This window comes from Desulfobacterales bacterium (genome assembly GCA_034003325.1).
Lineage (GTDB): Bacteria > Desulfobacterota > Desulfobacteria > Desulfobacterales > JAFDDL01 > JAVEYW01.
Genome location: JAVEYW010000002.1, coordinates 57,672 through 115,342, shown reverse-complemented (window position 1 = coordinate 115,342; position 57,671 = coordinate 57,672). Strand labels below are relative to the sequence as shown.

Below are 57,671 nucleotides of genomic sequence, written 5' to 3'. Positions count from 1 at the left end.
ATTTCGGACGTATCCGAGGAGTGGATCGATGAAATTCGGCGTGCTCTTGATTTTTATTATTCTTCCTTTCCGGATGACCGTATTGGACGGATTATTCTCAGTGGTGGCGGGTCTAAAATGAATGCTATCCGGGAGCGCTTGATTGCAGAGACCGGTGCCGACGTTGAAACCATTAAACCGTTTGGAAACCTGAATATAGATGATGAAGGTTTTGACGCGTCATATTTAGAACAAATAGCACCCCAGGCAGCCATTGCCATGGGGCTGGCATTGAGAAGAGTTGACGACAAATGATAAAAATAAATCTGCTTCCATTTCGTTTGGCCCGAAAAAAGGAAAATGTTCGCCGTCAGGTATCTATTTTTATGTTGCTGCTCGCGTTTGCAGCCGGGCTTCTGTACTATGGCAATTCGTTCTGGAGTGATCGGATTAACGATTTGGAGCGAGAAGTCGCGTCTTTGGATCAAGCTCTTAAGGTTGCCATGACAGCTGCTCAGGAAGTGGATCGCATCAAAAAAGAGCTTGAGGATCTCGCCCAAAAAATGAAAGTAATCGGCGATCTCAAGGCCAACCGCAGGGAACAGGTAGAGCTTCTGGAGGCCATGACGACGCTGGTGATTGAAAAACGAATGTGGTTCACCAGCTTTTCCGTAAATGGCCCAACGATCAGCATCAAGGGGATTGCCCTGGACAATACGACCGTTGCGGATTTTATGAGGAAGTTGGAACAATCGAAATTTTTTTCGACGGTTATTTTGGGTAATTTAACCAAAGAAACGGTTAGTAAAACCATGAACCTGAAAAAGTTCGAGATTACCTGTAACAAAGCACTCCCTGAAAGTCCGGTTAATCCAAAGGCCAAGGTATCATGAAAAAACAATCCAAATCCGTTCAGGTCATGACGCCGATTTTTGAAAAAATCGGAATGCTGAGCAAGCTTCAGCGAAGCCTAATTTGTTGCGCCAGCTTTTTGATACTGATCGGCGCTTTTTACTATTTTTCATACATGCCGAAAATAGAAAAAATAAACGGATTAACACAACGGCGGGACACCCTTAGACAGCAGGTGGCGACGGCTCAACAGAAGGCAAAACAACTGGCGAAATATCGTGAAGAAAAGAAAAAAGCGGAAGCTGATTTTATGATTGCCAGAAAAGTGCTTCCCGAAAAAACGGAAATTCCGTCATTGCTTACGGGAATCAGCCGATCGGGTCAGAATGCCGGACTGGAGTTTTTATTGTTCCAGCCGCAGAAAGAGATTCGGAAAGATTTTTATGCCGAGATTCCCGTATCCGTCAAGGTGGTCGGGGGATTTCATAACGTGGCTGCTTTCTTCGATAATGTCGCCAGGCTCGATCGTATTGTAACCGTTCAAAATGTTGCAATGGAAGCCGATAAGGCGGGGAAAGATAAACTGACAACAAGCTGCACGGCTGTTACATACCGTTTTGTAGAGCCGGAAATAAAGCCGTCCGCGGAGCCGCAAAAGGGAAAAAGAAGACGAAGGTAATTGCAGAGGATGAAGATAACCGTTATGTTTAAATCCAATCCATTCAACTGGACGATTGCGAGTGCACTTTTTCTTTTATTTCTGGTTCTGGGGTGTGGGGAAGCAGAGTCGCCGCAGACCAAACCCGTTGTTGTAAAAAAACGAATTACTGAAAAAACGCTTCCCGAGAAACCGGAAAAAGCAGGGGGCGCTGCGGTTGAGAAAGCGGATGCGGTCCCGTTGGCAACTGAAAAGAAGGTCGCTGATTCCACCCTCGAACCAAAAGAAGATTCGACAGCTTCCAGCCGACGTCCGATGGTCTCGCCGGAAGAAAAGCAGGATACCCCTTCATCGGAATCCTCACCGGAAATATCACTTTCGGATAAAATTGTGGGTGCCAGTCCGCGGTATGATCCGGCAGGAAAAATAGATCCATTTGAGCCGCTGTTCAAAGAAACGCCGAGTGTAATTGCTTCGACGGAAACAAAATATAAGCGAAGAAGACCGCTTACTCCCCTGGAGAAAATCGATGTGAGTCAACTAAAATTGATGGGGGTTATTCGGGCTGAAAGCGGTAATCGTGCGCTGCTCGTGGATGCCACGGGAAAAGGCTATATTGTCACCACCGGAACCTATGTTGGCATCAATGGGGGGCGGGTTGTTGAGATTGAAAAGCAAAGCGCCTTTATTGAAGAAGAGGTCGAGGATATTTTCGGAAAGATTACGGTTTCGCGACAAGAATTGAAATTGCAAAAACCGGCTGGAGAAGAATAGTATGAATCACCATGTCAAAAAATCGAACAGATGGGGCGGCCTTCACCTCCTTTTTATGCTGCTTGCTGCCCTGATGATAGGGTGTGCCGCGAATGCGCCCTCTCGACAACCGGAGGCGGCAGCGCCGGGTCAGTCAGAAGAAGTGCCGGGGTCGCAAGAAAAGAGCATAACCGGCATTCGGACGGTAAATGGTGAGAATGGCGTTCAAGTGAAAATTGCCGGAAACGGGCCACTGACTTATATGTCCGTGAAACAGCCGCACCCGCTAGCCGTGGTGCTCTATTTCAAGGACACGGGGTTGGCTGGCGGGACGCCGAAACAAGCAACGGGAAGCGGCGTGGTTTCCGCCATCAACGCGGCTGACATTGCGGAAGGCCAGAGCCGAATTGAAATTTTATTGGCAGAGGATGTGGATTACACGGTCAGTCGGGAAGACGGTGGCCTGATGGTCTCTTTCCCCAATTCTGGTGAGCGGGAAACATCGCCAGCGCTTTCGCAAATGAGCGAAACGCACCTGTCAGAACAACCGGGGTCGGCGAGCGAGCCGCCGATGAATGTGGCGTCGATCGCCACGAACCTTAATTCAATATCAGCCGCTCCGGACGAAAAAAGCACGATAGTAACCGTTGCCGCGGACGGGTCGATTCATAATTATAAATCCTTTACGCTGGAAAATCCGCCGCGCATCGTATTTGAGTTGTTTGGATTAAAAAGCCAATCTAAGGGAGAGCAGGTGATTCCGGTGGGGAGCCCCTGGGTGAAAAACGTCCGCTATTACGCTTATCCTGAAAAAATTCGAGTTGTTATGGATACAACAACGCCGAATCTCAGTCGCTTTGGTGCCTGGCCGGTGGAATCGGGGCTTATCATTCGCATTGGTGATGAGGGAAAGCGCGCCCCGGTGGATGGGGAGGTTGCGATTTCGGCACCGAAACAAACGGTAGCTCGACCGTACCAGCCCGTTTCCGGCAAACCGGCCTGGGTGAATCGGATCGATTTTGCCAGCGAGGAAGCGGGAAAATCGACCATTTTAATCGGAACTACGGAACCGGCCCAATACGCTTTGAAAAAAGTCGGTGATCGGCTTTTGCGTCTTACTTTGGATAATACACGGTTGCCGGAGTATCGTGAACGTCCGTTGATTACCAACCGATTCCAAAGTGCAGTCGATCGCATTCTTCCGGTTCGAAAGCCCGGGAAGCCCGAAAGTGCCTACTTTGATATTGAACTGCGCGAAGCCGTTCCCTATTTGGTTGAACAGCAGGACCGGTTGATTCTCGTTCATTTTGAGGCGTCATCCGTGCCTCCCCAGTCATTACATGTAAAAACCTTGCCCGAATGGGAATCCGCATCCAAAACGGCGTTAGTGGCGAATCCCCCCGTTTCGGTTGAAACGATAGCGGAAGAGGCGTATGCGCCGAATATTTTTGCCGGAAAGCAATTTGGCGGCGAAAAGATCGCTCTCGATTTTTATGAGACGGACCTAAAAAATGTTTTCCGAATATTGAAAGAGGTGAGCGGTAAAAATTTCGCCATTGACAAGGACGTAAGCGGCAAGGTGACCCTGTCCTTTGAGAAACCGGTTCCCTGGGACCAGGTGATGGCGTTGATACTAAAGATGAACCAGCTGGGGCAGGTTGTGGATGGGGATATCATCAGAATCGCCACGCTGGCCACGCTTAAAAAAGAAGAAGATGAGCGACAGGCTGCTATCGCGGCACAGCAAAAGGCCATCGAGCAGCAAGTCGCGCTGGAGCCATTGATTACCGAATATATTTCGGTTAATTATGCCAAGGCAAAGGAAGAGGTGTTGCCCCACCTGCAAAAAATAATTACAGAAGGCAGGGGAAATGTCACGGTGGATGATCGAAGCAATCAAATTATCATCACCGATGTTGCGGCGAAAATAGAGCAAGCCAAGGGAATGGTGAAACAGCTGGATAATGTAACCCCCCAGGTCATTATTGAGGCCAGAATCGTAGAGGTCAACAGCTCCTTTTCAAACGAGCTCGGAATCAGTTGGAATGCCCAGGCCGATAATATTCAAAAGAACTTTTTGGGAGGTTTGGTGGACTGGGATGTGGCCATGAACTACCCGGTCGCCAGTACCGGTGCTATCGGATTTAATTTTACGCGTATTGCCGGGACGCCGTTGATCTTGGATGCCAGGTTGTCCGCGAGCGAGGTAAAGGGCAATGCCAAAATCATTTCCGCGCCTAAAATCGTGACGCTCGACAACAAAAAGGCAAAGATCAAACAAGGCCTTGAAATTGCCTATTTTGAAAGGGATGACTCGGGCGGAAGCTCGGTTAAATTTAAAAACGTTGATCTGCTTCTTGAGGTCACGCCTCATGTAACGCCGGACAAGCGGGTTTCGATGACCATTTTTATCACGAAAAACGATGTTAAGGGGTTTGAGGGCGGGATTCCCACACTGTCCACCAACGAGGCCGAGACCGAGCTTCTGGTGAACGATGGTGATACCATTGTCATTGGCGGAATACTCAAACAATCCACCTCCGGCGGCACGGACGGTTATCCGGGACTGTCCTCCATCCCCGTTGTGAGCTTTTTGTTTAAAAACACCTCAAGTTCAGGCAATAACGGCGAATTGCTGATTTTTATCACGCCGCAGATTGTTCAGCTGGCTCAACGCTGATTATTACCATCCCTATCAGGGTGTTATTCAGGTTAGCATAAAACCTTTTGAAATTATGGCCAACAGATGGAAAGGGACAAGTTTATGAAGCGTAGCAGTTGTATTGTTCGATTTTTGGTTGCGCTGCCAATCTTATCGATAATTTTGATGACCGGCGGGTGCAGCTCGGATGGCGGCGGCTCTGATGGTTCGTCCACACCAACACCCACCCAAACGCCCTTTACAATAAGCCTTTCCGCCAGTTCAAATTTTATTGATTTCAATGAAACGACCAGCATCAGTGCGGTTGTGTATGATGATAGCGGGAATACCATTGCAGGCGAAAGTTTGATTTTCACCGTTGATGATCCACTGATAGCCTCTGTGACCAGAAGCGCTGTCACCGGCAGCAATGGGACGGCGATAACAACGTTCAGCGCAAGAACATTTTCCGGTGATGTGAACGTTACGGCAACAGCGGGTGATTTGTCCAGTGCGCCGATAGTCATTACCATACTTAGCGGCGCTGCTCCTTCGGATATGAGCCTAACGATCAATCCCAGTGCAATCCTTGTTAAGGGAACCTCGACTGTACAAGCTCGTGTATTGGATGATAATGGGGGGCCTGTTTCAGACGGCACCACCGTGAGCTTTTCGTCGGGGAATGTGTTGCTTGGAACTTTTTCCTCGGCCACGACAACAACCAACAGCGGCTATGCTTCCGCTACGTTTAATGCAGCGAGTCAGCCGGGCACTGTAACGGTTACCGTCAAGTCCGCAGGCTTGTCCGAAACGGCCAATATTACTATTTTGCCGGCGCCGGCGGCAGTCTTACAGTTTGTTTCGGCAACACCGCAGCTTCTCGCCATACAGGGGTCGGGCGGTATAGAAACGGCCGTTGTGAAATTTGTGGTAAAAGACAGTAATGATGATCCCGTAGAAGGCACAAATGTCTCTTTTGTGTTACAAGGCCCCAATGGGGGCGAATATATCGATCCGCCGCCGGATGCGACACCGAAACAAATCGATGTTTCCACAGGTGCGGATGGCGTTGCGCAGGTGATTTTACACAGCGGTGCCGTTTCCGGACCGGTCACCATTAGGGGAACCACTTATGTTACGGATGGGCAAGGGAATCAACTCCCCATATCGGCGCAGTCTTCCGTTATATCGATTGGTGGCGGCGTTCCATCGGCCAAGCATTTCAGCGTGGCTGCATCAAAATTGAATGTCCCGGGATTAGGGTATAACGGGCTGGAAACAGCGTTTACCGTTTATCTTTCGGATCGATTCGGGAACTACAACATATTGCAGGGAACAACCGTTTCTTTTATCAGTGAGGCCGGCCTGGCGGTAGATACCGCCAATGTTACGTTAGATGCGACGGGGGTGGCCTCCGTGACCGCCAGAACTCAAATTCCGTCTTTATTTTCAGGGCCGGAGAATGTCCAACCCCTGGCATGGGAATCATCTCTACAGAATTATATCGCCAATACTTACGGCATCAATATCGGACACCCCAGAGACGGCAGGGCTTCCGTGTTGGTCTATGTAAGAGGAGAGGAACATTTTAGTGACAGCAACGCTAACGGCGTTTATGATGCGGGGGAAACTTTTACAGATACCTTGGACGATCCTTTTAACGATTTCAATGACAACAACACTTATGATGGCCCATCCTCCTCAGACCCTCAGGAGCCCTATATAGACGCCGGATCCAATGGTATCTGGAATGGCAGCAATAACCGATGGGACAGCAACAAATTCATTTTTATGAACTTTCCGATATTGTTAACCGGGCCACTGCATGTTCAACCGAATGTGAGTTCGTTTACTGTTGCTGATGGCAGTAGTGCGGAAATAAGGTTACTTGTCTGTGATGAGAATGGCAATATACCGCCTGCCGGCACCAAGCTGAGCGTTTCAATTGATAAGGGCCGCATTTTGGGCACAACCGATTTGACCTATACGGACAGTAATTTTATCGCTTCTTCAATGAGTGGGCAGTTGAGCCAAATTGAATTTGTTTATAACATAGAAGACGCGGATGCCGGCGATACCAAAGCACTTGAAAATGCAAAGATAACCTTTACGGTTGACTGGGCGGGAGAAGCAAGAAAAGACACCTATAGTGTTAGCGTATATGGCACAATAGATTAATCTTATAGCGCTTATGAGGGAAGATACTAAAAAAGGGTTCTTCCGATAGGGATACCGTATGAATCAAACTACAAAAGGCCGGGAAGCCATGATTTATGGTTTCCCGGCCTTTTGCTTGGCGATTATCTTTTTAATTAAAGGAAGTTAACGCCGTTTTGGCGGATTTTCCAATTTCGCTGTTGGGAGACAAGTCCATGGCGCGCTGAAAGGCCGCTATGGCTTTATCTTTTTCCCCCTTGCGCTGGTAGATTCTACCGAGATCCAGGTGGGCTTGTGCAAATTGGGGTTCGTTTTGAACCGATTTTTCAAGGTAGCTCAGGGCCGCATCGATTTTCCCGGTGGCCAGAGAAACAAGACCCATCCCCCAGAGCGCACGGAAAAAATCGGGCTCAAAGTCAAGGGCTTGTTGATAATAGTTTTCCGCCTGCGCATAGTCTTTTTTATTATAGTAGGCCCAGCCGATATTATAGAGCGGAAAGTGCGGGGTTGCGTACAAAAGATTTCCGGTAAGCTCCTTTAAGCAATTAATGGCGGCGTCCCACTCTTTCCGACGCAAATAGACCGTGCCGAGATTGTTTCTGGCCGGCGCATAATCGGGTTTGAGGGAAAGGGCCTTTTTGTAATGGTCGATCGCCAGATCCAATCTGCCCTTGGCGGCATAAACGGTTCCGAGTGAATTATGAAGATAGGGGTCATCGGGCTCCAGCGCTTCGGCATTTAACAGCTCTCTTAAAGCAGAAGTATAATCTCCTTCCTTTAAATAGGCTTCTCCCAGGTTTCGCTGGGCCTCGAACTGGCGAGTTTTATCAACCGTTGCGCTCGGTGTGCTGCACCCGATGAGGCAACCTAAACAGATCGCGGTCAATAGCAAATAGGGTGTTGGTTTCATCTTTTCTATTCCTCCGTCCTGTACGGTTGGCTTTCTGTGAATGGCGATGCGATTTGAAATATATCAAGGCCCCTGTCAATGAAAAATTGAACCAGCAAGGGGTCCAATGGCACCATCGAAAAAAACGCCTCAGATGATGCTGGTAAAGAAACGAGATAACCGGGAATTGAAAATTCAGCACCAAAGGCCGCCGGTTCAGGTGTTGCGCTAAAGTGGGGATCGGTTTGAAACGAAAGGCCGATGCCGGTAAGCAGTTTTTCTATAATATCCCGGCTGGTATCCTCCGCCGATAATCGAATTACCTTTAGGCCCGACGTTTCGATGGCCGTGACCGCCTCTCCGTAAAGGCTGCCGAAATCAATGAGCAAGGATCTGCCGTTTGCCGTGTCAATGAGATTGGAAACAGCGGGAATTTGCATACCGCTGTATGGAAAACTGATCGCAACATGAGGCGAATATGAAATGTTCAATGATGATAGAAGCGATGAAACAAACCGTTCCGGAGGAGAGGTTTCGATAATTTTTTCCTGAGTAAGGGTTGGCGCCTGGTGCTCGCCGTCATTTTTGCACGGTAACGCACTGGTGATCGATTTGAGGCAAATTCCGTGTTTCTCCAGGTAGGTTAATAAGGTGTTCGGAATGGTATGGGCCTTTTCATTCAAGGAAAGGATGCCGATCTTGCGACCAGTTGTTAGCGGTTGATCCGTATTCAGTTGCGGAGGCTCGAACCACCAGCGGGCCTTGATGGCAATGTGGACGCCATTGTCAAGAAGCGAGATCTCCCCCTTATCTTCTTTTTCAGTGCCTGTTTTGAAATAAGCATTCAGAAGCTGTTCCGGTGTGGCGTCGGCATCAAGCGTAACAACGGTTAAGTTTTTCCAGAAAGAGGTTACGGCGGCCATATCGCTTTCGGACATGGCGGGCAATGTTGTTGCCGCAGGCGCAAACATCACACGGCGATGATCCGAAAATTCAAGGACCGGGTATCGTGCAAGATTGAGCGTAACATCGCTGTTGTCGGGCCTGGGGAAATAATAGGTGCCCTTGTCGATAAGTTGCGCTTCAAGAAGATCGGCAACCTGTTGAAGGGGTGTGCGGGTGTCGGAGACCGCTTGATAATGTGTTGGTTGTTCCGAAGGAAACGATGGATCTGCAATCATATTTCCGGCAGCATCGAAAAGAGAAGCGTACACGGGTTGGTTCAGAAGATCGGCGTTTGGCAGCCAAACCGATTGGCCGGTAACAATATGATTCGGGTCTGCGATACGGGGATTCAGTCGCCCAAAAAGACGAAGGCCATCCTGATGTGCCTTGGTTCCGTATTTCCCGAACGTGTTGGATAGAAGGTCAATCACGGTATCGCCCGGCTTCACTGTGTATTCTCTGGCATGTTTTTTTAAGGCATTCGGAATGGTCGCAAGGCTCACAAAGGGAATGGTGACGAAGCCGCTTTGTTGATCCGGAAGGCTGTTCGGCGCAAGCTTTTTGAGGGGAATGAAAACATGCTCACCGGGTTGAATTCGATCGACATTGCGGACCTGAGGATTTAATCGACTGAAAATAAACAAAAATTCTGGCAAATCCGTCTGCGCGATCTCCCCGCGCGCTCTGAAGAGTTTTAAGATGGAATCATTGGATTGCACGATATAAGGGTCGCAAAGGATATCGCGGCCCCGATCCTTTCGGACCACATAGCTTTTGTATAGCAAGGTCGCCGTTTGTGCCGGTGTCGCCGTAATCATCCAAAAACCGGCGGCAATAAAAAATGCTAACACCCGGTCTGGCAGCCGCATTAAGCGCCTTCCTTTTTTAAGTTAAGGGTGGTGGCGATTTCTTCGGTGACCCGAGAAACAAAGCGATCAAAAAGAACACCGGTAAGCGGTTTTCCGGGCATGGGCACGGCATCAAGATCTTTGGGATGAATCAATACCGGTGCGTTGATCAGATCGGGATTCGGCGTGATGCCGAACTCCGGCGGAATGATATTTTGAAAATACATGTCGGAAAAACCGGCGAATTTCAGTGCGTGCGCAGTGGAATCGATCACCGCGGTATCTTGTTCGTCAACCAGCCCCTGTTCTTTGGCTGCCACCAGCCCTGCCAGGGACTCGCCGCCATGGGTGCAAGCAATGTGACCATTGCGGTTGGCTAGAAGCTGCCAGTCCATGATGGCCTGCTCCGTTACTTGAACAACGAACACGGCTTGCCGGCCTGCCGTCTGATTGTAGGTGTTCGATAGATGAATAACGCGTGGCATGGAGACGGGGTTTCCAATCATGGCCGCCTGGGCGACACTCGGCTTTACTGTAACGGGTGTAAATTTGCGCTTGGAGGCATCTTGCTCCTGATAATAACGGAAAACCGGATCCGCATGATGGGACTGCACCCCGATGATCTTTGGTAATGCAGTAATGACGCCGGCTTCGTAAAATTTTAAAAAACCGCTCATCACTGCGGTGATGTTCCCGGCATTGCCGATGGGAACAAAAATGGCCTTGCTCTTAAGATCATACTCGAAATCCTGCGCGATTTCGTATGAATACGATTCCTGCCCGAGGATTCGCCATGCATTTTTGGAATTCAGCAGCGCTACGGGGTAGTTTTCGGAAAGCGCTTCGACCACCTTCATGCAATCATCGAATACACCGGGCAACTCAAAAACGCGCGCACCGCTGCATAGCGGCTGAGAGAGTTGCTGTGGCGTGACCTTTCTATGAGGCAGAATAACCGCGGACTTGATATGCGGCTGTAAATAAGCGGCATACAGAGCAGCTGCGGCGGATGTGTCGCCGGTGGACGCGCATACCGCCAGTACATCGGAAACCGCCCCGGTTTGAATCAGATAATGAATATAGCTTAACGCGCTGGCCATGCCGCGGTCTTTAAATGAAGCGCTTGGATTCTGGCCGTCATTTTTAAAGAAAAAGCGGATTCCGGCTTTATGTTGCATAAAATCATTGGCTTCAATCATGGGTGTGTGACCTTCACCGAGATAGACGATGCTTTCCAGGGGCATGACCGGGCCGATAAATTCGTGATAGCGATAAATCCCTTTTAGGGATGGCAGGGTAAGCATCTTTCGATAGTCGAAAATGCGTTGCCACATTCGGCCATCAATTTTTTTGAGTTCATCAAACCGGTTATCTTTAATGAGCAGGACTTGGTGGCAGTGTGGACATGTGTAAAGCAGCGCATCGATTCCGTAGGTCCGGCCGCATTCAAGGCATTGGTAAATCAGTTCGCCCTTGGGTTGCGGAATGATATAGGGCTGAATTTCTATTGGGAAATTTTCTGGTTTCACAGTGTTATCCTCTCCAGTCCCCCCATGTACGGCCTTAAAGCGGTGGGGATGACGACGGAGCCGTCGGCCTGTTGATAGTTTTCGAGGATGGCTGCCACGGTTCTGCCCACGGCAAGGCCGGAGCCGTTGAGCGTATGAACCAGCATGGTGCCTTTTCGGCCCTTGGTTCTAAATCGGATATTGGCACGCCTTGCTTGAAAACTTTCAAAATTGCTGCAGGAAGATATCTCCCGGTAGACGTCTTGCGCTGGCATCCACACTTCGATATCGTACGTTTTGGCAGCGGAAAACCCCATATCCCCCGTGCACAGCGTGATAACGCGATAGGGCAGGTTCAGTCGCTTGAGAATTTCCTCCGCATTCAGCAGCAGCGTTTCTAACTCTGCATAGGAAGACTCTGGTTCCACAAACTTTACCAGTTCCACTTTGTTAAACTGGTGCTGCCGAATAAGCCCGCGGGTGTCCTTGCCATAAGAGCCGGCCTCTGAGCGAAAACAAGGCGTGAAGGCCGTGTAATAGATGGGCAACATCTCCTGGTCGAGAATCTCTCCCTGGTGAATATTCGTGAGCGGTACTTCCGCAGTGGGAATAAGAAAATAATCCAAGCCGTCGAGTTTGAATAAATCCGCTTCAAACTTCGGCAATTGGCCTGTATGGGTCATGGTGGTCCGATTGACGATATATGGCGGAAGAATTTCCTTGTATCCGTGTTCTGTGGTATGCAGATCAAGCATAAAATTGATCAGCGCTCTTTCCATGCGTGCGCCCGCTCCCAAATAGAGGGGAAAGCGAGCACCCGTGATACGGGCGGCGCGTTCGAAATCGAGAACATGTAATTTTTCACCGATGGTCCAGTGTGCTTGTGGGGCAAAGTCAAAAACGGGCGGACGGCCCACCACTCGCAACAAGGTGTTTTCGGTTTCATCTTTTCCGATGGGCACTGATTCATTCGGTATATTAGGAAGTTGCAATAAGATCTTGTCCAGCGATTCTTCAGTCTGGGAGATGGCTTTTTCCAGCTCTTTAATTTTATTGGAAACCGCTTTGGTTTCATTCATCAGGATCGAGGCATCTTTGCCGGCTTTTTTTAAAGTTGCGATGGTTTCTGAAACCGTGTTGCGTTGATGACGCAAGGCCTCGATTTCTTGAAGCAGATTTTTGCGCGATTCATCGAGTTGCTTGAACCCGGCAAGGTCGATGGTGTTGCCGCGATGTTTCAGCGCTGTTTCGATCCCCAGAAGATCTTCTCTCAATAACTTGATTTCCAGCATAACCGTTCCTATATTAAAGGATTTTATAAAGACTTATTTAATTATGTGTTCCATATGGTAAAAGCCGGTTGCAATATAATGCCGATCCGTTGAAAGTGATCGTGCCCAACGAAATTGGTTGTTTGACCGGCAAAACAACCTAAAGGCTACCACCGGGAATAGTTTTCGTCAATGATTATTGTAAGTTGACTTGTGCTATGAAATCATATAGACTTTTTTATTCATACACGCTATCTCAGACGCGGGAGAGACCTATGGAGGAAATCAAAGAGAAAAAATATGAAATCAGACGCCAAGTCGCGCAGCAGTTGGCAACGCTGTCTGATGACGAACTGTTGGAAAGAAACCGACAGATAGAAGATCGGCTTTTTGATTTTGCCAATTTTCTTGAGGCGAAGATTGTTCTTCTTTACCTGGATGGAAAGCTTGAAGTCGCCAGCCGCCGTATTATTGAAAAGAGCTGTTCCCTGAATAAAATCGTCGTCTTACCGGTTCCGGAAGACCCCCCGTCAAAAATTATGCTTTTGAAGGTGGACCATCTGGATACGGATCTTACCGTGAATGCGGCCGGTAAGCCCATACCGGATCCAGTGAGATGCAAGCGGGTTCCGATGGATCGAATCGATATTGCGTTAATACCAGGGGTTGCGTTTGACGAAAAGGGCGGTCGCATCGGCATGGGGGACGGTTTTTACGATCGATTGATTCCCAAACTGCCGGCCACAACGCGTAAGGTAGCGCTATCCTTTGATGATCAGGTGCTGTCGCAAGTGCCCATGGAACCACACGACAAGCATGTGGACATCATTATAACGGAAAAGCGGGTGATTTATAAAATATAGGCGTTCATCCTTTTAATTAATCAGCAAAAATCATCGTTACCGGGGAACGGTCTGGCTTGTTTTTATATAGCCGTCGCTTCGATGATAAGGTTGCATGGAAACGGTATTATAGAACTGAAATGGACCATGACGAACTTAAGCACGAACGGCAGCGAGAAGAGATGGTTCGCCGCCAGATTGAAGCGCGCGGTATCTCGGATCCGCTTACCTTGGCCGCCATGCGAAAGGTACCGCGCCATCTGTTTGTCAGCGAAGCGCTCAGGGACCAGGCATATAGTGATTATCCTCTTCCGATAGGTGAGCAGCAAACCATTTCACAGCCGTTTATTGTGGCGGAGATGACCCAGGCGCTGGCGCTGAAAAAAGAGGATCGCGTTTTGGAGATCGGAACCGGTTCGGGGTATCAGGCTGCCGTGTTGGCACAGATCGTGTTTAAAGTGTATACCATCGAACGAATTAATTCGCTTTATTTGGCTGCGCGAAAACTCTTTGATCAGCTTCGCTATCATAATATTATCACGCGATATTCGGATGGCACCACGGGTTGGAAAGAAGAGGCGCCGTTTGACGCGATCATGGTAACCGCCGGTGCCCCGGAAATTCCGGAAACGCTGGTAAATCAGCTTGCCATGGGCGGCCGCATGGTTGTTCCCGTGGGAGGGCATCATTCCCAGGAGCTGATACAATTAACCAGGGAGATGGATGGAATTCACCAGAAAAATTTGGGCGGTTGCCGGTTTGTTAAGCTGGTGGGAGAACACGGATGGCGTTGAGCGCTGCAGTCGGTGCCGAAAGGATTCTTCGCGTTAGCAGCATTTTGAGAAACCGCATGAATGGCAAATCAAGCAGCCCTCCTCGTGGGACAGTGATCCGCTGCACTCCGGGCAAACGCCCATAACAGACTGGTTTTCTTCTACGATATTTAAATCCGTGACGCCTTTCAGCACTTGAGAAATCGCATCCGGGCAGGATAAGACCATTTTGCCGTTTTGCCAGGAAGGCGATGGGCAGCGAATACCGATCAATTGTTTGATAATGGCTTCCAGCTTTACGCCAGAGCGCAACGCCAAGGATATCAGGCGCCCGACCGCCTCGATTTGGGAGGACGCGCATCCGCCGGTTTTTCCCATTTGTGCAAAGACTTCGCAGATACCGGCTTCATCGGCATTTATGGTGACATAGAGTTTGCCGCACCCGGTTTGAATTCGCTCGGTAACCCCGCGTGTTCGCTGGGGGCGGGGCCGCGGCGCGATGCCAGGGGGTTCTTTTTCTTCTTGGCCGATAACCAGCACCTGTTTGTCGCGGCTGCCGTACCGGTAGATTGTAACCCCCTTGCATCCGCTCTTGAACGCATCAATATAAGCTATTTTGACATCTTCCATTGTAGCCCGGGCGGGAAAATTAACGGTTTTGGAGACGGCATTATCCGTGTATTTTTGAAACGCGGCTTGTATGTTTATATGCCATGGTGCGGTGACATCATGAGATGTGCGGAAAACTTGTTTGAGGTCTTCCGGCACGGAATCGATATCCTGAACGGATCCTTTCTCTGCGAGTTCGCGGGCCAACGCTTCAGAGTAGACGCCTCTTTCCTTCGCCATTTTAATGAATAACGGATGAATATCAAACAACGTTTTTCCCCCCAACACGTTTCGTGCGTGGGCCACGGCAAAAAGGGGCTCTATACCGCTGGATGCGCCGGCAATAATGCTGATGGTGCCGGTGGGGGCGATCGTGGTGGTGGTGGCGTTGCGCATATAAGGGCTTTCAGGCACATCGAAGATGCTGGCCTTGTAGGCGGGAAAATTCCCACGTTTTACGGCAAGCGCTGCCGAGGCAGCCTTTGATTCCTTCGAAATAAACGCCATTACGGATTCAGCTTGCTTCAGCGCATCCTCGGAGTCGTAGGGAATACCGAGTTCGATGAGCATATCGGCAAAGCCCATTACCCCCAGGCCGATTTTTCGAGTTTGTTTGCTCTTCTGCTCGATTTGCTTTAACGGATATCGGTTTACTTCGATCACATTGTCCAGAAAGTGAACGGCCGTATGCACGGTTTGTTTCAGACGGTTAAAATTCAGGGTTTTTTTGGTCACCATTTTTCCGAGATTGATCGACCCCAGTGTACAAGATTCATAGGGCAACAGGGGTTGCTCTCCGCAGGGATTGGTTGCTTCGATTTTTCCCAGATGCGGCGTCGGATTGACTTGGTTGATCCGGTCGATAAAAATAACGCCGGGTTCGCCGGTATGCCATGCGGATAAGATAATCGAATCAAATACCTGCGAAGCAGGAAGCCGTTTGACGGTGGTTCCGGTTCTCGGATTAATCAGGTCATAATCGGTGTTATTGGCGTAGGCCGCCATAAAAGTATCTGTAATTGCAACTGAAATATTGAAATTGGTTAACCGGTCGGTATCATTTTTGGCCTTAATAAACGCCTCGATATCCGGATGATCCACGCGAAGCACGCCCATGTTGGCGCCACGGCGGGTGCCACCCTGCTTAACCGTTTCCGTGGCGATATCAAATACCGATATGAACGAAAGCGGACCACTGGAAACGCCGGCCGTTGAGAGGACGACATCGTTTGCCGGGCGAATTCTGGAAAAGGAGAAACCCGTACCGCCGCCGCTTTTATGAATCATGGCGGTGTGCTTTAATGATTCAAAGATGCTCTCCATTTCATCCTCAATGGGCAGCACAAAACAGGCGGCCAACTGCCCTAAGCGTCTGCCGGCGTTCATCAGCGTAGGGGAGTTCGGCAAAAACCACAGGTTTTCAATTATTCCGAGAAACTTCTTTTCGGTTTTTTCAACGGCCCCTTTCGAATCAAAGATGGTATCGGCTGAAGCAATATGGTTTGCCACTCGCTTAAAAAGCGCTTCCGGTGTTTCCTGTACCGTGCCGTCCCGATCCTTCTTCAGGTATCGTTTTTCAAGAACGGTTAGCGCATTAGGGGATAGGGAGAGACTCATTTTTTGGGTGCCCATTAGTTAGAGGGTGGTTTATGAACCGTTAACCTGTTTCCATGAAAGCAAAAAATCAATAAATGCACGGCTTGCGGGAGACGGGGTTCGATGTTTGGCGCGAGTCAGGTAGAACCGCCGCTTAAATGAAACCCCCTTAATTTCAATCGCAGTTAATCGGCCTGCTTCCAAATCGTCGTTGACAGCCAGGCTGGAAAGAATCGAGACGCCGATATTGTTTTTAACCGCTTGGCGAATGGCCTCGGTACTGCCCATCTGTGCCCTGATGTTGAACCGGTTTATATCATATCCTTTTTTTTCGAGACTCAGCTCGATGGTTTTTAATGTCCCCGAACCAGGCTCCCGAGAAATAAAAGGCTCTTTTTGGACCATCGCCAATGAAACCTGCTTTTTTTGGGACCAGGGGTGCCCCGAGGGAACGACGAGTCGAAGCTCGTCCTGTAGCAACGGATCCTGAATTAACCCAGAATCTTCCGTTTTTGCACCCACAACACCCACTTCCAGTTTGCCAGAGAGCGTATCTTCAATGATGGTTCGGGTGTCTCCCAGTGCCAGGCAGACCCGAACCATTGGGAATTCTTTTGAAAATCCACCAATTACCTTGGGGAGTATAAACACGCCCGGAATGGTGCTGCCGCCGATGAGAAGCGGCCCTTTGATGGTGCCTTGAAAAGCGGCAAGGGCGGTTTCCGCTTCATCTCGAAGCGCAAGGAGTCGTTGTGCGTAGGAGTGCAACAGTTCGCCGGCCTTGGTGGGAAGCGCATTCTTTGGCAGTCGATCGATCAGCCGGCACCCGATGTGATTTTCCAAGTCTTTGATATGGCTGCTGACGGTCGGTTGAGACAGGTGAACGGTGTCCCCCGCTTTTGAGAAACTGCCAGATTCAACGACCTTACAGAAGATGTGGAGTTGCCATAAATCCATGGTTATTCGGAGTGAGACGGCAGCTTGAATTTTTCTTGAAGCCTTTTAAAAACGAAAGGCGGCACCATATGATCAACCTGGCCGCCGAAACTGGCCGCTTCTTTGATAATGGAAGAACTGGTGAAGATCCATCGCAGGCCGGTCATGAGGAACACCGTTTCCACCTTTCTGTTCAGCCGTCGATTCATCAACGCCAGCTGAAATTCATATTCAAAATCAGAGACCGCGCGCATACCGCGTAAAATGGCATGGGCTTTTTTCTGGGCTGCATAATCCACTAAAAGTCCGGAAAAGGTATCCACTTCGATATTGGGTAAATCCTTCATGCTCTCTTTGAGTAATTCCACCCGTTCTTCTAATGAAAAAAGAGGCTTTTTTGAAGGGTTATATAAAATCGCCACGATGATCTTATCAAATAATTTGAGGCCCCGCTCGATGATGTCCAGGTGACCGTTCGTGACGGGGTCGAAGGATCCGGGATAAATGGCCAATCGTTTCATGTTTTCTAAACGAATCCCTCCATATGGGGTTGCGGAAAACCGGCATCTTCATCTGACAACGGCCCATTCAAATAACCGGATAGGCTTCGGTGCAAGGCACATTATCCCGTAGCATACCGAGTGAAAGATGCTGTTTCAGAAAGCGCGTAAGATATCTCATATCGTATAATCAACAAAAGAAACAAGCGTTTTTCCATACTTGCGCTGATCTTTGAGATGAAAGCACACCATATTGATGGGCGGCGGTTCCGTCAGCGCGTGCTCCACCACAATCAGCGCGCGGGTTGCCAGCGCTTTGCTGTTATGAAGATCGCAGAGCGTGGTTTGGATGAGCCCTTTATGATAGGGCGGGTCCATAAATACAAGGTTGAATGCAGCGTTGTAAGCGCGCAAGCGCATGAGCTCCGATTTGATATCGGTATTCATAACATCGGACTTGCTTTGAAACCGACAAGCGGCGATATTTTTTCGAATAATCTCCAATGAGGCATGGCTGTTATCCACAAACAAGGCAAAGCGGGCACCGCGGCTGAGCGCTTCTATTCCCAAAATGCCGGTTCCGGCGTAAAGATCCAGCACCACCGCATTCGGCACGGTATCGGAGATCATGTTAAATACGGCTTCTCTAACCCGGCTGGCAGTGGGTCGTGTAGCCAACCCGCTGACCGAAAACAGTTTTTTCCCCCGGCGGTCGCCTGCGATAACCCGCAGCCCGCCGAAAGATGCTTTTTCCGGATGACGCATTGGCCGTATTTTTTTCGTGCTGCATAAGCGGCCCAAGACATCACCCCTTTTTGCCGAGTATTTTCTTTAACTCTTTCAAGGAAATGCCGATTGCAGCAGCTGTCTTTTTTGAATCGTTACCATTCAATGCCATTTGTTGTCTGATATAGGCTTCTTCAAAGGCTTTTTTCGCTGTTTCCAAATTGGCTGTGGCAAGTGCCGGCATCTGAAAGCTCGTAGAAGCGCTCTGAGTATTTGAATGATTGGAGAGCGGCAGATCGAAAAGCTGTATCGTGTCTTTTTTGACCATAATAGACAACCGTTCTATCAGGTTTTTAAGCTCTCGAACGTTTCCGGGCCAAGGCGCGTTGCATAACCATGCCAGCGCCTCCGGCGACATTTTCTTCTGTTTCATGTGGCCCTGGCCGGCGCATTCCTTCAGAAATGTCTCCGCCAGCAGGGGAATATCTTCCGACCGTTGCCTTAAAGGGGGCACCTCGATTGGAATGACATTGATGCGGTAATAAAGTTCTTCTCGAAACAGTCCTTTTTTGATTTCCTCGGTGAGATTCTTATTGGTCGCGGCAATGACCCGGACATTGACGGAGAGGGTTCGTGCGCTGCCCACGCGATGGAATTGTTTCTCCTGAAGCACGCGGAGAATTTTAGATTGGGTTGAAAGGCTCATATCCCCGATTTCATCGAAAAACAAGGTACCTTCCGCGGCCAATTCGAATTTTCCAACTTTTTTGCCCGATTGGCCGGGAATAGAGCCTTTTTCATGGCCGAACAGTTCGCTTTCGATGAGATTCTCCGGTATGGCGGCACAATTGATATCGATGAGCGATTTGTCCGCCCGTGCGCTCAATTGGTGAATGGTTCGCGCCACCAGTTCCTTGCCGGTGCCGTTTTCTCCGGTGATGAGGATCGAGGCATCGGTTGGTGCCGCCTGGGCGATTTGTTTTCTCAGGGTTTGTATTGGCGGGCTGTTCCCGGTAATGGCGTGCTTTTCGATCGTTTTTTTTCGCAAATACCGGTTTTCTTCTTCCAATCGCCTATAGTTCAATGCGTTGTTGATGGTAACGATGACCTTGTCCACGGATAAGGGCTTTTCGATTAAATCAAAAGCCCCGAGCTTGGTGGCCTTAACGGCGGTTTCCACATTGCCGTGCCCGGAGATGAGAATGACCTGAATATGGGGATGGTCCTTTTTTATTTCTTTCAAGGTCTCAATGCCATCGATTCCCTGCATCCAGATATCGAGAAGCACTAGATCGGGCGCTTCGGCCTCGATCATTTGCAGCGCTTCATAGCCGTTGGCTGCAGCGGAAACTTCAAAGCCTTCATCCGAAAGAATGCCACTCAGCGATTGTCGAATGGCTTTTTCATCATCTACGATTAAAACGGAAGGGTGCATTCGTGATTCCTTTTTAAACCGGCAATTCAACAACGAACTTGGCGCCTTTGGGTTGGTTGTCCTGAACATAGATCATTCCGGAATGATCTGCGATGATGGAATTGACGATGGTCAATCCCAAGCCCATCCCTGCGGTTTTTGTGGAGAAATAGGGTTCAAACAATCTGACTTTTTCTTCGTCGGGAATACCGGGGCCGTCGTCGGCCACTTCCATACGAACCCGTCTAAGGATCGGGTCGTGAGCCACGGAAATGGTTATAATCCCTCTGGATCTGATGGCGGAAACAGCATTGCCGATCAGGTTGATCATGGCCTGCTTGATCTGTTGCCGGTCCAGGTTTAACAAGGGAATGTTGTCTGGAAAAAGCGTTTCAAAAACTACCGATTCATGTCCTTCGCGATATAGGGCGATGGTTTCCTCGATAATCGGTGTCAGTTCGCAGGGCAGAAGGTGGGCTGCGGGAAATCTGGCAAAGGCTGAAAACTCATTGACAAGATTTTGAATCAACGCCACATGCTCAATAATCATTCGTGTGCATTCTTCAAAAACGGGGTCTTGCAGCTGCTCGGAATACCGGCGTTGCAACCGCTGGGCGGACAATGCGATGGGTGTCAGCGGATTTTTAACTTCATGGGCGATTCGCCGGGCCACTTCCCGCCAGGCGTTCATTCGCTGCGCTTTTTCCAGTGCCGTGAGATCGTCGAATACGACCACGATGCCAAGCGGGCGGCCGGTGTCGTGTGTTAAGGCATTGGCCTGAATCAAAAAGCTTTTTGGTCTTCCCTCTATGGTGATGCGTGCCGGCAGTTCGATGGCGCTTTCTCCGGATTTTGACACCCGGTCCATAACTTCTTGCGCAAAGCTGAGATGATCAGCGCTTAGCAGCTCCCGTATGTTTTTATTCAAAACCCGGTCTGCATCGATATGAAGCATTTTTTCAGCTGACCGGTTCATGGTCGTGATGATGCCCTCGGCATCCAGGGTCATGACGCCGGCGGATACAAATCGAAGAATGATTTCCATATATCGGCGTCTTTCCTCGATTTCCATATTTTGTGTTCGCAGGATTTGGGCGGACTGTTCCAGCTTTTCCCGGTTGTCCTTCAGGTCGCCGGTCATCTTATTGAACGAGTCCACCAAACTGCCGATCTCATCATCGCCAACCGCTTCAATGGTAAAATTCAGATCGCCATAGGCGACCTTACGCGTTCCTTCAGCCAGTTCCTTAATGGGGATGCTGATGGTTTTGGCCAGATAAAATCCGAACCATACGGCGCAGAACACGACAAGAAGACCGACGATGGAAAGTGACATATAATAAGTGATTTCAATGGGCCGTGTGAGAAGTTTCATTTGCTGATACCCTTCGAACCCTCGAGAAATGGCTGCCATTTTTTCCGATAGATCGGATGAAACGATGGTGGATAACACGGCAAACCCCTGCGCGTTTTCTTTAGGGCTTCCGAAAGGAATCGTGCAGATGGTTCGAACCATCTCTCCGCTGGGGATGGTTTCGAATACGGTGTGAATATGTTTTTCCGAGAATGGTTTTTGAAAATAATCCGTTGCAACAATCCGCAAGGGCATTTGATTTAAATTCTCGCAAACGGCGTAGGCGACACGGGAAAAATTGGTTGTATATATCTCGACGGCTTGCTGATGGAGATTCCCGCTGATTTTTGCAAGATATCGAATAAGCGGCGCATGGTTGTTTCCGGCAAAAAGCTGTTTTTCAGCCATATGGGAAGATATCTTTTTTAAATAAAACAAATTGTGGTCTTCAGCGCGCGTGTATATGTTCTGGCCGACGGCGAGCGAATTCTCCAGAGCTTGCTCTACCGGGACACTGAACCAGAACTCGATGCTGGTGTTGATGAAATTAATGGAGAAAAAAAACAGAACCGTAGCGGGCAACAGGCTTAAGGTGATAAAGGCCAGGACAAGCCGCGTACGAAGTTTGGCGCCCATGACATTTCGTTTTCTGTCATAAAGCAGTTTCACGATGTTCCGGAACACCAAAAACAGCAACAACAGCAGCAGCAGTAAATTGATATTGATCAAAATGAACATCAGGATGGTGTTTGAAACGGGAATGTCCGCGCCAAAATGCACGATTTGATTCTCAGCATAGGTCAGAACCCCTACCACGAGAACGATGACACCGATCAACACGATTTCCCGTTTTCGCCGTTTGCGGTCTAAATCGGTGATAAATGTGGGGCTGTGGGCGTTGGTTGTCTTGGTCATGTCACATGAATAATCTCATACCCCGGTGTTTCAAGGCCGAGCGGACCTAATAAGTAAAATCAATCGCATACCAGTCGGTTTCAAAATCCCAAAGAGAGACGAAAAATAAAACATAATGCAGGTAAAAAGGAAGGGTTAACTTACTCAGCTTGGCTTTGGCGCGAATTTGATACTGCCGTCCTTTTTCAAGAGCGCTCAACGGGATAATTTTAAGACTGGCTATTTCAGTCATCCACGGTTGTGCTTCTTCAAAGGAAGCGGTTACACGCGCCACATCTTTCTCCCAGGAGCGTTTTACTATAAATTCCTTTTTAAGGCTGTCATACTTGATGGTGTGGGAGGCCTTGATGTCCGCAATGGTTTTGTCCGGCCAGAGGGTTCGGGTGATATTCAGGGTAATAAAAAAGGAAAAGGTGACCGGGACGCCGCTCAGAATCGCGTGTTTGATTTTTTCACGAAAGGCACCCTCCGTATTGAGATAGAGGAGTAAATCATCCCGCGTATTGGAGACCACAATGTCCTTTAATACTGCTTTTTCAGCGGCAACAGAAGTTGATTGAAGCATAAATAAGCATAAGCAGGCAATCAGCGCTGTAATTGATTTGGGCATTGTCATGGTATGAAAAGAATGACTCGTTTTAACGTAAAAAAGTGCAGAACCAAATTCGAACAAGGCGTCGCAAGTAACCGTCCATGCAACCCCGTATGGGCTAAATGTTTGTGCATACCGGTTTCTTTATTAAATGGCAAGCGCTTTTGCTTTGAGCTGAATTTCATCCTGCAGGGAGCGGGTTTCCCAGGACTGCTTGCGGGAAAAAATTTCTTTCAGAAAGGCATTATTCAAGGCATGGCCTGATTTATTGGCTACCACATGGCCTAATATAGGCATTCCCAGAAGATATAAATCGCCAATACAGTCAAGGATTTTATGTCGGACGAATTCATCCGGATAGCGAAGGCCATTCTCGTTGAGGATGCCGGTTTGGTCCAACACGATGACGTTGTCCAGGGATCCGCCCTTGGCAAAGCCGTAGCGTTTTAAGTATTCGTACTCATGAATAAATCCAAATGTTCTGGCCGCAGAGACGTCATCCGGAAAACTATCCGTGCTCAAATCCATCGAAAGCTGCTGGTGTTTAATCAAGGGATGATCATATTCAATGGCGCAGGTAACTTGAAACGAGTGGTGAGGATAAATGGTGAGCGATTTTTCGCCATCCTGCAAGGCGATCGGTTCTTTGACGGAGAAATAATAGCGAGGGCTATCTTGTTCTTGAATGCCGACGGGCCGAATGGCATCGACGAATGGCGATGCGCTGCCGTCCATAATCGGCATTTCATGAGAATCCAGTTCCACAACCGCGTTATCTATGCCAAGGCCCGAAAAAGCAGCCATGAGATGTTCGATCGTTGAAACGATAAACCCATCGTATCCGATCACCGTTGCCAGGCTGGTGTCTACCACCATGTTAAAATGCGCCGCCACACTGGGTGTATCCGCCAAGTCGGTTCGGATAAACCGAATGCCGTGGTTGACGGGAGCCGGCCGAATCGTCAGGTTAACGGTTTTTCCCGAATGCATGCCGACACCGGCGCATCGAACCGGCTTTGCCACCGTGTGCTGATAATAATATAAACACATACAACCCTAAAGTGGTCAATAATTAACGTTGTCAGAAAAAACCTGTATCTGCCCACGCGTAAAAAGGTGTTTGAACGTAACCCGAAACAATAAAAAAATATATATCTTTAGCTTAGATGAAACAATAACGTGTGTCCTCTATACAACTATCCGTTATCAATTGCAAGCCATGTTCAGCATGGTTCAGCGCCTATCGCCGCATTGGCATGAAAAACGACAATCTGTTGACTTTAATACGGATTGAATAGAGGCAAGCGCTGCTTGATGGGCCGAAATGGGTGTGGGGTATAGCATAGAGAGCACCATAGCGCTTATTTGACCCTTTTCAGCCGGTGCTTTTGAGCTCGCTCCATATCAAGGGCTTTAATCTGGTCGGCAAGGTCTCGGCATTCAAGGCGGAAACAGCGGACATCCCCCGCTTTTCCGGGATGAATATGTTCCGCGAAATAGTGGAAAATCGTATGGTTTTCGCAGGCGCACAGTTTGAGCAGCAAGGCGCCCAGTTCGGTTGCGGTCCGGTAATAATCGGCCACATCCAACGGGCCGTTGTTGATCTCATGCACCCGTTTTTTAAGTTCCCGGTATGTCGTGACCTGTTGAAGGATTGCTTTTTGCGATTTCAACAGCGCCGCCGTTCTTTTTTGTTTTAACTCGTCGAGAGTGGAACAATGCATGCGTTGATCCTTAACAACGGCTTGTGGAACAAGCGCCTGAAACCGGCTCCATTCACGAGCCGGTTTCACAACGCCGCCCTTTGGCATCACATGGCTGATTCCGGGTGAAAAACAGCCACTTCTTTTAAATCGTCTCTCAAATATTCCCGTTCATTCGGGCCTAAAATTCCCAGCGAAAGACAGATCAGCGTCCACAGGTGAATCACGCCGTAGCCGGCGCCGTAATGCTCACTTAACTCATGAATCTGAGCGTGGCAGTTATGGCAACCCGCGATACAATAATCCGCCCCTGTTGCTTGAATCTGTTCATCCTTGATACGACCGAAGTCTAGCCGTGCCTCCTTGTAGCCGGATTGCAAAAAGCCGCCGCCGCCGCCGCAGCAGAAGTTGTTGGAGCGGTTGGGGGTCATATCGATGAAGTTTTCCTCGCCCACCAGCGATGTGACCACGAAGCGCAAATCTTCGGCAATGGGATCGCCGTAACTTTTGCGGACAATCTGGCAGGGGTCCTGAACGGTGAATTTGATTTTCAAGTCTTTATTCCAGTCGGAATTGACCTTGAGCCTGCCTTCGCGAATCCATTTGGCATAATATTCGTAAATGTTTTTAACTTCGAATTGGTGGGGAATATTGAATTTTTTCAGTCCTGCCAGGACTGAGAAGGTTACGTGCCCTCACTCGGTATTGAGAAAGATTCGGCACCCCAGATCATCAGCCTGTTTGGCGGCCGTGCGGGTGATATGGTTCCAGGCATCGCTATCGGCGAGAAACATGCAATAATTTTCGCCGCCCCATCCTTTTGATCCATAGGTCCAATCGGCACCAACTATATGCAATATTTTCCACAGGGGAACCATCTCGTCCGGTTCCGTCACCGGTTCGCGTGAGTTCTGGTTGAGGAAAAACTCGGCGCCCTGCTTATCAATGGGTGCCTGCATATCGGCAAACTCGGGCTGGGCTTCCCGGTATTCGGTCAAAACATCCTCAACCACAAAGGTGAAATCTTCCGGTGAGGTTCCCATAGCGCTGCAACTGTCATTGCGTAACGCCATATCGCAGGACCCCAGAATGCCCTTGGGCCGTTCTTCCCGGGGCCAGAGGGCCCGGGCGTTATAAATCAGTTGCGGAATATCGATTTTCATCGGGCAGGCATAGATGCAGCGTTGGCACATCGTACACATCCACACCCAGTCCGATTTTTTAATCTCCTCGTCCAACCCCAGAGCCGCCATGCGCAAGAATTTGCGCGGATCCATGTTTTCCAGCCCTGTTGCGGGACAGCCTGAGGAGCAGGCGCCGCAGGTCAGGCATAAGCTCAGGTTGCCTTCGTTTGGCAACAAGGCTTTGACCTGGTCCATGAAAATGCTTTTTTTTGTGCCGAGCTTGATGGGTTGTTCCGCCATATGGTGTGGTCCTCCTCCTGAAACAAATTGAATTCCGGGGTTAAAATTTATGAAAGACAAAATTAAAAAATACCCGTTACTCATGAAGCATGCACCATGCCAACCGGCCCACTGCGCTTTTGGCGAAAGACCGGAAAGAGGCCTGTTGGCCGCAGGGCTGCGGGTATGATGATTCTTCGGAGATGTGGATCGCTACGGAATAGCCCTTTCCCCCTTCTTTCGTAACAGTGCAATATGCAACTATCTTCTTTTTCCCCGGCCATCTGTTTCAGGCACTTCCAGATCAAATAATTTGATTTTACGGTATAAAGTAGCAATATTGATGCCAAGGTCCCTGGCGGTTTTTTGCCGATTGCCTTTATGGTAATGTAACGTTTCAACGATCAGGTGCTTTTGCATGGCTTGAATATTCCGTGCGCTGAAAGAATCGCCGACGGGGGGCCGCACCGACTGAAATTCGGGCGGCAGGTGGTGTCGCTCAATGATGCCGCTCCGGCACAGCACGAATGCCTGCTCAATCACATTTTCCAATTCACGGACATTGCCGGGCCAGTCATGCGCCATCAAGCGAGCAAGCACATCGACCGAGACCCCGGCGATGTTTTTGCCTTGCAGCCGATTGAACTTGCCGACCAGGTGGTCGATCAAAAGGGGTATGTCCTCTCGCCGTTGCTTTAAGCTCGGCAGCAGCAGATGAATGACGCGAATGCGGTAATAGAGATCTTCTCGAAATTTGCAGCTTTTCACCAGCTCGGCGAGATCTTTATTGGTGGCGGCCAGGACGCGAATATCGACCGGCTTGGGCTGAACGGCACCCAGCGGCTCGACGATGTGATCCTGAAGTACGCGCAGAAGCCGTACTTGCATGGCCAGTGAAATATCGCCGATTTCGTCCAAAAAAATAGTACCGTTATCGGCTAGCTCAAAACGCCCGGCCTTGTCCCGTTTGGCATCGGTAAATGCCCCTGCCTTGTGTCCGAACAGTTCACTTTCGAGCAGCGCATCCGGTAGGGCCGCGCAATTGACCGCGACAAACCTTTTTTTACGGCGCGATGACAGATTATGAATGGCCCGCGCGAACAATTCCTTACCGGTGCCGCTCGCGCCCTCGATCAGGACCGTACTGTCGCTTTCGGCGATCTGCGGTAGAACCTTGAACAGGCGCATCATGTCGGCACTGCGACCAACGATATCCTCGAAGGTATACCGGTTCTCCAACGCCTTCTGCAGTTGTTCAACCTGGCTAAGATCCTGAAAGGACTCGACACCTCCGATTACCTGACCGGTTTCATCTTTCAGGATGGCCGTGGAAATGCGGATAGGCACCCGGCGACCCTGATTGTTGATAATGTGGGCGGTGGCATTGACGACGGGTTGCCCTGTGTTGAAAGACCGCCTAAGCGGGCACGCGCTTTCGCAAAGACTGGCATGAAACACATCACAACAGGATTTTCCCAGCGCTTCCTTTCCGGCGATGCCCGTGATACGCTCCGCTGCGCGGTTAAACGCCGTAATGCGCCAATCTAGCCCCACGGTAAAGACCCCCTCATTAACGGAGTCCAGAATCACATCTTGTTGTTGTTTGATTTTATTTTTTCTCATGGTGAGCCCTTGTTTTATATTCGTGCTATATGCATAGTTCTATGGTCGATTATGTGGCATATTGCACGAATAAGGTCAACGCCGGTTTTTTCAGCATGAACGGGTAACGAGATTCATGACGGTAAAATACTTTAGTTTTCTGAATTCCAACAGTAAAGTAGGGCTTGACACCATCTCTGTGCTCATCTATCAAAATCGACAGCTCTGCCATCAAGTGATCCGTCCGAAAAGAAATATTTATATCGATTATAGTTGCCGGTTTCAAAACGTTCAGTTTTGGCACATCTCGGCGTTTGGCTTAATGTTCAATCCTCACCCCGAGGGTCTAACCTAATAACCGATAGCGAATAGTTGTGGATGAAGTGGAGGCGCTGTGATTGCGAAAGTGTTAAGCAGTGCGGTGATAGGTATCGATGCGCATGTGGTGGAAGTAGAGGTGGATATTACAAAAGGATTGCCTGCATTTAGCACGGTGGGGCTGCCCGAGGCCGCTGTCAAGGAAAGCAAGGAACGGGTCAAATCAGCCATCCACAATTCCGGATACACCTTTCCCGATGACCGGATTACGGTTAATTTGGCGCCGGCGAACATTAAGAAGGAAGGCACCGGTTTTGATCTTCCCATTGCCTTGGGCATTTTATCCGCCATGGGGTTGGTTTCCCAGGATATTATGCACCGGTTTTTAATTATGGGAGAACTCTCCCTTGATGGTCGGATAAAACCGGTTAAAGGCTCCCTTTCGATGGCCATTGCCGCCAAGGAGGCGAACTATGGCGGTGTTCTCGTTCCGGCGGGCAATGCTAAAGAAGCCGCCGTGGTAGAAGGTCTCCTTGTTTATGCCGTCAAAACGCTTTCGGAAGTTGTGGAGTTTTTCAGAGGGGTATTGCAGGTAGCTCCGGAGCGGGTTGATTCGGATTCGTTGCGTTTTGCCCATGGTATGGAAACCCCTGATTATGCGGACGTTTATGGTCAGGAGAATGCCAAAAGAGCGATAGAAGTTGCCGCTGCGGGGGGCCATAATTTGCTGATGATCGGACCTCCCGGATCCGGCAAGACCATGCTGGCCAAGCGGTTTTCTTCTATTTTACCCCCGCTTTCGTTTGAGGAGGCCATAGAGGTCACCAAAATTTATTCGGTGACGGGCAGGCTTCCCATCGGTCAAGCCCTGATGACCGAACGCCCGTTTCGTGCTCCCCATCATACCGTCAGCGATGCCGGTTTGATCGGCGGCGGGCATTTGCCCAAGCCCGGAGAGGTGAGCCTGGCGCATCACGGCGTGTTGTTTCTGGATGAGCTGCCGGAATTTAAAAAACATGTGCTTGAGGTGCTTCGTCAGCCGTTGGAGGATCGTCTTGTGACCATTTCCAGGGCCGCCACAGCCATAACCTATCCGGCGGGATTTATGCTGCTGGCTGCGATGAATCCGTGTCCCTGCGGCTACTTTGGAGACAAAATTCATGAATGCCATTGCTCTTACCATCAGATTCGCCAGTATCGGGCGAAAATATCAGGCCCGTTGTTTGATCGTATCGATATTCATCTGGATGTACCGGCGGTTTCCTACAAAGACCTGTCGCAAACCATTCAAAGTGAGCCCTCCGAGGCGATTCGGGCACGGGTGGCAGCCGCCCGGAAACTTCAGGCGCAACGGTTTTCCAAAGCCCGGAGAATTTATTGCAACGCGCAGATGAGCGGGCGGCATGTGAAGGCTTTTTGCCGGATTGACGGAGAAAGTTGTGATCTTTTAGAGTCGGCAATTGACAAGCTGGGGCTTTCCGCACGAGCGTATCACCGCGTGCTTAAAATCGCTCGAACCATTGCGGATTTGGACGGCGTTGAATCGATTGGCGTTGCCCATGTTTCCGAAGCGATTCAATATCGCAGCCTGGATCGGAAAATGGCGGACGGATGAGAGCTATACGCCGCTTTTTTGTAGCGATTGTTGACAGATTCGTGAATCCAAAATAAAGTCTGCCACTATGAGTAAACCGGATGTAATTGAAGCCCTTTATACCATTAGTCAGGGTTTAAACCAGGGCCTTGATCTCAGAGAGTCTTTACACCGTGCATTGATCCAATTATCGGATTTTTTAACCGCGGCGCATGGGGTTATTTGCCTATTAAACCCGCTTCGAAACGAAGTGCATATCGAAGTGTCTCACGGCATTTGGGAAAACGTCACCGGCGAGCGACCCTATAAACGCGGGGACCAGATTTCCAGCCGGGTGATCGAAACCGGACAACCCACAGTTATTCCGAGAATCAGCCAAGATCCGCAATTTGAAACACACGCCGGGTTTCACTTCCTTGAGACGGAAACGGAGCTGTCCCTGATTTGTGTTCCGCTGATAAAAGGGCGGCGTGTTATCGGCGCTATGAGCCTTTTTGTGCCCTATGATACACCCAATGCCCTGGAAAAGAACAAAAAAATAATATCCATCGCAGCGGCTGTCATGACGCGGCAGGCCACACAGCTGGAGGCCATACGGTTTGAAACGGAAAAGCGGTTGGAGCAAGACCAAAAGCGATTGCAGGGGGAAAAGCCGGCGATTAATACGGCCATCATCGGCAGCAGCAACAAAATGCGTGAGGTTTTTGAGATGATTGCCCAAGTGTCCGACAGTAATGCGACGGTGCTGATTCGCGGCGAGAGTGGCACCGGAAAAGAGCTGGTGGCCAATGCCGTTCATAACAACAGCCCGCGCGCCAAATACCCTTTCATCAAGTTAAATTGCGCGGCCATTCCAACCAACCTGATTGAAAGTGAGTTGTTTGGTCATGAGAAAGGCGCTTTTACGGGGGCGATCAAGCAGAAACCGGGAAAATTCGAGCTGGCGCATCGAGGGTCCATCTTTCTGGATGAAATCGGCGCGATCGATTTATCCGTGCAGGTGAAACTGCTGCGGGTATTACAGGAAAAGGAGTTTGAGCGCGTGGGTGGGCAGCAGCCGCGAAAAATCGATGTTCGGATAATTGCGGCAACCAATAAAAACCTGGAAGAAGCTGTTGAAGAAGGCGGTTTTCGGGGGGACTTATACTATCGGCTCAATGTGTTTCCCATTTATCTGCCACCACTTCGAGAGCGAAAGACGGATATTTTATTATTGGCAGAATACTTTCTGGAAAAATATGCACACGAAAACAGCAAAGAAATTCGACGACTGTCAACACCGGCCATCGATATGCTCATGGCTTACCACTGGCCCGGAAATGTCCGGGAACTGGAAAATTGCATCGAGCGAGCCGTGTTGGTGTGCAACCAGGGGGTAATTCACAGCTATCACCTGCCGCCAACCCTGCAAACCGGTTCCCAGAGCGATACGTTGCCGATGCTTTCACTGGCCAGTGCTGCCAATAATCTGGAAAAGGAGATGATCATCGATGCGCTGAAAAATTGCCGCGGCAATATTACCGATGCGGCGCGCATGCTGCGAACGACGGTCAGAAAATTGGGTTATAAGTTAAAAAAGCTGGGCATCAATTACCGTCAGTATCGGTAGGGGAATCCGTTTAAATGAGCCGGTAAGCAGTGTCCGGCGTGTCGGGAGCCTCCTTCCATGATACCACTACACCGTCCGGGCCGACTCGCCAACGAACGCGAATCAGCGTGCCCTCACTCATTTTGGATTGAATGGAAAAAAGGCCGAACGATTGTTCCGAGCGCTCACGCATGCCGATTAACCCCAGACCCTTGCTTGAATTAACCCTGGAAAGCACATCCCGAAAATCAAATCCATGGCCGTTATCCCGTATTGCCAGTTCCAGGTCACCATTTTGGCGAATCAGGTTCAGATCAATCCGGGTGGCATGGCTATGTTTTGCCGCATTGCTCATGGATTCCTGTAATATTCTGAAAATAACGATTTTTAGTTCCTGCGGCACATCTTGTTCTTCCAGATCGATGTTGCGGTGAATGTTAATTTGACTGTAAATATTCTGAAATTCCCGGCAATGCCAGCTGATGGTAGCCAAAATCCCCAAGTCGTCCAATATGCTCGGCCGCAGATCCGTCATAATCCGCCGAACCTCGGAGATGTTTTGTTGCACAATCTCGATAAGGTCTTCGATTTTCACCCCTTGCGTCGGCGTGGGGCTGTTCATTTGTTTGAGTTTTTGTCCCAATGTAAATTTGATGGTCACTAAATTTTGTGCAATGGTGTCATGCAGTTCAATGGCGATGCGTTTGCGCTCGTTTTCCTGAGCGTTGAGAAGCCGGGCGGATAACAGCTTGAGTTCCTTTTCCGAATTTTTTAGTTCCGCCTCCATTTTTTTTCGAAGGGTAATATCCGCCAGATTCCCCAAAAGCGCGGGCTTGTCCCGATAGATAATTCTTGCGCTGTTTCGGGTTACCCAGATCACATCCCCACTTTTTGTCAAACCGCGGGCCTCATAGTCGGCGGGCACGGCATCCTTTTCCAACTGCTTTCTGCTATAGGCATCCACCATTGCCCGATCATAGGGGTATACCAGCCGCCAAGAGTCCATGCCGATGACTTCTTCATGGGTATATCCGTGAATTTTACAAAACCGGTCATTGGCAAAAATAATTTTTCCGTCCAGCTTGATATAGATTCCGGTCAGGGAATTTTCCACGAGCAAACTGTATTTTTGTTCCGAGGCGCGCAAGGCCTCTCCAATGGCAATGCGCTCCTGTATTTGCTGCTCAAGCGCCAGGGTTTTTTGCTTGAGTGCCTCTGTTCGTTCAAAGACGCGTTGTTCCAACTGTTCATGCGTACTTTGAAGCGCTCTTTGGGCTTTTAATTTGTCGGTGATGTCGATGGATACTGCAAGGGAGCGCTTCATCTTTCCGTAAGCGTCTTTTTCCGCGTAGATTGAGAGTTCAATGTCCATAAGCGAACCGTCCTTTTTAAGAAGTTGAAAAAGGACGTCTTTGCAACTGCCATTGCGCAGCAGCTTTGGCAGCGAGACCGCTTCCCATTCCGTGCGGGATTCGGGGGTCAGAAAATCAACAAAGTCCCGGCCGATGATCTCCTCTTTTTCATAGCCGAGCATTTTCAGCCAGTGATAGCTGACATTGAGAAGTTTTCCCGTCTTGTCCACGGAGTGAAGCATAACCGGCGTATGTTCGTAGAGCGTGCGGTACCGCTCCTTGGTGTCTTCAAGCGACGTTCTGGCCGCCACACGATCGGTGATGTCAATACCGCTTGCCAGAACATGCGGTGCGCCGTCGGTATCATGAAAGTACCCGTAATGCAGGATGAAGGTTTTGCCGTCCGGCGATTTCCATTCAAAAGCGACCGGCGTTTTGGTTTCAAGGACCCGTGTTGCCGGGCAATTATCGCAGGACGAATGGCAATTCAGGAAGATTTCGTTGCAGTGACGGTTATTGACTTCACCGAACATATCGGTAAATCTTTTATTGGCATAGGTGATGGCATGCGCTTGGGTTTGAACAAAAATAAGGCCCGGTAAAATATCTAAAATGGAAAAAAGCTTGTCCCGCTCTCTGGCAAGTGAGGCCTGGCTGTCCTTTAGATTTCTGAACAACAGCTCGATGGGGTTTGAAAAACCGGTAGTGATAATCGCCTTGTATATCAGGAAAAACCCCACACATTTAAGAATCTGCGCGGGTGGTCGGGTGTAATGATAGTAAAGAATATTCCAGGAATAACCGAATTCCGCCAGAGCCGCCAGCACCAGGGCGGCGGCCAGAAGGCGGCTCATTTTCGGCTCCATGAAGCCTTGATGCCGAGATAAAATAAACAGGGTTGCTAAAAAAATGAAGGCGATAATGAGATGACTGATATGCTTGAAGGGCGTAAAGCCGGCGACCGCTGTAAAACAATTCGGGAAAAGTTGCCAATCGAAGATGGCCAATAAGCAAAAACCGGTGATTCCGGCATAAAGGGTAAAACAGGCGGTCACGGTGGCCTTTCTGCGAAAAAAAAGAAAGGAGGCTGCAAAGGAAAGGCTTTCAAGATAACGCGCCAGAATCCAAAGCTGGGCCGCATGATTAATCATGCGCTCTTCCACTGCAGACATGGATTTGAACGGCAACAGACTGGCCGTGTCGATGGCTATTTTCAGCGAGGGGTTGGCCTTTAGGCAGACCAATTGGCTCAGATCGAGAACGCCGATAAAGAAAAACGCCGTGCCGAAAAAACAGAGAAAACTATTTTCCGCTATTTTCCGGGCATTCCAGGCAAGCGCAAAAACACAAAAGGATATAATCGCCTGAAACAGAGCGGCATATAAGTGGAACTGCATCAAGCCGTATAAATGAATGCTGTAACCGGTCAGCAGAACCGCAACCACCAGAAAGGATAGGAGAAAAATCCGCTCAGTTGATATGGCCGCTTTTTTCATTCGGTTCCTTATGGTCGCCTGTTTTCTGAATTCAGGTCAAAAATTCAACCAACCGTATTTGAATTTAAAGACACGAGTAGGTGCGGAAAGAAACAATCGGGTGCAAGGGGAAGAATGGCCCGGCCGGTGAAAAAAGGCTGTTCTTTAAGCCCGATCGGGCGAAACAATTACTGCCTTCCCATAAAAATTCAGCTAATTATAGCCGTTTTTGTTTTCATTGCAAGGATAAAAAACCCATTAATATGAAAGGCCGTTATCGGCTGTGAAAATCGGGTTTGAGTTTACTTGACATCACTTCGGGTGATCGGTAAGAATGAAAAAATCCCACATTTCTAATAACCGACAACCGATACAAAATCAATTCATACTTTCCACGAGTGAGTATCGTCATTTTATATGGGGTTTTTTTAAGGAAAAGACCTGAGGAGGTAATGGGGTATGAACACGGATGCTATTATTCACGGTGAAGCGAGCGGGCTGACCCGTCGTGACTTTATTCGCATAACAGCCCTGTCGACGGTCGGGTTTCTGTCCGGCTGTGCCGTCAATCCGGTGACCGGAAAATCGCAATTGATGCTGGTATCCGAAGACACTGAAATTCAAGTCGACAGGACCAACTCCCCTCATCAGTTTTCTTCCGATTACGGTGTCCTTCAGGATTCTGGGCTGAATACTTATATTCAGGAGGTCGGAAAAAGGCTGGCGGCAGGTACGCATCGGCCTCATATGCCGTATCGGTTTCAGGGTGTAAATGCGACCTATATTAATGCGTATGCGTTTCCGGGCGGCAGCATTGCCGCAACCCGGGGTATTTTATTGTCCTTAAACAATGAAGCGGAGCTATCTGCTTTGTTAGGCCATGAACTGGGCCATGTGAACGCCAGACATACCGCGCAGCAAATGTCAAAGACCATGATGGCGCAGGTCGTGGTCGGGGGGGTCGGCATGGTTGCCTCAACAAGAGGATACGGCCAGTTGGCCTCGCAGTTGGGAATGCTGGGCGCAGGCGCTCTTTTGGCGTCCTATAGCCGCGATAATGAGCGGGAAGCCGATGCGCTCGGAATGGAATACATGGTCAAGACCGGTTACGGATCTGACGGGTTTATCGGGCTCATGAGCATGCTTAACGGGCTTTCTCATGGCAAGCAAGGTTCGGCGGCCGACTTACTGTTTGCAACGCATCCCATGAGCGATGAGCGCTATCAGGCGGCTGTTGACCGTGCCGGTGAAACCTATGCTGCGGCTAAAAATAAGCCGCTTTACAAAGAGCGGTACATGGATAACACGGCAAAACTGCGCGTGATTAAAGGCGCCATTACTGCGATGCAATCCGGGGAAGAGGCCATGATGAAGAAAACCTACCACGAGGCGGAAGGCCGTTTTCAGACCGCCCTGAAGCAGGCCCCAAACGATTATGCCGGCCTTGTCATGATGGCCAAATGCCAGTTGGCGCAAAACAAGAATGACTCGGCCATCCGATATGCTGAAAAAGCCAAGGCGGTGTATCCCCAAGAAGCACAATCCAACCATTTGGCCGGATTCGCTAAAATCAGAACGAAACAATTCGATGCGGCGCTTGCGGATTTTGACGCTTACGATAAAAAATTACCCGGAAATCCCAATACACTTTTTTTCAGAGGATATGCGCTGGAGGGAATGGGACGGCGGGAGGCCTCCGCGACGGAATACAAACGTTTTTTAACCGCCGTCAATCAGGGAGCGCAAGCGCAACATGCCTACAAGCGACTGGTCGAATGGGGATATGTGCAGCCGTCATCTTCAACTGCCAAGTAAGATCATGCCGGGCTGCTTGAATTTCGGGATCTGTGTTTTTTTAAAAAATAACCCACCGCGGGCAACAGCGGGATCATCATGATTTCTTGCGGCAGGAATCTGTACCCCGCCAGATGATTATAGACCCACAGAGACGGCGCATTCAATCCGGATGCGTTTCCCTTTGTCAGGGAAAAGAAATGAACGAGAAGAAAGTCTAGAATAAAACCGATGAAAAACAGGGGGAAGGAAAGACAGCAGCACCAGAAAAGCCGAGGCCGGCAGCTCCCTTAGGTTGATGGGTCGTACCGACATGGCGGCTCCCTGTTGTGCTAAACGCTCACAGTATAAACGCCGCCTTGAGATGCCGGTTTTAAGCCGGCAGGCACGACGGATAGAGTGGTTCTTGGAATCGAGTCCGGGGATCCTTTTGCGCTATTCGATAATTTCCAGCACGATATGTTTTTTGATTTTGGCGGAAGAAGCGCCTAAAATGGCGCGAATGGCCTGAGCGGTTCGCCCCTGCTTTCCAATCACCTTTCCAACGTCCTCTTTAGCCACTCTTAGCTCGAGAACGGTGCTTTGCTGTCCTTTTACCTCGGTGACTTCCACTGCATCCGGGTTGTCAACTAACGCCTGTGCGATTTTTAGTACGAGCTCTTTCATAGATCAGCCTCCTGTATCCGCAATGGGAAAATTAAATACCAGATAGAATGCTTACACCATAAAAAATGTGCAATCTTATTTTACGCAAACAACCCGCGAAACCAACCGTGTTCATTGGGGCTAATGCAACAACCGATTTGCTGCACGCCGTCGCTTATTTTATTTCATGGGGCGAAAGCAAAGGCTTCGCCATGAAATGAACGCGCTTGGCTATTTTAACTCACTATAAACATTGGACATCTCGAATGTCAAATACAGAGTCCGCTTATAAGGATGTAACAAATTGATATTATGTAAAAATAATTAAAAAAGAACCCTGCCGTGAGTGCCGATGGCTAGTCCTCGGCCATAACCTTTTCTATCATTTCCACCAGCGGCGGCGGCAAGGGGCGCCATCGCGGCTGAATGGCTTTTTCTTCCCGCCAGACAAACTCGACAGCCTCATATCGTTCCGGAATGACACGATTTTCTTTTCCACCATAGGTAATGGGGGGGTAATACTCCACATACAGCATTCGCTGCGGGTCGATGTGAAAGTTGACGGTGAGTTGCGTGGCGATATGCCCCGCGCAGCTTCGGACGGAAAGGGTGCCGCCCGGGATATCTGAAACGACCACAATAACCGGTTTAATTGGAGTCGGTTGTTCGGTGGTTTCGCTTTTTAAATTGAAGATTCGAAGATAGCATTTGCCGCTGGCAAGCTTAAGCTTTCCCCCCCAACCTTCCCATTCAAATATGTCATCGTAGATTTTTTTCATTTCGACCCCGTTAAGCCGATTAAAAAGTTCGCTTCCTTACATCAAGGGCGTTTTGATTATATTGTTACAATGAATTGACGGATTGCAACCCAATAAAGCGAAACGCCCGGTTTTGCCGAGGGAGAACGGCAAAATTGTCACCGCGTTGATGCGTTGTAAATCCGCCAGAGTTTGTCCGGCAACTCGCGAACATTCGAGATGAGATTGTGGTGAAGGCTTCCATACAGGTTCGCTATTTGCGGATCCCGGGAGGGGGTGACGGTAATGGGCCGCAAATGGATTCCCTTGGCCCGTGCTTCCGCGATGGCTTTTCGTGTATCCGCCACCGCATATGCCGCTTTATATTCGGTATCATTTGGAAAACCGTCACTTAATGTGATCAGGAGGCGGACTTTCTTAGGCAGTTTTTCTATTTGGGAAACGGCATGACGAATGGCGGCGCCCATGCGGGTGCTTCGTTGGGGCGTCATGGCGCAGATACGGCTGCGAACTGTATCGCTCATCGGTTCATCAAAATTCTTGATTTGCCAGAAATCGACGCTCAGGCGACCGGTGCCGGAAAAGCCGGTAATGGCAAACTCGTCTCCCACGACCTGCAAGGCTTCACAAAAAAGCACAATGGCTTCCCGTTCCACGTCCAAAATCGTTTTTTGAGTGCCCGGTACCGGCGTTGCGGTGGATCGCGACAGATCTACCAGCAGCATGACCGCGACATCCCGTTGGTGTTTCAGCCGTTTATTATAAAGGCGGTCTGAAGGAATTCGGCCGATTTTCCGGTCTATGGCGGCGTCAATCAGTGCGCGATAGTCAAATTCATCGCCTTCCGTCCAATGGCGAAGAAGCGCAAGTTCCTCGGGCTTTAGAAGTTCAAAGGCATAACGAATCTTACGGACCAGACGCTGATTGGTGTGCAGCGCTTCCCGGTATGCATTCGCTTCCCGGGCAATGAGGGCTCTTTCCACGACGCGGACGTGATCCTTCTTGTAGTCGGCCATCCGCTCGTCCCATTCCGGATATCGGAAAACCGGCCCGGCCGAATCCTCGGGCAAAGGCGGCGGCTTATGGGTATCGTAACATTCGGACAGAATCGTGGCCAAAAACGGATTCAAATTTGCCGGCGCCGGCGAATTTTCCGTTGCGCCCGGCGTATGCTGCAGTATAAGCGCCAGTTCGTCCGATGAAATCCGGTCGTGGTTTTGTAGCAGGTGTTTTCGAAGGTCTGCGCGGTAAATGCGAATATGTTCTTTATCCAATCGGGCTTTGATGACGGATGCGAGTCGCTCTGTCATTGAATGTGCGGCGCGAACCAGATCCGGCCGGACACACCGTCCGAACGCAAGTGGTATGCCGGGCAGTATCGGGCGGATCAAAGGGTAGAGCGCAAGCACCATTCTGCCGGTGGTTTCCACGGTTGAACAAGTCTTCATAAAGGAGTCGAATCGGTTCAAAACAGCATGTATCTCATGAAATTCTTTCCCATCCGAATCCGGTAAACCGGTATGTTCCGGGCCAAGGATCAGTTCGACCGAGAGCCGTTCGGCAACGGAATACCCCTGGTGACCCTGAAATACGCGCGCTATTTCGGTGCTCAGGATCGGGTGTGCCCGACGAATGAGACCGGGATATTTATATTCCGTCAGCACGCGAAGGCGGCCATATTCACATAGACTGAACAGATCCCGGGCCAGTTCGGGATTTGAAAAAGATAGAAAAAATTGTTCCATATCCGTCGATTCGGAGGGATCGACCGTCGCGGGCACCCAATCCGGGCAGAGGGTCTGCAACCTTTCCAAATCAAAATCATAGGTGCCGAACTCATAATACCCGGCTTCAAGCTTTGTGAGCAATTTATATAATGAGATGTTCAGCGACTGAGTATCAAAGGTGCTGATTTCCTCCGGCAGGTAAATGAACCGATTGTCCGAGCAGACCATGGGCGCGGTGCCGGCTGAAAAGGCCGTTGCCGATAGCGCGGAAAGGGAGTTAACGGTAAGACCCACGTTGCCCATGCGGGCCTGAAGATAACGATTCAGTTGTGAGCGCACCTGGGATAGGTGAACCGATATTTGTAAGTCGCTTGCCATCCGGCGGGAAGAATAGGACGAAAGTCCGATGAAGGCGTTTCCGCGTGCCTTATTTTTTTCGTATGTTTCAAGTCCGGCCGTTACGAAGTCCGTCAGCGCCTCTTGACGGAGAAGGTGAAGCCCGCTTTCTATGGCGTCGAGAAAAGGGTCGATAAGATCCGTGGCGGCACTGGCGACGCGATATATTTCCTTAATTTGCCGGCTTCTTTTTTCGGGGAACAATCTCGTGATGGCCGTTGACAGCAAATGAGCCAAAGCCTTGGCGCGGTTGTAAGTCAAGTCCGTGGAGAAAGTTGTGGTCAGAAGATCCAGAAAGGCAATGGCGCTTTGGGGTTCGCCCGCCTCCAGCAAATAAGACAGGCATTGCAGGGGAGCGTCCAACAGATGCAGCCCTTTTCCGGAAAGAATGGCCATCGTCTTGAAAAACCGGTCCGGAAGACTTGGCTCCCCGCTCATCAGCACCAGTGGAAAATGCGCGGCTACGATTCGCCCCAGTGTCGCGCCTTGGTGGCCGGCGCTGTTAACTTCCCGCGTATAGCGGTCAAGATGAGCCTGGGGCACGGTTCCGATAAGGCGAATATATCCCGCTGCCAGGGTCCGGCCAAAAGAGGTTTCTAATGACAGCGCTCGAATGATGGTTTCTACGATACCGGATAACTCGCTGCGAGAAATCTTTCCCCCTTTTTGCCGGAGCTGCGTTTCAAAAGCGGCGGCAACCTCGGGATCCGCAACGGCCAGCCATTTGATGGGATCTTCCCGGAGCGGCGACATATCGGTTAAAAAATATCCTCGATTAAATCATCCAGTGTTTCCTGTAGCCGGTCATCGTCCGTGAGCGGCCGGCAAATTGCGGTGCGGCAGGCCGTTGTGGCGGGAATCTGTCGGCAAATCAGGTGCGCGGCATGGATCAGAAGCCGGGTGCTGGCCCCTTCCGTCAGTCCCTGCTCCCGAATATTTCGAATTTTTTGTGCGAGCGAAACCAATTTTTGAGCCGTTTCACGATCCACTCCGCCTTCATGGGCCACAATTTCGGTTTCATTCTCCGTGTGTGGATAATCGAAATCAAGCGCTATAAAGCGCTGACGGGTGCTTTGTTTAAGATCCTTCAACACGGACTGATATCCTGGATTGTAGGAGATCACGAGCATAAAATCGGGATGAGCGCAAAGCTCCTCCCCTTTTTTATCAATGGAAAGCGTGCGCCGACTGTCGCTCAAGGGATGAATCACCACCGTGGTGTCTTTTCGCGCCTCGACAATTTCATCCAGATAGCAAATGGCGCCGATTCGGACGGCCCGGGTCAGCGGCCCGTCCACCCAGACGGTCTCGTCGTTTTTTAAAAGGTAGCGCCCGATGAGATCCGAGGCAAAGAGATCTTCATGGCAGGCCACCGTGATCAGCGACTGGTTGAGCCGGTGGGCCATGAATTCCACAAAACGGGTCTTGCCGCAGCCGGTGGGGCCCTTGATCATTACTGGCAGGCGGGCATCGTAAGCAGCCTCGAAAAGCGGAATTTCGTTCTCAGAGGCAAGGTAAAAAGGCGCTTTTGTGGCCGAAGTCGGCCGGGTTTGCGGTATTTTCATGACAGGTCGCATTCTGTTTTTCATGGCGACACCGATCGCTTTTGGGTTCAATCGGTGTCGACGGCAAACTGAATCCTTGCGAAATTCAGGGTTTGCCCCTATATTCAATTGTCATTTTTCACGGCCGGAAGCGGTCATGCTGACCGGACCGGCGTCCTTAGACGGCAGAGGAATATATAACGAATGGAACCAAATAACAACCAGGAGGCGGTTCACCGCCTTACCTATGAGAGCAAAGAGATTGTGCTGATCGGCACGGCGCATGTTTCCAGGGAAAGCGCCCGGTTGGTGCAAGAGCTCATCGCAGAGGAGCAGCCGGACACGGTTTGTGTGGAACTGTGCGATTCAAGATACCAGACCATCCGCCAGTCGGAGCAATGGCGCGACACGGATATCATAAAAATTATTAAAGAAAAAAAAGCGTTTCTCCTGTTGTCGAATCTGTTGTTGTCCTCCTTTCAAAAGCGGATTGCCGAAAAACTGGATGTGAGGCCCGGTCAGGAAATGATCACGGCAATTGAATCGGCCGAGGCCGTAGGGGCAGATATTCATCTGGCTGATCGGGAAATCCGGGTGACCCTGGCCAGAACCTGGCGACTCATGAGTTTGTGGGACAAACTGAAGTTGATGTTCCAGTTGGTTCTGTCTCTGGGGGAAATCGAAGATATCAGTGAAGAAGATGTGGAGAAAATGAAGCAGCAGGATGTCCTGGAAAGCCTGCTTTCGGAACTGGGCCAGTCCATGCCGGTGCTTCGAAATATCCTGATTGATGAACGGGATCAGTATCTTGCGGAAAAAATTCGAACCGCCCCCGGAAAAAGAATTATTGCCGTGGTGGGTGCCGGTCATGTGCCGGGGATCAAACAATACTGGCATGCGAAGATTGACCTGGCGGTGCTGGAGACCCTGCCGCCCAAGGGCAAATGGTTCGGGTTTGCAAAATGGTTGATACCCATGGCCGTGGTGGCGCTGATTGTCTATGGATTTTATAAAGGCGGTGCCGCAGCGGGCACGGAAATGATCGTTTGGTGGATTCTTGCCAACGCTGTTTTGGCGGGCGCCGGCGCCCTGGTCGCGTTGGGTCACCCGTTGACCATTCTCTCCTCGATGGTGGCCGCCCCCATCACCTCTTTAAATCCGATGATCGCGGCCGGTTGGGTGTCCGGCCTGGTGGAGGCATTTTCCAGGAAACCTAAGGTCAGAGATTTGGAGAACTTGTCCGAGGACATTTTATCGGTGCGCGGCTTTTGGCGGAACAAGGTCACGCGGATTTTGCTGGTGGTGGTGTTTACCAATCTGGGCAGCACCCTCGGTACCTTTGTCGCCATGCCGTTTTTGGTGAAAATATTATAGCGAAACAGACCTCTTTTCTTTTGGGCAGGGTTATAAAAACCTCCCCATTTTCTGCACCAGTTGGTTTTTCGGCACGGCGCCCACCAGGGTATCGACCAATTGGCCTTTGTCGAAGATGAGTGCCGTCGGCGTGCTTTGAACATGAAACCGGGAAGCCGTCTTGGGGTTTTGATCCACATCGAGTCGGCAGACCCGGATTCGGCCTTTCCACTCCGCGGCCAATTGATCGATGACGGGCATGGTCATTCTACAGACACCGCACCAGGTGGCCCAGCAGTCCAGAAATACCGGTAGCGGAGACTTGATGACAAAGGTCTCAAAATTGGCGTCCGTGACCGTGAGGGGCCGATCAGACAGCAGGTTATCCGTTTGCAGCGGAGCATGGCATTTTCCGCATTTGGGGTGCTCTTGCAATTTATCTATCGGCACCCGGTTTTTCCCGCCGCATTCGGTGCATCGCAACACCAGCGGCTTTGCTTCATATTGAGCCGGATCAAGCGGTGCGTGACATTTACCGCATTTGGCCAGCGCTTCCGGGTTATGTTGCGTGATGCGGTTTTTAGCGCCGCAGGCATTGCAGGTTATAATCAGATCCGCGCGGTCATTCATTTTCCGGTTTCCTCCTACATCATGCCATAGGCTTTTAACTTCTTGTGAAGTGTTTTTCGGGTAATGCCCAGCCGTCGGGCGGTTTCACTTTTATTGCCGTCCGTAATGGCCAGCGTTTTGATAATGGCGGTTTTTTCGATTTCGGACAAGGGGACTTCGCCGGTAAACAGGTCGTTACCCGCGGGCGGGCCCTCCGGCCACGCCGGAATCGAGGCAATAACCGGTATGTCGGCCTCATCGAGAAACACGCCGCGTGCCAGAACGACGCCCCGCTCAATGGCATTCATCAATTCCCGAATATTGCCCGGCCAGTCATACCGAATCATTCGATCCATGGCCTCTGGCGTAAAGCCTTTGATTTCTTTTCGGTTTTTTTCGGCGAACTGAATCAGAAAATGTTGAGCCAGCAGGGCGATGTCCTCGCGCCGCTCGCGAAGCGGCGGAATGTCGATGTTGACCACATTGAGCCGGTAATACAGATCTTCCCGAAACTGCCCGGTTTTGATCAGCGCCGCAAGATCCCGGTTGGTGGCCGCGATGAGCCGGACGTTCACGGGAATTTCCTGCTCGCCGCCGACCCGGGTGATTTCCCTTTCCTGAATCACCCGCAGCAGCTTGACCTGCATGCCAGGTGGCATTTCGCTGATTTCATCCAAAAACAGGCTGCCGTTGTCGGCCTGCAAAAAGCGGCCGTCCTTTCGGCGGTCCGCACCGGTGAAGGCCCCTTTTTCATGGCCGAACAGTTCCGACTCAAACAGCGTTTCGGTGATGGCGGCGCAATTGATTTTGACGAAAGCACCCTCTTTCCGGGGACTGTTAAAATGAATGGCGCCGGCGATCAGTTCCTTTCCCGTACCGGATTCGCCGGTAATCAATACCGTGGCCTCGGTGGGAGCCACGCGCTCCACGGTTTCAAGCATTTCGGTGACGCCGCGGGAATTGCCGATGATGTTTTGACGCTTGAAGCGGCTCGCCAACGCTTCTTTTAACTGCCGGTTTTCTTCTTTAAGGTGAAGATGTTCCATGGCACGGGCCAGGGTCAATCGAAGCTTGTCAAAATCAAGCGGTTTGGTCAGATAGTCATAGGCGCCTCTTTTTAAGGCCGTGATGGCGGTTTCCACGGACGAGTAGGCGGTCATGATGATAATGGGAATGGCCGGGTTATAAGCTTTAATCCGTTCCAGAGCCTCCAGGCCGGACACTTTCAACATGCGAATATCCATCAGGATCAAGTCATAGGCCTGCGTCTGAACCATTTCCACGGCGACACCGCCGTCATCGGCCTCGCTGATGTGATACCCCCACCCGCCGAGAAGGGCTTTTAGCATGGTGCGGTGAGCAGAATCGTCATCCACGACCAGAATCATGGGTTTTGTGCTCATCCGTTACGCCTCCCGCACGGTGATTTCGGGCAACGGCAGCCGGATATTCATTCTCGTTCCCCGATTCACTTCGCTATGCACTTGAATTTCCCCCTGATGGGCTTCGATGATGTTGTGAACGATGGCCAACCCAAGGCCCGTGCCCGCGGGCTTGGTGGTGTAATAGGGATCGAAAATATGCCCGATATCCTCCGCTTCGATTCCGATTCCGGTATCGGAAACGCTGATCCCTATCGCGGGGGTATCCTGAATTTTTTCTACGGTGACGGTCAATTTTCCGCCGTCCGGCATGGCTTCGGCCGCATTTAAGAAAAGGTTCAGCATTACCTGATTGATCCGGTCCGGGTCGATATACCCCTCATGAATCTGCGGCGAAAATTCGGTTCGAATTTCTATTTTCCGCTCTTCCGCTTTCTGCTCGATCAGCTTGAGGGCATTTAGAATGAGTGGCGCGATCGGCACCCACTTTTTTATTATTTCAATGGGCCTGGCAAATTCCAGGAGTTGGCTCACCACGCGGTTGAGCTTGTCGACCTCCTGAATCATGATGCCGGCGATCTGCTGATCCTCCACTTCGTTTACATATCGTTCCTTGAAATAAGTGGCAAATCCCTTGATGGAACTTAACGGGTTTCGGATTTCATGGGCCACGCCCGCGGCCAGCCGGCCCACGGTAACGAGGCGCTGAGTCCGGGCGATTTCTTTTCTCAGCGCGCTTACCTCACTCATGTCCTTAAACAGGAGCACGGCACCGAAAGGCGTACCGGTTTCATCCTGCAAGCGGGTGGCGCTTATCTCCAGGGGAACGAGCCGGCCATCCGAAAGCGCGCACTCAATTTGCGTGTCCATTACCTGGTTCTCATTTAAGATCTCTGTTATCAGGGCATTGAGGGAAGGGGGCAGAAAGCCTTCACTCGGTTTTCCGGGAGCCTCCGATATGGGTAAGTGCAAAATGGCGCCGGCTGCCTGATTGATCATGGCGATATGGTTTTGCGGATCAATGGCCACTAATCCCATGGGCATATTTTCCACCAGATTGTCCGAAAAAACCTTGATTCTGGAAAACGAGGCCCGGGCTGAACGATACCCCTGCGCCAGGAATAAAAAGATGATCCCGCTGAAACCGATCAACAGGAAGACCACCCCCATAATAATGGTTTGCCTTACGTCCGCCCGCGTTGCTGTTTCGATGGCGCGCATATCCAGTCCGATAAAAATAACCCAGGCATTTGAAGGCGGAATATGAAGGCTTTCCAGAAGGGATTGAAATCGCTGCACGAGCTGCTGGTGGCGAGGCCCCATTCTGACGGGCGGGCCGGTGGGCATGAACTGGCTGGTAACTTCAAAGACCTTTTGTCCATCCGGGAAAACAACTTCCCGCCCGCTGACGGTGTCTGATTGCGCAATGGCCAAAAGATCCAACCCCTGCTTGTAAGCGGTTCCGATTTGAGACGGGTCGTTATGGGCCAGAATGTTGCCGCGAACGTCCGTCACGAGAAGATAGACGATATCGGGTTGCTGGGCTGTTTCCATCAGCAGCCGCTGAAGTTGAAATGAGTTCCAGTGCGTGCCCATAACCCCGGTGCGGGTGCCGGCTTCAAACGCGCGAATCAGCGCCGCCCCCTTTTCCAATAGAAGAAAGGCGCTGTTTTCTTTCTGGCGATTAATTGCTTTATAGGTCATGAAACCGAAGAGCGGCAGCAGCAGGGCTACGGTTCCGAGAAAAAGCCAGGGGGGCACCCCGGCCCAAATACGATGATGGTTGTCGGCGGATTCCATTACGTTCATAGTCAGCAAGTTGCGTGCCATAAAAAAACCGGGGCCTTGATCCTCGTTTCGGCCAATTTCCCACGGCAGGCAGGCCGCGCCAGGGTATTTTTGGAAGAGCGGCAGGCTGTTGGAGCGACAGCGAGTTCCTGCCGGTCTGGAAAAAATACCCTGGCGTGGCCTAAACCATGATCATGGCCTATAATTGGACTGAATCGATATGCGGTTGAATCGATTTTGTTTCAGTTGACGCTTGGTGTCGGATGGATATTTATTACCCAAAAATGCCGATGATGAGGCTTTTTCGTGGATATTAAGTATCCACCCTAACGAATGAATACAGCTTGTCCTTATGACCATTCCCTTTTCTTGTCATCCCGGCTTTTTTTAAACCGCTTGACAGAAAAATCTTGTTTTTCGTAGTGTCGTGTATCCTGCAAAAACCGGCATGCATTCGATTCCCTTTGCCGGCCCGCGGAGACACATTATGGCCACACGATTTAGTCCTATCACATTTTTCAAAAAGGCGGGCAGGTTATGTCCATTTTGAAGCATCTCTTTTCGCCGATTACCATCGGACCCATGACGGCACGAAACCGGTTGCTGATGTCCGCTATGAGCATTAATTTCGGGGTGGATGATCATAATTATGTCACCGAGCAATTGACGCAATATTTTGTTGCTCGGGCCAGAGGCGGGGTTGGCATGATGCTGGTAGGGGGAGGCGCCGTCCGGGCGGACGGCATCGAAGCGCCGGATCTTCCGGGATTATGGGATGACGGGTGTGTTCCGGCCCTGCAAAAAATGACGTCGGCCGTACGGCCTCTTGGCGCCAGATTCGGTGTGCAATTGATGCACGGCGGCAGGCAATGCATGCACGCGGACAAGGTGGCGCCGTCTGCGATCCCCGCGCCGGCCTTGGCCAAGGGGATTCCCAGGGCGCTGGCCGTTTCGGAAATTCACGAGCTGGTACAGGCGTTTGCAGCTTCGGCCAAAAGATGCCGGGCCGGCGGCTTTGATTTTCTGGAAATCCATGCGGCCCACGGGTATCTTATCGGTCAATTCCTTTCCCCCAACGCCAACCATCGAACGGATGCTTACGGCGGGTCATTTGAAAACCGCATTCGGTTTTTATTGGAAGTGTTTCGAGCCGTTCAGCAGGCCGCCGGGGATAAAATGCCCGTGGGGGTTCGAATGAACGGGGAGGACTATATTCAGGACGGATGGACACTGGACGACGCCCGGGCTCTGGCCGTTATTCTGGAAAGAGAAGGCGCGGATTATCTTCATGTCTCCGCAGGGGTTTACGGGGGCAGTGAGCTGACGATTCCGCCCATGTATTCCCCGCACGGGTGTTTTGCGCATCTGGCCGAAGCGGTCAAAAAAGTGGTGTCGATTCCCGTTATCGCGGTGGGCCGGATCAAGCACGCTGAAATGGCGAACCGGCTTATCAAAGAAGGAAAGGCCGATATGGTCGCGATGGGCAGGTCCTTTCTGGCTGATCCGGATTTTCCCGCAAAATCAATGGCCGGAGAGTTCGGCCGCATTCGACCCTGCATCGGATGTTGCCTGGGGTGCATTCATTCGGTGTTTCAGCAGGAACCCGGCGCCTGCGTGGTTAACCCGGATGTGGGCAGGGAATACCGGTTGACGGAAACCGTGCCAGTGAAGAGAGCCAAAAAAATTCTGGTCCTGGGTTCGGGACCAGCCGGTCTCGCTGCCGCGCGCATGCTGGCGCTTCGCGGCCATGAGGTGATGCTGTTTGAAGAACGGGGGCACTTGGGCGGTCAGGCACGCATCGCCTCCTTTTCGCCCGGTCGCGGCGAGATCATGGATATTGTAACCTTTTTTATCAAAGAGTTGGAGCGGTTGAACGTTCAGATTTGCCTCAATGTGTCCTTATCTGCTGAACGCATCTCGGCCCTGCAACCCGAGGAAGTGGTTGTCGCCACGGGCGCGCTTCCCGAAATGCCGATGATCAAGGGCTTGTTTCAGACACAAATGACCCTGCATCTGGTTACCGACATTCTTGAGGGCCGGGCAGGCGCTGGAGACCGGATCATCGTATTGGGCGGCGGTCAAGCCGGTCTCATGGCGGCTGATTTTCTGGCGGAAAAAGGAAAAGAGGTCGTGGTGCTGAATCGAAAGCGGCATTTTGCCGAAGAGCTTTCCGCAAATGACCGATACTATCTTCGCAATCGGCTGAAACAAAATGCGGTAAAGCTGTTCAAGCAGGCAAGCATTACGGCCTTTCTGGCTGACGGGGTGCGGTTCCGGTCAGCCGGAGAGGATATTCAGTTGAATGGCTTTGATACGGTGGTGATTGCGGAAAAAATGAGCGCCATTCGAAAACCCCTGGAACGGTTTAAGGGGATGGGTATGCCGGTGCACGTGATCGGAGACGCCAAATCCCCGCGGATTCTGATGCACGCCATCAGCGAGGCGGAAGCGCTTGGCCGCAGCCTATGATGGCAAATCCATAAGGAGTTAAATTTCATGCGGTTGCAATCCTGTGTGGCGCCGACTGGCGAGTTTTTTTACGGCGTCCATCAACCTGAATATGTCGTTGAAAATTTTCGTAAGACCGATGCCGTCATGGCGCTGGGGAAGACATCCAATGGCCGGGTTTTAAACAACACGGCCAATTTTCCGGCCGGCGCTGTTCCGGTGGCGAACGCCGAACACGTCTACGAGGTTCCCAATGCTTTTCCATTCCGAGGCACCACCTATATTCTGAAAAAATGGGCGGACCAAAAGGCCCGCGCACCGTACTCCATCGGTTTGCCGAAACCGCCGCACATCTCCTTTTCCCAATCGCTGAAAGACGGATTGAAAGAAAAGGAGATAGCGGTTCATTTTAAGGTCCTGCCGTACCCCCTTCAGCTGGCCCTTGCCGCAACGAGCACGGACCCTGAAGATCTTAAGCAATTGGCGGCACTGTGTTGCGACGTTATTCTGGATTCCGAAACGCACCAACCGATGGGACTGCGATATGAATCCACCGGCAACGTCATGCGCCCCGTAATTTATGACCAAACGCTTTTTGAAGTGCTGGCCAATAATTTCTATTTGCCGACCGCGTATAAGGAGGCCATGGTATTGCGGCCCGGCGCTCAGGGCGGCAGTGAGATCGTGGGTGAAAGCCGGTCCCCCGACGGGCAAAGCCATGTCTGGGAATACCTTCGGGCCAACAGCTATATTCCGTGGGGTCATTTTGCCGCGAATATGGCCCAGGACTGCATTCGATACCGCATCGAGGATCTGAGTCTTTCCGATATGACCGGCATGCGCCAGCTTTATTACCAGCGCACCTATAGCCGCATGGCGAAAGGACTGGGGATTGACATCCCGGCCACGCGCCGCGCCCTCACACCCGTGGAACTGGAGACGCTTCGGCAAAAAATAGCGGATAAAATGATCGTGCCCGATTCGGAAGAACTTCCCTTTACCGGCACCTTGTGGGGCTGGAATTTCGGGTTCGATTACGCGCCGAGCCGCTACCGGCTGCACGCTTCGCACCAGCAGATTCACCAGCAATTTGCGTTGCTGCCAGGCCGCATGCGCCGGGCGCTGTCAACAGAAAATGAGGAAGCCGCTCTTTTTTCCTATGCCTGCGGCGATCAGATTCAGGCCTTCTGTCAGGACTATTACCACCAAACCGGCAAACCCTTTTTCGACACCTATATTCGGGCGATTCGCAACAACACGCGAATGGATGCCAATCCTTCCGGGGAGCGCAGCCTGATCGTTTACGAGGATGCCCATTGCATGCTATTTGTGCCCAAAGCGCAAACCTCCCAATGGGAGCTGAATTTAATGACGCTCGCACCCGTGGGCAACATTCTGGAAACGGCCACGCAAACGCGCGCATCCCTGGATCACGCGATGCTGACTGCCGTCAAAGCGCTATCGGCCTTAGGCGCGCAAATGATTACCATCTTCGAGTACGCCAAACGATTTGACGCCGCTGATTCGGACCAGCGGCTCTTATATGTGTTCCTGCCGCGCCTGCCGGAATCCCCGGGCGCTTTCAGCGAAGCGCAACTGCGCTGGATCAACGGACATTATCCGGAAGATTTTGCCGTTGCCTGTCGCGCTGCAACTTGACCGGGCAAGGCAGCCGGTGTGAAAAGACATAGGATGGACGACAGAAAAATAGCACGCCACGGCAACATCCAGGCAATCGCATGCACGTTTAAACCACGGCCTTGAGCAGATCTGGGTTATCAGATCAAGGTCTATTTTTTTGTCCTTGACATTTTCTTCGCATAGCTATCTGCTTATTATTGAATACGATTCGGAGGAGATTTTTCATGACCAAGTCATTCCCGGCCGCAACGCCTTCCGCTACGATCATTCTTACCCGGCCGGCTGCGGTCGGCTTCGAAGTTTACCTTCTGAAAAGAAGCGCCAGAAGCAGATTGATGGCGGGCAATTACGTTTTTCCGGGCGGTATGGTGGATGCCATCGATGGTGAAGCTGAAAAGTGGCTGCCGCATGCGGATATGAATGTGGAAACCATTTCGCAGCACTTGGGCGGCGGGCTGGACTCTCGGGAGGCACTGGCCTATGGGGTGGCCGCCATTCGTGAGACCTTTGAGGAAGCCGGCGTGTTGCTGGCGCACTCAAACGGATCGACCTCGGAGAGCCTGGCGCAAGCCAACCGGCGGCGGGAAGCGGGTGATTTTCGGCCGGGATGGTTTCATGCCCTCATATCGGAAAACGCCTGGTGTCTGGAGCTGGGCCGGTTAAACCGGTGGGCCCATTGGGTCACGCCGCTTGAAATCAAGCGCCGCTATGACACCCGCTTTTTTGTGGCCGACATGCCGCCGGATCAGACTTGCCTGCCGGATGCGCTGGAAACCACTCACGGCATATGGGTCACCCCGATAGAAGGGCTTGAAGCGAACCTATCAGGCCGTATTCTCTTGAGACCTCCCACCATGGTCACCTTGCAAGCTCTTACCAAATTTAACAGCCATGAGACCCTTTTAAGAGAAATCGCAAACCGGCCCTGGGGCATGCCGATTCAGCCCCGGTTTATTCCGTTGGCGGAAGGCGGCATAACGATCGAGCCGTGGGATCCCGAGTTTGAGGCGGAACACATTGAGATCGATCCGAGCCGTCTTGGCGACAAGCTGTTGCCGGTGGGTGCGGATTTTTCCCGCGTCTGGCAGCATCAGGGGGTGTGGCGTCCGGTCGGCGTATAGGCATCCGGTGAACCGTCACGCATTTTTTCCCCAGGAAACAACCAGTTCGATCTGCCGAAGTGTTTCCGGGGATGCCAGGTTGAAATCAAATACGTTTTTTCTCAGTTTCTGAATGGTCCAAAGAACGCGTTTTCCCACTGCATGGCCATGCCTCGCCAAATAGCAGCCGATCACGGTTCCAGTCCGGCCTCTTCCGCCAAAGCAGTGAACATAAACCGGTTTGCCGGTATCGACATGTTGATCAATGGTATCAAGGATCGCCACCATTTGATCCGCACCGGGGGCGCTCAAGTCTTTGATCGGCATGCGGCTGAACGTCACTTCCACCCCTTCGGATTCGGCAAGGGATGAAAATAGCGATTCATACGGTGCAAACGGCTGGCCGGCGTGATCTTGTTCATCCGGTTCCATTAAATTAACGACATGACGAATGCCGTGATTCAGCAGATTGTTAAGGCGGCTTCGAGCGACGGCCTCGTTTTTAGACCCCGGATAGCATCCGGCCATCAATAAGCCGGGCACAACCCAATAGCAACGGTTGAAAGGAAGGGGGCGCATTTGTTGATTTCCTTATTTTGAAAAAGTGGCTTCTGAACATGCTTTTTTTATAGCGGATTTTCATTGACGCGACAACTCCCTCAACACGGGTGCGCATCGATTTTCCATTGCCGTGGCTTTCATTTTACTGGTATAGAATTAAGCCGGTTGTCCTCTTTCGCCGGTTTTAAATGTATCGGGCAAGGAATCAGATGGACTTCATTGTTAAGACAGAGACGGGCGCTTACGATCTTCATGCTGCGGTGCGAATGATCGGTGCGGATGTTTTGGTGGCTGTCTGGGGGGGGCAACAACCCCATATCGGGGCAGTGGCTGTTGCTCAGCCTCGGCCCAGCCTCAAGGATTCGACACGCATGAGCGCAACGGCCTCGGTCTTCTGTTTTCCGGGGCATAAGGAAGATGAGTTGGCCAAGGCAACCGCCACCACCTTAGCCGCGAAGCTGAACACCCGGACTGTGGTTACCGCAGGAATTCACTGGAATAACCTCGACGCGGAAGGCATTCGAACCGTCAACGCCAACAGCCGGCAACTTACGGCGTTAATTATTCAGCGGGTTTCATTCGAATAACCGTAATCTTTTCTTTTGCGCCATAACCAACGGTGAAAGGCTTCGCCTAATGCCCAAACGAATCGTTATCGGACTATCGGGAGCCAGCGGCGCCATTTATGGCGTTCGCATCCTTGAGCTTCTTCAGAATACGGATATTGAGACCCATTTGATTGTCTCAACCGCCGGCAGGGACACGATTCGCATTGAGACCGATTATACCCCGGAAGCGGTGGCCGCCATGGCAACCCGTGCCTACGATGATAACGATTTGGCCGCGGCTGTTTCCAGTGGCTCGTTTCTGACCGATGGCATGATCGTTGCGCCTTGTACCATCAAATCGCTTTCCGGCATCGCCAATTCCTATGCAACCAATCTGTTGGTACGGGCGGCGGATGTCACGCTGAAAGAAAAACGAAAGCTCGTCCTGCTCGTCAGGGAAACCCCGTTGCATAAAGGGCATTTGCGGCTGATGACCATGGCAGCGGACATGGGCGCGCTCATTTTGCCGCCGGTCCCCTCCTTTTACCACAAGCCGAAAACCATTCAGCATATCATCGATCATACCATCGGAAAAGTATTTGATTACATGGGGATACCTCATGAGTTGTTCGCGCGTTGGGGCGATGGAGCACCGTGACGGATACGGACTCTAAATCGCATGGCCGTTTTTTAAAAAACCGGCTCGACCCTGATCGGGCACCCCTTAAGGAGATAACCGTGTTTATGCGGAAAAGCGAGCATATTCGAATATGCCTGGAAGAAGATGTATCCTTTAAAAAAACAAATGGATTTGAAAAATACGAACTGATTCATGAGGCGCTTCCAGAAGTGAATCTGTCCGAGATCGATTTGTCCTGTACGGTATTAGGTAAAAATTTCGCCGCACCGGTATTCATCGAGGCCATGACCGGTGGTGTTGCAGAAGCCCGTCGCATCAATGAGAATTTGTCGGGTGCGGCCGAGCAATGCGGCATCGGCATGGGGCTCGGGTCTCAAAGAGTCATGATGCTGAATGCGGCCTTAACGGATACCTATCGCATTCGCCATACGGCGCCCACCATCTTTTTAGCAGGAAACATCGGCGCGTCACAGCTCAAGGAATTTGGTGCCGATCAACTCAAGCGGGCCATGGAAACAGTTGAGGCCGATGCCTTGGCCATTCACTTAAATGCCGCGCAGGAATTATGCCAGCCCGAGGGAGACACCGGTTGGGCGAACATATGGGCCGCCATTGAACGCGTGTGCCGGCAGGTTGAATTTCCTGTCATCGTCAAGGAGACCGGTTGCGGACTGAGTGCCGCGACTGCCAAAAAGCTGGAAAATGCGGGGGTTGCCTGTATTGATACGGGAGGTGCCGGCGGCACCTCGTGGGCCAAGGTCGAGCAATACAGGGGCAGCAAAAAGGCCGGACTTTTTCTCGAATGGGGAATACCGACCGCCGACTCCTTGTCTGACTGTATAAAGGCAGTGAATATTCCGGTCATCGCCTCTGGTGGCATTCGAAACGGCATGGAAATGGTGAAAGCCCTGGCCATGGGCGCGGCGATGGTGGGGATGGCCATGCCGTTTCTCAGGCCGGCGACAATATCCATGTCCGCTGTTGCGGAACGAATCGAAGCCGTTAAAAAAGAAATAAAGGCCACCATGTTTTTGATCGGCGCCAAACGTATCGCGGACATTGATATGGCAAAGATTCGTTGCATCATGCCATGTCCTTAATTCTTTTCCCTGCCATGCCTTCGCATTCGTTCGGCAGATTGCTTGAATCGCCAAATCCCACTCGGAAGAAAAATTTTGTTTTCAAAAGAGGTCGGGGTAGCCCATGATCGGCAAGCATCGCGCTGCCTTTTTAAATTGACTTTAATTTTAGCGAACTATAAAAATCACTATTTTTTATAAATAGATTATTTCCGGTAAGTCTTAAGATATCATTATGAAATTACATTTGGTTAGTCTCGGCTGCGCCAGAAATCAGGTGGACAGCGAAATGATGCTCGGCCGGTTGCAGGCACGGGGGTGGGCCATCACCGATGCGCCCGAAGCGGCCGAGGTGATCATTGTCAACACGTGCAGCTTCATCGAGCCGGCCGCAAACGAATCCATTGACACCATTTTGGCGCTTGCGGCATTTAAGCGGACCGGCGCCTGCCGGAAACTGATCGTGACGGGGTGCCTGCCCGAGCGTTACCGGGAAGAGATTGCCGAAAGCCTGCCCGAAGTCGATCTTTTCCTTGGAACCGGCGCATACGAACAGATTGAAACGGCCGTGCAGGATACGCTCAGGCCCGGCATGTGCCTGTTGCCGGACCCGAACCGGACCGAATTAACAACGGCCCATCTGCCCAGAGTCACCACCGACGCCCACACGGCCTATTTGAAAATCGCGGAAGGGTGCGACAGCCGGTGCACCTATTGTATTATTCCCGCGCTACGGGGAAATCATCGCAGCAGACCGGTTGAGGACTTGATAGCAGAGGCCCGAACGCTTATTCGGGCCGGTGTCAAGGAGCTGGTACTGGTGGCCCAGGACACGACTGACTACGGTGGGGATCTTATCCCGGCGGTAAATTTGAATCATCTGCTGCTTCAGCTTTCCGATTTATCCGAAGCCATATGGATTCGATTTTTGTACGGCCACCCGAGCCGCCTGGATAGATCATTGATTCAAACAGTGGCTCAGCGGGATAACCTGTGCGCGTATTTTGATATTCCCATTCAACATGCGGACGACCGGCTGTTAAAACGCATGGGCCGCGGGTACCGCCAAAGGGATCTGTACCGCCTTTTTGAAACGATTCGGGCCATTGCACCGAACGCGGCCTTACGAACAACCGTCATGGTGGGGTTTCCCGGAGAAACCGACAAAGATGTGGACACCCTGATTTCTTTTATGGAAACAATTCAGTTTGACAATCTCGGGTGCTTTACCTATTCCGATTCGCAGGATCTGCCGTCTCATCGGCTCCGTGGCCGGGTAACCGAGAAAATCGCGAAGGAGCGGCGCAATCGAGTCATGCGATGTCAGCGTGAACTCTCCGAGAAAAAAAATGAAAAATACCTCGGGCAAACACTGACGGTTCTGATAGAAGAGTCTCTGGAAGAAAATTTGTTTGCCGGACGGCATGCGCTTCAGGCGCCGGAAGTGGACGGCACCACTTATGTTCATCTCAGAGGCGCTAAGACTCGGCCGGCACCCGGCGATTTTGCCCAAGTGCGCGTTATTGATACCCTGGAGTATGATGTGGTAAGTGAAACCATATGAAACAAAATAAAAAAGAGTCCGCCGTAAAAAATGAAATCCTTCAAGCGGTAGCCCCGGATTTGGCGGACATAGAAGTTGCCCTTGAAGAAAATTTAACACCGCAGGTGGGTTTGGTAAAAAAAACCGCCCGGCACATTCTCTTTGCCGGCGGCAAGCGGTTGCGGCCGCTTCTGTCCATCCTGTCCACCCGATTGTGCGGACGCAATAAACCGGCCGACTTCACCTTTTCCACTATCTTTGAATACCTTCACGCTGCCACCCTGCTACACGATGACCTGGTGGACGGTGCTTCTTTGCGTCGCGGAAAACCGGTCGCCCACTCGGTGTTCGGTAATGAAACCGCCGTATTGACCGGAGATTTTCTGCTGGCCCGATCCTTGTCCATTGCTGCAGCCACCGGAAATCCGGCAATTATCGCGGTGATTGCCGAAATTACGGAATTGATGAGCCAGGGAGAAATCGAGCAGCTTCAAAACCGGGGCAGACTTGATCTCTCGGAGGCGGAATATCTGGAAGTGATTCGGCGGAAAACCGCTATCTTGATTCAGGGTGCCTGTCACGCGGGCGCACTCCTGGCCAAAGCCGGCGATAAACAGGCCACCGCCCTCAAAACCTACGGGTATCATCTGGGCATGGCGTTTCAAATGGCTGACGACCTGCTGGATTACACGGCGGACCCCCAAACCCTTGGAAAAGCGATCGGTGCGGATCTTAAGGAAGGAAAACTCACCTTGCCGGTAATATACAGCCTGGCCACGGCCGATTCGGCGGACCGCGATCGCATGGTGCAAATGATCGGAAACAAGGATGTGGGAATGGATGACTTTATCACCTTTGTCGGTCTGCTGACCGATTACGGCGGGATTTCCTATACCCGGAAAAAAGCACTCGCCCATGTGGCTGCCGCAAAATCGGCGCTGGCCGGTTTTGAGCCGCTGAAAGAACGGGATTTGCTGATATCTCTATCGGATTACGCACTGATAAGAAACAAATAAAGGGCGAACACACAGGTTCGCCCCTACGGGGTTGCGGGCAATAGTCAGCGTTAGGTATATTGACATTTTCTGATTCCCTTATAAAGGAAGGAAGAAATGATATGGCACAAAGACGGAACACCATCCTTCTTTTTTTTGTTTTGCCCTATCTGATGGGCGTTGGGGTAACTGAATTATCGGCCGAACCCACCGGAGGCGCCCCCACAAATCAGACCGTGGTGGAAGTGCTTGGTTTTAGCAACGTGTATTCGGACAACGTGGATGCCGCCAGAAACCAGGCGGTTTCAAACAGTCTCATCACCGCGATTGATTTGGCCGCCGGTGAGCTGATGCCTCAGCCCTTAAAAATCGAACGGTTTACGACCCTCAACCAGATACTTTATAACCAGCCTCAAAAATATGTCCTTGGGTATAAGGTTCTTGCTGGAATTTTAAGCGGCAAGGAATACCGCGTGCTGGTGGAAGCGACCATCTCCTTGGACATGCTTCAGGAACAGTTGACAACCGCCGGTTTGTTGCGGGAGAACAAATCCGTCCCCCGGGTTCTCTTCCTGATCAGCGAACAGAACCTGGAAGATATTTCACCCAATTACTGGTGGGGGGACGACGCGGCGGTGCTGGAGCAAGCGTGTGAAAACCAGATGGCCGAATCGTTAACGGCGTTGGGGTTTCAAGTGATTTCCCATGGTATTGGGCTGCCCCCCATGACCGGGGAAACCGCTACCGGCGCCGCCCTGCCTTCAGGACCCACTCCCAGCGATGCTGAAGCATCGGCCATCGGAAAGCTTTTTGAGGCTGATATGGTTATTGTCGGCATGGCCAAGGCCGAAAACGCGGGCAATGTCATGGGTGAGAGCCACCAATCGTTTAAGGGAGAATTTGCCGGCCGTGCCCTTCGAATAGAAACTGGAGAGAAAACCGGGGAAATCTCCAAATCCACGGTTGTCATGGATTCCGATGGCATCACGGGTAGCCGTTTGGCCTTGAAAACCGTCGGCAAGATGGCAGCGGAAGCCATGGGGCCGCAGGTGATGGCCGCATGGCAGCCAAAAGCCGTTGAAAATATCACCTTGATCATGATTATCGAGGGAACCCGTAATCTTGCAAATTTTGTCAAATTCCGGAATTTGCTTCAAGAATTGCCCATGGTCGGCAACGTTGAAACCAGCAGCATCAGGCCAAACGAAGCCACGCTTTCGGTTCAGCTAAAGGGCGCGCCTCAAACGCTTGCCGATGCGATCATGTTGAAATCCTTTGATTCCTTTGGTATCAATATTACGAGTATTTCAGAGGATAGTATCTCTCT

General features: G+C 50.9%; 45 protein-coding genes (2 of these 45 cut by a window edge). 21 read left to right on the top strand and 24 right to left on the bottom strand.

The genetic code is table 11. The features are described 5' to 3' along the window. The 6 genes from pilM to RBT11_02545 form a co-directional block, all read left to right on the top strand. Nucleotides 1–294: the 3' portion of a type IV pilus assembly protein PilM gene (gene pilM, locus RBT11_02570; GenBank protein ID MDX9785634.1), read on the top strand. Its footprint begins 789 nt before the window's first position; the window shows 294 of its 1,083 coding nt (coding positions 790–1,083); the start codon falls outside the window, past its left edge; the stop codon is at nucleotides 292–294. Beyond that, nucleotides 291–872 (top strand): PilN domain-containing protein, encoded by a 582-nt coding sequence (locus tag RBT11_02565; protein ID MDX9785633.1) that lies wholly within the window; start codon nucleotides 291–293, stop codon nucleotides 870–872. Before pilM ends, RBT11_02565 begins: the two co-directional genes overlap by 4 nt. Next, nucleotides 869–1,510, top strand: coding sequence for a type 4a pilus biogenesis protein PilO (locus RBT11_02560; protein ID MDX9785632.1), 642 nt, complete (start codon nucleotides 869–871; stop codon nucleotides 1,508–1,510). The genes RBT11_02565 and RBT11_02560 overlap by 4 nt, the downstream gene beginning before the upstream one ends. A gap of 9 nt (nucleotides 1,511–1,519) precedes the next feature. Next, nucleotides 1,520–2,263, top strand: coding sequence for a pilus assembly protein PilP (locus tag RBT11_02555; protein ID MDX9785631.1), 744 nt, complete (start codon nucleotides 1,520–1,522; stop codon nucleotides 2,261–2,263). Between the two features lies 1 nt (nucleotide 2,264). Further along, nucleotides 2,265–4,922 carry a type IV pilus secretin PilQ gene (gene pilQ / locus RBT11_02550; protein MDX9785630.1) on the top strand — a complete coding sequence of 886 codons (2,658 nt, stop codon included), beginning with the start codon at nucleotides 2,265–2,267 and terminating at the stop codon, nucleotides 4,920–4,922. A gap of 66 nt (nucleotides 4,923–4,988) precedes the next feature. Next, nucleotides 4,989–7,061, top strand: coding sequence for an invasin domain 3-containing protein (locus tag RBT11_02545; protein MDX9785629.1), 2,073 nt, complete (start codon nucleotides 4,989–4,991; stop codon nucleotides 7,059–7,061). Between the two features lie 130 nt (nucleotides 7,062–7,191). On the opposite strand, the gene RBT11_02540 is transcribed toward RBT11_02545, so the two are convergent. The 4 genes from RBT11_02540 to serS are packed head-to-tail and all read right to left on the bottom strand — an operon-like array spanning nucleotide 7,192 to nucleotide 12,522. Beyond that, entirely contained in the window at nucleotides 7,192–7,950 is a 759-nt protein-coding gene (locus RBT11_02540; protein ID MDX9785628.1) for a tetratricopeptide repeat protein, read from the bottom strand. A gap of 5 nt (nucleotides 7,951–7,955) precedes the next feature. Then, the gene (locus RBT11_02535; protein MDX9785627.1) at nucleotides 7,956–9,743 is read right to left on the bottom strand and encodes a hypothetical protein; all 1,788 of its coding nucleotides are present in this window, start codon (nucleotides 9,741–9,743) and stop codon (nucleotides 7,956–7,958) included. Beyond that, nucleotides 9,743–11,251, bottom strand: a complete 1,509-nt coding sequence (gene thrC / locus RBT11_02530) for a threonine synthase (protein MDX9785626.1) — start codon at nucleotides 11,249–11,251, stop codon at nucleotides 9,743–9,745. The genes RBT11_02535 and thrC overlap by 1 nt, the downstream gene beginning before the upstream one ends. Continuing rightward, nucleotides 11,248–12,522 (bottom strand): serine--tRNA ligase, encoded by a 1,275-nt coding sequence (gene serS, locus RBT11_02525; GenBank protein MDX9785625.1) that lies wholly within the window; start codon nucleotides 12,520–12,522, stop codon nucleotides 11,248–11,250. Before serS ends, thrC begins: the two co-directional genes overlap by 4 nt. Nucleotides 12,523–12,776: 254 nt before the next feature. On the opposite strand from serS, the gene RBT11_02520 reads away from it, so the two are divergent. Both RBT11_02520 and RBT11_02515 read left to right on the top strand, forming a co-directional pair. After that, a complete protein-coding gene (locus tag RBT11_02520; GenBank protein ID MDX9785624.1) occupies nucleotides 12,777–13,364 on the top strand; it encodes a 5-formyltetrahydrofolate cyclo-ligase in 588 nt (195 codons plus the stop codon). Nucleotides 13,365–13,483: 119 nt separating this feature from the next. Further along, nucleotides 13,484–14,137, top strand: coding sequence for a protein-L-isoaspartate(D-aspartate) O-methyltransferase (locus RBT11_02515; protein MDX9785623.1), 654 nt, complete (start codon nucleotides 13,484–13,486; stop codon nucleotides 14,135–14,137). Between the two features lie 33 nt (nucleotides 14,138–14,170). On the opposite strand, the gene RBT11_02510 is transcribed toward RBT11_02515, so the two are convergent. The 11 genes from RBT11_02510 to RBT11_02460 all read right to left on the bottom strand — a co-directional run bounded on the left by RBT11_02510 (nucleotide 14,171) and on the right by RBT11_02460 (nucleotide 27,487). Then, nucleotides 14,171–16,342, bottom strand: a complete 2,172-nt coding sequence (locus RBT11_02510; GenBank protein ID MDX9785622.1) for a vitamin B12-dependent ribonucleotide reductase — start codon at nucleotides 16,340–16,342, stop codon at nucleotides 14,171–14,173. Between the two features lie 30 nt (nucleotides 16,343–16,372). Next, the gene (locus tag RBT11_02505) at nucleotides 16,373–17,278 is read right to left on the bottom strand and encodes a selenium metabolism-associated LysR family transcriptional regulator (GenBank protein MDX9785621.1); all 906 of its coding nucleotides are present in this window, start codon (nucleotides 17,276–17,278) and stop codon (nucleotides 16,373–16,375) included. A 2-nt stretch (nucleotides 17,279–17,280) separates the two neighbouring features. Further along, nucleotides 17,281–17,778, bottom strand: coding sequence for a pantetheine-phosphate adenylyltransferase (gene coaD, locus RBT11_02500; protein ID MDX9785620.1), 498 nt, complete (start codon nucleotides 17,776–17,778; stop codon nucleotides 17,281–17,283). A gap of 156 nt (nucleotides 17,779–17,934) precedes the next feature. Then, the gene (gene rsmD / locus RBT11_02495) at nucleotides 17,935–18,522 is read right to left on the bottom strand and encodes a 16S rRNA (guanine(966)-N(2))-methyltransferase RsmD (GenBank protein ID MDX9785619.1); all 588 of its coding nucleotides are present in this window, start codon (nucleotides 18,520–18,522) and stop codon (nucleotides 17,935–17,937) included. A gap of 40 nt (nucleotides 18,523–18,562) precedes the next feature. Beyond that, nucleotides 18,563–19,918: a sigma-54 dependent transcriptional regulator gene (locus RBT11_02490; protein MDX9785618.1), complete on the bottom strand. Its 1,356-nt coding sequence runs from the start codon at nucleotides 19,916–19,918 to the stop codon at nucleotides 18,563–18,565. Between the two features lie 13 nt (nucleotides 19,919–19,931). Further along, the gene (locus RBT11_02485) at nucleotides 19,932–22,166 is read right to left on the bottom strand and encodes an ATP-binding protein (protein MDX9785617.1); all 2,235 of its coding nucleotides are present in this window, start codon (nucleotides 22,164–22,166) and stop codon (nucleotides 19,932–19,934) included. Nucleotides 22,167–22,212: 46 nt separating this feature from the next. Continuing rightward, the gene (locus RBT11_02480; protein ID MDX9785616.1) at nucleotides 22,213–22,731 is read right to left on the bottom strand and encodes a DUF4390 domain-containing protein; all 519 of its coding nucleotides are present in this window, start codon (nucleotides 22,729–22,731) and stop codon (nucleotides 22,213–22,215) included. A 174-nt stretch (nucleotides 22,732–22,905) separates the two neighbouring features. Beyond that, nucleotides 22,906–23,808, bottom strand: coding sequence for a UDP-3-O-acyl-N-acetylglucosamine deacetylase (lpxC, locus tag RBT11_02475; protein ID MDX9785615.1), 903 nt, complete (start codon nucleotides 23,806–23,808; stop codon nucleotides 22,906–22,908). Between the two features lie 311 nt (nucleotides 23,809–24,119). Beyond that, nucleotides 24,120–24,572, bottom strand: a complete 453-nt coding sequence (locus tag RBT11_02470) for a hypothetical protein (protein ID MDX9785614.1) — start codon at nucleotides 24,570–24,572, stop codon at nucleotides 24,120–24,122. After that, nucleotides 24,569–25,885 carry a (Fe-S)-binding protein gene (locus RBT11_02465; GenBank protein ID MDX9785613.1) on the bottom strand — a complete coding sequence of 439 codons (1,317 nt, stop codon included), beginning with the start codon at nucleotides 25,883–25,885 and terminating at the stop codon, nucleotides 24,569–24,571. Before RBT11_02465 ends, RBT11_02470 begins: the two co-directional genes overlap by 4 nt. Nucleotides 25,886–26,125: 240 nt before the next feature. Beyond that, nucleotides 26,126–27,487: a sigma 54-interacting transcriptional regulator gene (locus RBT11_02460; protein ID MDX9785612.1), complete on the bottom strand. Its 1,362-nt coding sequence runs from the start codon at nucleotides 27,485–27,487 to the stop codon at nucleotides 26,126–26,128. 373 nt (nucleotides 27,488–27,860) lie between these two features. Between RBT11_02460 and RBT11_02455 the strand changes: the two genes are divergently transcribed. Both RBT11_02455 and RBT11_02450 read left to right on the top strand, forming a co-directional pair. Next, entirely contained in the window at nucleotides 27,861–29,399 is a 1,539-nt protein-coding gene (locus RBT11_02455; protein MDX9785611.1) for a YifB family Mg chelatase-like AAA ATPase, read from the top strand. 67 nt (nucleotides 29,400–29,466) lie between these two features. Next, the gene (locus RBT11_02450) at nucleotides 29,467–30,987 is read left to right on the top strand and encodes a sigma 54-interacting transcriptional regulator (protein ID MDX9785610.1); all 1,521 of its coding nucleotides are present in this window, start codon (nucleotides 29,467–29,469) and stop codon (nucleotides 30,985–30,987) included. A 10-nt stretch (nucleotides 30,988–30,997) separates the two neighbouring features. Here RBT11_02450 and RBT11_02445 read toward each other — a convergent pair whose 3' ends face one another. Next, complete coding sequence (locus tag RBT11_02445; GenBank protein ID MDX9785609.1) at nucleotides 30,998–33,814, bottom strand: PAS domain S-box protein; 2,817 nt, start codon at nucleotides 33,812–33,814, stop codon at nucleotides 30,998–31,000. 438 nt (nucleotides 33,815–34,252) lie between these two features. Between RBT11_02445 and RBT11_02440 the strand changes: the two genes are divergently transcribed. Then, nucleotides 34,253–35,608, top strand: coding sequence for a M48 family metalloprotease (locus RBT11_02440; protein ID MDX9785608.1), 1,356 nt, complete (start codon nucleotides 34,253–34,255; stop codon nucleotides 35,606–35,608). 414 nt (nucleotides 35,609–36,022) lie between these two features. Here the strand turns inward: RBT11_02440 and RBT11_02435 are convergent, their stop codons facing one another. From RBT11_02435 to RBT11_02420, 4 genes are all read right to left on the bottom strand, one after another. Then, nucleotides 36,023–36,253 carry a KH domain-containing protein gene (locus RBT11_02435; protein MDX9785607.1) on the bottom strand — a complete coding sequence of 77 codons (231 nt, stop codon included), beginning with the start codon at nucleotides 36,251–36,253 and terminating at the stop codon, nucleotides 36,023–36,025. A 335-nt stretch (nucleotides 36,254–36,588) separates the two neighbouring features. Then, nucleotides 36,589–37,011, bottom strand: a complete 423-nt coding sequence (locus RBT11_02430) for a hypothetical protein (GenBank protein ID MDX9785606.1) — start codon at nucleotides 37,009–37,011, stop codon at nucleotides 36,589–36,591. Between the two features lie 137 nt (nucleotides 37,012–37,148). Next, the gene (locus RBT11_02425; protein ID MDX9785605.1) at nucleotides 37,149–39,866 is read right to left on the bottom strand and encodes a hypothetical protein; all 2,718 of its coding nucleotides are present in this window, start codon (nucleotides 39,864–39,866) and stop codon (nucleotides 37,149–37,151) included. Between the two features lie 5 nt (nucleotides 39,867–39,871). After that, on the bottom strand, nucleotides 39,872–40,702 hold the full coding sequence (locus tag RBT11_02420) for a CbbQ/NirQ/NorQ/GpvN family protein (protein MDX9785604.1): 831 nt from the start codon (nucleotides 40,700–40,702) through the stop codon (nucleotides 39,872–39,874). A 159-nt stretch (nucleotides 40,703–40,861) separates the two neighbouring features. Between RBT11_02420 and RBT11_02415 the strand changes: the two genes are divergently transcribed. Then, entirely contained in the window at nucleotides 40,862–42,031 is a 1,170-nt protein-coding gene (locus RBT11_02415) for a TraB/GumN family protein (GenBank protein MDX9785603.1), read from the top strand. Nucleotides 42,032–42,061: 30 nt separating this feature from the next. Here the strand turns inward: RBT11_02415 and trxA are convergent, their stop codons facing one another. The 3 genes from trxA to RBT11_02400 are packed head-to-tail and all read right to left on the bottom strand — an operon-like array spanning nucleotide 42,062 to nucleotide 45,831. Continuing rightward, nucleotides 42,062–42,640, bottom strand: coding sequence for a thioredoxin (trxA, locus tag RBT11_02410; GenBank protein ID MDX9785602.1), 579 nt, complete (start codon nucleotides 42,638–42,640; stop codon nucleotides 42,062–42,064). 14 nt (nucleotides 42,641–42,654) lie between these two features. After that, nucleotides 42,655–44,022, bottom strand: a complete 1,368-nt coding sequence (locus RBT11_02405) for a sigma-54 dependent transcriptional regulator (GenBank protein ID MDX9785601.1) — start codon at nucleotides 44,020–44,022, stop codon at nucleotides 42,655–42,657. A 3-nt stretch (nucleotides 44,023–44,025) separates the two neighbouring features. Next, nucleotides 44,026–45,831, bottom strand: coding sequence for an ATP-binding protein (locus tag RBT11_02400; GenBank protein ID MDX9785600.1), 1,806 nt, complete (start codon nucleotides 45,829–45,831; stop codon nucleotides 44,026–44,028). A gap of 495 nt (nucleotides 45,832–46,326) precedes the next feature. On the opposite strand from RBT11_02400, the gene RBT11_02395 reads away from it, so the two are divergent. The 3 genes from RBT11_02395 (at nucleotide 46,327) to RBT11_02385 (ending at nucleotide 50,999) form a co-directional block, all read left to right on the top strand. Next, on the top strand, nucleotides 46,327–48,258 hold the full coding sequence (locus tag RBT11_02395) for an FAD-dependent oxidoreductase (protein ID MDX9785599.1): 1,932 nt from the start codon (nucleotides 46,327–46,329) through the stop codon (nucleotides 48,256–48,258). 27 nt (nucleotides 48,259–48,285) lie between these two features. After that, nucleotides 48,286–49,896 carry a hypothetical protein gene (locus RBT11_02390; protein ID MDX9785598.1) on the top strand — a complete coding sequence of 537 codons (1,611 nt, stop codon included), beginning with the start codon at nucleotides 48,286–48,288 and terminating at the stop codon, nucleotides 49,894–49,896. A 206-nt stretch (nucleotides 49,897–50,102) separates the two neighbouring features. Continuing rightward, nucleotides 50,103–50,999, top strand: a complete 897-nt coding sequence (locus RBT11_02385) for a hypothetical protein (GenBank protein ID MDX9785597.1) — start codon at nucleotides 50,103–50,105, stop codon at nucleotides 50,997–50,999. A gap of 15 nt (nucleotides 51,000–51,014) precedes the next feature. On the opposite strand, the gene RBT11_02380 is transcribed toward RBT11_02385, so the two are convergent. After that, entirely contained in the window at nucleotides 51,015–51,557 is a 543-nt protein-coding gene (locus tag RBT11_02380; GenBank protein MDX9785596.1) for a dual specificity protein phosphatase family protein, read from the bottom strand. A gap of 191 nt (nucleotides 51,558–51,748) precedes the next feature. Between RBT11_02380 and RBT11_02375 the strand changes: the two genes are divergently transcribed. The 6 genes from RBT11_02375 to RBT11_02350 form a co-directional block, all read left to right on the top strand. Beyond that, the gene (locus tag RBT11_02375; protein ID MDX9785595.1) at nucleotides 51,749–52,126 is read left to right on the top strand and encodes a hypothetical protein; all 378 of its coding nucleotides are present in this window, start codon (nucleotides 51,749–51,751) and stop codon (nucleotides 52,124–52,126) included. 49 nt (nucleotides 52,127–52,175) lie between these two features. Next, a complete protein-coding gene (locus RBT11_02370; protein ID MDX9785594.1) occupies nucleotides 52,176–52,745 on the top strand; it encodes a UbiX family flavin prenyltransferase in 570 nt (189 codons plus the stop codon). 86 nt (nucleotides 52,746–52,831) lie between these two features. Next, nucleotides 52,832–53,827: a type 2 isopentenyl-diphosphate Delta-isomerase gene (gene fni, locus RBT11_02365; protein MDX9785593.1), complete on the top strand. Its 996-nt coding sequence runs from the start codon at nucleotides 52,832–52,834 to the stop codon at nucleotides 53,825–53,827. 214 nt (nucleotides 53,828–54,041) lie between these two features. Further along, nucleotides 54,042–55,370 (top strand): 30S ribosomal protein S12 methylthiotransferase RimO, encoded by a 1,329-nt coding sequence (gene rimO / locus RBT11_02360; GenBank protein MDX9785592.1) that lies wholly within the window; start codon nucleotides 54,042–54,044, stop codon nucleotides 55,368–55,370. Beyond that, nucleotides 55,367–56,365 (top strand): polyprenyl synthetase family protein, encoded by a 999-nt coding sequence (locus RBT11_02355; protein MDX9785591.1) that lies wholly within the window; start codon nucleotides 55,367–55,369, stop codon nucleotides 56,363–56,365. The genes rimO and RBT11_02355 overlap by 4 nt, the downstream gene beginning before the upstream one ends. A gap of 101 nt (nucleotides 56,366–56,466) precedes the next feature. Further along, nucleotides 56,467–57,671 carry the 5' portion of a hypothetical protein gene (locus RBT11_02350; protein ID MDX9785590.1) on the top strand. The gene runs 19 nt beyond the window's last position, so only the first 1,205 of its 1,224 coding nucleotides appear in the window; it begins with the start codon at nucleotides 56,467–56,469; the stop codon falls past the right edge of the window.

Bases quoted from the DNA above. Each gene is read 5' to 3' on its own strand.
- RBT11_02370 (MDX9785594.1), top strand. From the start codon at position 52,176: ATGCCCAAACGAATCGTTATCGGACTATCGGGAGCCAGCGGCGCCATT.
- RBT11_02555 (MDX9785631.1), top strand. From the start codon at position 1,520: ATGAAGATAACCGTTATGTTTAAATCCAATCCATTCAACTGGACGATT.
- RBT11_02435 (MDX9785607.1), bottom strand. From the start codon at position 36,253: ATGAAAGAGCTCGTACTAAAAATCGCACAGGCGTTAGTTGACAACCCG.
- RBT11_02540 (MDX9785628.1), bottom strand. From the start codon at position 7,950: ATGAAACCAACACCCTATTTGCTATTGACCGCGATCTGTTTAGGTTGC.
- RBT11_02520 (MDX9785624.1), top strand. From the start codon at position 12,777: ATGGAGGAAATCAAAGAGAAAAAATATGAAATCAGACGCCAAGTCGCG.
- RBT11_02375 (MDX9785595.1), top strand. From the start codon at position 51,749: ATGGACTTCATTGTTAAGACAGAGACGGGCGCTTACGATCTTCATGCT.
- RBT11_02420 (MDX9785604.1), bottom strand. From the start codon at position 40,702: ATGAAAAACAGAATGCGACCTGTCATGAAAATACCGCAAACCCGGCCG.
- RBT11_02535 (MDX9785627.1), bottom strand. From the start codon at position 9,743: ATGCGGCTGCCAGACCGGGTGTTAGCATTTTTTATTGCCGCCGGTTTT.
- RBT11_02480 (MDX9785616.1), bottom strand. From the start codon at position 22,731: ATGCTTCAATCAACTTCTGTTGCCGCTGAAAAAGCAGTATTAAAGGAC.
- rsmD (MDX9785619.1), bottom strand. From the start codon at position 18,522: ATGCGTCATCCGGAAAAAGCATCTTTCGGCGGGCTGCGGGTTATCGCA.
- RBT11_02395 (MDX9785599.1), top strand. From the start codon at position 46,327: ATGTCCATTTTGAAGCATCTCTTTTCGCCGATTACCATCGGACCCATG.
- RBT11_02565 (MDX9785633.1), top strand. From the start codon at position 291: ATGATAAAAATAAATCTGCTTCCATTTCGTTTGGCCCGAAAAAAGGAA.
- pilQ (MDX9785630.1), top strand. From the start codon at position 2,265: ATGAATCACCATGTCAAAAAATCGAACAGATGGGGCGGCCTTCACCTC.
- RBT11_02440 (MDX9785608.1), top strand. From the start codon at position 34,253: ATGAACACGGATGCTATTATTCACGGTGAAGCGAGCGGGCTGACCCGT.
- RBT11_02430 (MDX9785606.1), bottom strand. From the start codon at position 37,011: ATGAAAAAAATCTACGATGACATATTTGAATGGGAAGGTTGGGGGGGA.
- RBT11_02450 (MDX9785610.1), top strand. From the start codon at position 29,467: ATGAGTAAACCGGATGTAATTGAAGCCCTTTATACCATTAGTCAGGGT.
- RBT11_02560 (MDX9785632.1), top strand. From the start codon at position 869: ATGAAAAAACAATCCAAATCCGTTCAGGTCATGACGCCGATTTTTGAA.
- RBT11_02380 (MDX9785596.1), bottom strand. From the start codon at position 51,557: ATGCGCCCCCTTCCTTTCAACCGTTGCTATTGGGTTGTGCCCGGCTTA.
- RBT11_02385 (MDX9785597.1), top strand. From the start codon at position 50,103: ATGACCAAGTCATTCCCGGCCGCAACGCCTTCCGCTACGATCATTCTT.
- RBT11_02460 (MDX9785612.1), bottom strand. From the start codon at position 27,487: ATGAGAAAAAATAAAATCAAACAACAACAAGATGTGATTCTGGACTCC.
- RBT11_02490 (MDX9785618.1), bottom strand. From the start codon at position 19,918: ATGCACCCTTCCGTTTTAATCGTAGATGATGAAAAAGCCATTCGACAA.
- RBT11_02545 (MDX9785629.1), top strand. From the start codon at position 4,989: ATGGAAAGGGACAAGTTTATGAAGCGTAGCAGTTGTATTGTTCGATTT.
- lpxC (MDX9785615.1), bottom strand. From the start codon at position 23,808: ATGTGTTTATATTATTATCAGCACACGGTGGCAAAGCCGGTTCGATGC.
- trxA (MDX9785602.1), bottom strand. From the start codon at position 42,640: ATGAATGACCGCGCGGATCTGATTATAACCTGCAATGCCTGCGGCGCT.
- RBT11_02355 (MDX9785591.1), top strand. From the start codon at position 55,367: ATGAAACAAAATAAAAAAGAGTCCGCCGTAAAAAATGAAATCCTTCAA.
- RBT11_02415 (MDX9785603.1), top strand. From the start codon at position 40,862: ATGGAACCAAATAACAACCAGGAGGCGGTTCACCGCCTTACCTATGAG.
- RBT11_02405 (MDX9785601.1), bottom strand. From the start codon at position 44,022: ATGAGCACAAAACCCATGATTCTGGTCGTGGATGACGATTCTGCTCAC.
- RBT11_02425 (MDX9785605.1), bottom strand. From the start codon at position 39,866: ATGTCGCCGCTCCGGGAAGATCCCATCAAATGGCTGGCCGTTGCGGAT.
- RBT11_02505 (MDX9785621.1), bottom strand. From the start codon at position 17,278: ATGGATTTATGGCAACTCCACATCTTCTGTAAGGTCGTTGAATCTGGC.
- RBT11_02445 (MDX9785609.1), bottom strand. From the start codon at position 33,814: ATGAAAAAAGCGGCCATATCAACTGAGCGGATTTTTCTCCTATCCTTT.
- fni (MDX9785593.1), top strand. From the start codon at position 52,832: ATGCGGAAAAGCGAGCATATTCGAATATGCCTGGAAGAAGATGTATCC.
- rimO (MDX9785592.1), top strand. From the start codon at position 54,042: ATGAAATTACATTTGGTTAGTCTCGGCTGCGCCAGAAATCAGGTGGAC.
- RBT11_02400 (MDX9785600.1), bottom strand. From the start codon at position 45,831: ATGGCACGCAACTTGCTGACTATGAACGTAATGGAATCCGCCGACAAC.
- RBT11_02390 (MDX9785598.1), top strand. From the start codon at position 48,286: ATGCGGTTGCAATCCTGTGTGGCGCCGACTGGCGAGTTTTTTTACGGC.
- coaD (MDX9785620.1), bottom strand. From the start codon at position 17,778: ATGAAACGATTGGCCATTTATCCCGGATCCTTCGACCCCGTCACGAAC.
- RBT11_02515 (MDX9785623.1), top strand. From the start codon at position 13,484: ATGGACCATGACGAACTTAAGCACGAACGGCAGCGAGAAGAGATGGTT.
- RBT11_02510 (MDX9785622.1), bottom strand. From the start codon at position 16,342: ATGAGTCTCTCCCTATCCCCTAATGCGCTAACCGTTCTTGAAAAACGA.
- serS (MDX9785625.1), bottom strand. From the start codon at position 12,522: ATGCTGGAAATCAAGTTATTGAGAGAAGATCTTCTGGGGATCGAAACA.
- RBT11_02485 (MDX9785617.1), bottom strand. From the start codon at position 22,166: ATGACCAAGACAACCAACGCCCACAGCCCCACATTTATCACCGATTTA.